The sequence below is a fragment of the Halomonas salipaludis genome (genome assembly GCF_002286975.1).
GTDB classification, from domain to species: Bacteria; Pseudomonadota; Gammaproteobacteria; order Pseudomonadales; family Halomonadaceae; genus Franzmannia; species Franzmannia salipaludis.
This window is the reverse complement of record NZ_NSKB01000002.1, coordinates 171,031-227,281: the sequence shown is the minus strand read 5'-3', so window position 1 is coordinate 227,281 and position 56,251 is coordinate 171,031. Positions and strand designations below refer to the sequence as shown.

General features: G+C 67.5%; 51 protein-coding genes (2 of these 51 running past the window's edge). 25 read left to right on the top strand and 26 right to left on the bottom strand.

Going from position 1 to position 56,251, the window contains the following annotated elements; translation table 11 throughout:
- The 4 genes from sucC to CK498_RS04990 form a co-directional block, all read left to right on the top strand.
- Positions 1-1,036, top strand: the 3' portion of a protein-coding gene (gene sucC, locus CK498_RS05005; protein ID WP_095619766.1) for an ADP-forming succinate--CoA ligase subunit beta. 131 nt of this gene lie to the left of the window's left edge; only the last 1,036 of its 1,167 coding nucleotides appear in the window; its start codon lies off the left edge, out of view; it ends in the stop codon at positions 1,034-1,036.
- On the top strand, positions 1,036-1,908 hold the full coding sequence (sucD, locus tag CK498_RS05000) for a succinate--CoA ligase subunit alpha (protein WP_095619765.1): 873 nt from the start codon (positions 1,036-1,038) through the stop codon (positions 1,906-1,908). Before sucC ends, sucD begins: the two co-directional genes overlap by 1 nt.
- Positions 1,909-2,074: 166 nt before the next feature.
- Complete coding sequence (locus tag CK498_RS04995; protein ID WP_095619764.1) at positions 2,075-3,685, top strand: BCCT family transporter; 1,611 nt, start codon at positions 2,075-2,077, stop codon at positions 3,683-3,685.
- 26 nt (positions 3,686-3,711) lie between these two features.
- Positions 3,712-4,584 (top strand): urea carboxylase-associated family protein, encoded by an 873-nt coding sequence (locus CK498_RS04990; RefSeq protein ID WP_095619763.1) that lies wholly within the window; start codon positions 3,712-3,714, stop codon positions 4,582-4,584.
- 3 nt (positions 4,585-4,587) lie between these two features.
- On the opposite strand, the gene siaD is transcribed toward CK498_RS04990, so the two are convergent.
- From siaD to CK498_RS04965, 5 genes are all read right to left on the bottom strand, one after another.
- Entirely contained in the window at positions 4,588-5,370 is a 783-nt protein-coding gene (siaD, locus tag CK498_RS04985; RefSeq protein WP_095619762.1) for a biofilm regulation diguanylate cyclase SiaD, read from the bottom strand.
- Positions 5,367-5,765 carry a biofilm regulation phosphoprotein SiaC gene (gene siaC / locus CK498_RS04980; protein WP_407645834.1) on the bottom strand — a complete coding sequence of 133 codons (399 nt, stop codon included), beginning with the start codon at positions 5,763-5,765 and terminating at the stop codon, positions 5,367-5,369. The genes siaD and siaC overlap by 4 nt, the downstream gene beginning before the upstream one ends.
- Before the next feature lie 7 nt (positions 5,766-5,772).
- The gene (gene siaB / locus CK498_RS04975) at positions 5,773-6,306 is read right to left on the bottom strand and encodes a biofilm regulation protein kinase SiaB (RefSeq protein WP_095619761.1); all 534 of its coding nucleotides are present in this window, start codon (positions 6,304-6,306) and stop codon (positions 5,773-5,775) included.
- A gap of 24 nt (positions 6,307-6,330) precedes the next feature.
- Positions 6,331-8,376, bottom strand: a complete 2,046-nt coding sequence (gene siaA / locus CK498_RS04970; RefSeq protein WP_095619760.1) for a biofilm regulation protein phosphatase SiaA — start codon at positions 8,374-8,376, stop codon at positions 6,331-6,333.
- 412 nt (positions 8,377-8,788) lie between these two features.
- Positions 8,789-10,729, bottom strand: coding sequence for an exoribonuclease II (locus CK498_RS04965; protein WP_095619759.1), 1,941 nt, complete (start codon positions 10,727-10,729; stop codon positions 8,789-8,791).
- 486 nt (positions 10,730-11,215) lie between these two features.
- Here CK498_RS04965 and CK498_RS04960 point away from each other — a divergent pair, with 486 nt between their 5' ends.
- Genes CK498_RS04960 through nagE form a run of 5 tightly spaced genes read left to right on the top strand, consistent with a single transcriptional unit; the run spans position 11,216 to position 18,438 of the window.
- Positions 11,216-11,950: a GntR family transcriptional regulator gene (locus tag CK498_RS04960; RefSeq protein WP_095619758.1), complete on the top strand. Its 735-nt coding sequence runs from the start codon at positions 11,216-11,218 to the stop codon at positions 11,948-11,950.
- 8 nt (positions 11,951-11,958) lie between these two features.
- Positions 11,959-13,083 carry an N-acetylglucosamine-6-phosphate deacetylase gene (gene nagA, locus CK498_RS04955; RefSeq protein WP_095619757.1) on the top strand — a complete coding sequence of 375 codons (1,125 nt, stop codon included), beginning with the start codon at positions 11,959-11,961 and terminating at the stop codon, positions 13,081-13,083.
- Positions 13,074-14,093: an SIS domain-containing protein gene (locus tag CK498_RS04950; RefSeq protein WP_095619756.1), complete on the top strand. Its 1,020-nt coding sequence runs from the start codon at positions 13,074-13,076 to the stop codon at positions 14,091-14,093. The genes nagA and CK498_RS04950 overlap by 10 nt, the downstream gene beginning before the upstream one ends.
- A 29-nt stretch (positions 14,094-14,122) precedes the next feature.
- On the top strand, positions 14,123-16,732 hold the full coding sequence (gene ptsP / locus CK498_RS04945) for a phosphoenolpyruvate--protein phosphotransferase (protein WP_095619755.1): 2,610 nt from the start codon (positions 14,123-14,125) through the stop codon (positions 16,730-16,732).
- An 11-nt stretch (positions 16,733-16,743) separates the two neighbouring features.
- Positions 16,744-18,438: an N-acetylglucosamine-specific PTS transporter subunit IIBC gene (nagE, locus tag CK498_RS04940; RefSeq protein WP_229358965.1), complete on the top strand. Its 1,695-nt coding sequence runs from the start codon at positions 16,744-16,746 to the stop codon at positions 18,436-18,438.
- Between the two features lie 179 nt (positions 18,439-18,617).
- Here the strand turns inward: nagE and CK498_RS04935 are convergent, their stop codons facing one another.
- The gene (locus CK498_RS04935; RefSeq protein ID WP_095619753.1) at positions 18,618-19,247 is read right to left on the bottom strand and encodes an NAD(P)H-binding protein; all 630 of its coding nucleotides are present in this window, start codon (positions 19,245-19,247) and stop codon (positions 18,618-18,620) included.
- A gap of 113 nt (positions 19,248-19,360) precedes the next feature.
- Between CK498_RS04935 and CK498_RS04930 the strand changes: the two genes are divergently transcribed.
- The 7 genes from CK498_RS04930 to CK498_RS04900 all read left to right on the top strand — a co-directional run bounded on the left by CK498_RS04930 (position 19,361) and on the right by CK498_RS04900 (position 26,901).
- Positions 19,361-20,158: a Cof-type HAD-IIB family hydrolase gene (locus tag CK498_RS04930; protein WP_095619752.1), complete on the top strand. Its 798-nt coding sequence runs from the start codon at positions 19,361-19,363 to the stop codon at positions 20,156-20,158.
- A 119-nt stretch (positions 20,159-20,277) separates the two neighbouring features.
- The gene (locus CK498_RS04925) at positions 20,278-21,000 is read left to right on the top strand and encodes a response regulator (protein ID WP_095619751.1); all 723 of its coding nucleotides are present in this window, start codon (positions 20,278-20,280) and stop codon (positions 20,998-21,000) included.
- A gap of 11 nt (positions 21,001-21,011) precedes the next feature.
- Positions 21,012-22,484 (top strand): ATP-binding protein, encoded by a 1,473-nt coding sequence (locus CK498_RS04920; RefSeq protein ID WP_095619750.1) that lies wholly within the window; start codon positions 21,012-21,014, stop codon positions 22,482-22,484.
- Positions 22,485-22,596: 112 nt separating this feature from the next.
- Positions 22,597-23,862 (top strand): ABC transporter substrate-binding protein, encoded by a 1,266-nt coding sequence (locus CK498_RS04915; RefSeq protein WP_095619749.1) that lies wholly within the window; start codon positions 22,597-22,599, stop codon positions 23,860-23,862.
- A 75-nt stretch (positions 23,863-23,937) separates the two neighbouring features.
- Complete coding sequence (locus CK498_RS04910; RefSeq protein ID WP_095619748.1) at positions 23,938-24,870, top strand: carbohydrate ABC transporter permease; 933 nt, start codon at positions 23,938-23,940, stop codon at positions 24,868-24,870.
- Positions 24,863-25,741, top strand: coding sequence for a carbohydrate ABC transporter permease (locus tag CK498_RS04905; RefSeq protein WP_095619747.1), 879 nt, complete (start codon positions 24,863-24,865; stop codon positions 25,739-25,741). Before CK498_RS04910 ends, CK498_RS04905 begins: the two co-directional genes overlap by 8 nt.
- A 38-nt stretch (positions 25,742-25,779) precedes the next feature.
- Positions 25,780-26,901, top strand: coding sequence for an ABC transporter ATP-binding protein (locus CK498_RS04900; RefSeq protein WP_095619746.1), 1,122 nt, complete (start codon positions 25,780-25,782; stop codon positions 26,899-26,901).
- 51 nt (positions 26,902-26,952) lie between these two features.
- On the opposite strand, the gene CK498_RS04895 is transcribed toward CK498_RS04900, so the two are convergent.
- The 7 genes from CK498_RS04895 to CK498_RS04865 all read right to left on the bottom strand — a co-directional run bounded on the left by CK498_RS04895 (position 26,953) and on the right by CK498_RS04865 (position 34,214).
- On the bottom strand, positions 26,953-27,393 hold the full coding sequence (locus CK498_RS04895; RefSeq protein WP_095619745.1) for a universal stress protein: 441 nt from the start codon (positions 27,391-27,393) through the stop codon (positions 26,953-26,955).
- A 78-nt stretch (positions 27,394-27,471) separates the two neighbouring features.
- A complete protein-coding gene (locus CK498_RS04890) occupies positions 27,472-28,494 on the bottom strand; it encodes a TIGR01620 family protein (protein WP_095619744.1) in 1,023 nt (340 codons plus the stop codon).
- Complete coding sequence (locus tag CK498_RS04885) at positions 28,491-29,888, bottom strand: YcjX family GTP-binding protein (RefSeq protein WP_095619743.1); 1,398 nt, start codon at positions 29,886-29,888, stop codon at positions 28,491-28,493. Before CK498_RS04885 ends, CK498_RS04890 begins: the two co-directional genes overlap by 4 nt.
- Before the next feature lie 23 nt (positions 29,889-29,911).
- Positions 29,912-31,090, bottom strand: a complete 1,179-nt coding sequence (locus tag CK498_RS04880; RefSeq protein WP_095619742.1) for an MFS transporter — start codon at positions 31,088-31,090, stop codon at positions 29,912-29,914.
- Between the two features lie 17 nt (positions 31,091-31,107).
- Entirely contained in the window at positions 31,108-32,088 is a 981-nt protein-coding gene (locus CK498_RS04875) for a GlxA family transcriptional regulator (RefSeq protein WP_095619741.1), read from the bottom strand.
- Between the two features lie 156 nt (positions 32,089-32,244).
- On the bottom strand, positions 32,245-33,843 hold the full coding sequence (locus tag CK498_RS04870; protein ID WP_095619740.1) for a solute:sodium symporter family transporter: 1,599 nt from the start codon (positions 33,841-33,843) through the stop codon (positions 32,245-32,247).
- Between the two features lie 185 nt (positions 33,844-34,028).
- Entirely contained in the window at positions 34,029-34,214 is a 186-nt protein-coding gene (locus CK498_RS04865; RefSeq protein ID WP_095619739.1) for a hypothetical protein, read from the bottom strand.
- 121 nt (positions 34,215-34,335) lie between these two features.
- On the opposite strand from CK498_RS04865, the gene CK498_RS04860 reads away from it, so the two are divergent.
- Together CK498_RS04860 and CK498_RS04855 are read left to right on the top strand one after the other, a co-directional pair.
- Positions 34,336-34,878, top strand: a complete 543-nt coding sequence (locus CK498_RS04860) for a DUF924 family protein (protein WP_095619738.1) — start codon at positions 34,336-34,338, stop codon at positions 34,876-34,878.
- 59 nt (positions 34,879-34,937) lie between these two features.
- Positions 34,938-35,180, top strand: a complete 243-nt coding sequence (locus tag CK498_RS04855; RefSeq protein ID WP_095619737.1) for a GlsB/YeaQ/YmgE family stress response membrane protein — start codon at positions 34,938-34,940, stop codon at positions 35,178-35,180.
- Between the two features lie 90 nt (positions 35,181-35,270).
- On the opposite strand, the gene CK498_RS04850 is transcribed toward CK498_RS04855, so the two are convergent.
- From CK498_RS04850 to CK498_RS04840, 3 genes are all read right to left on the bottom strand, one after another.
- Entirely contained in the window at positions 35,271-35,864 is a 594-nt protein-coding gene (locus CK498_RS04850; RefSeq protein ID WP_095619736.1) for a hypothetical protein, read from the bottom strand.
- 113 nt (positions 35,865-35,977) lie between these two features.
- Positions 35,978-37,276 carry a 4-aminobutyrate--2-oxoglutarate transaminase gene (gabT, locus tag CK498_RS04845; protein WP_095619735.1) on the bottom strand — a complete coding sequence of 433 codons (1,299 nt, stop codon included), beginning with the start codon at positions 37,274-37,276 and terminating at the stop codon, positions 35,978-35,980.
- Positions 37,277-37,310: 34 nt separating this feature from the next.
- On the bottom strand, positions 37,311-38,762 hold the full coding sequence (locus CK498_RS04840; RefSeq protein ID WP_095619734.1) for an NAD-dependent succinate-semialdehyde dehydrogenase: 1,452 nt from the start codon (positions 38,760-38,762) through the stop codon (positions 37,311-37,313).
- A 170-nt stretch (positions 38,763-38,932) separates the two neighbouring features.
- On the opposite strand from CK498_RS04840, the gene CK498_RS04835 reads away from it, so the two are divergent.
- Both CK498_RS04835 and CK498_RS04830 read left to right on the top strand, forming a co-directional pair.
- Positions 38,933-41,392, top strand: coding sequence for a DUF1266 domain-containing protein (locus CK498_RS04835; protein WP_095619733.1), 2,460 nt, complete (start codon positions 38,933-38,935; stop codon positions 41,390-41,392).
- Positions 41,393-41,647: 255 nt separating this feature from the next.
- Complete coding sequence (locus tag CK498_RS04830; protein WP_095619732.1) at positions 41,648-42,244, top strand: C40 family peptidase; 597 nt, start codon at positions 41,648-41,650, stop codon at positions 42,242-42,244.
- On the opposite strand, the gene CK498_RS04825 is transcribed toward CK498_RS04830, so the two are convergent.
- Positions 42,232-43,122 (bottom strand): LysR family transcriptional regulator, encoded by an 891-nt coding sequence (locus CK498_RS04825; protein WP_095619731.1) that lies wholly within the window; start codon positions 43,120-43,122, stop codon positions 42,232-42,234. The two genes, CK498_RS04830 and CK498_RS04825, sit on opposite strands and share 13 nt — an antisense overlap.
- 87 nt (positions 43,123-43,209) lie before the next feature.
- Here CK498_RS04825 and CK498_RS04820 point away from each other — a divergent pair, with 87 nt between their 5' ends.
- Entirely contained in the window at positions 43,210-44,403 is a 1,194-nt protein-coding gene (locus CK498_RS04820) for an MFS transporter (RefSeq protein ID WP_095619730.1), read from the top strand.
- Positions 44,404-44,443: 40 nt separating this feature from the next.
- Here the strand turns inward: CK498_RS04820 and msrA are convergent, their stop codons facing one another.
- The gene (gene msrA, locus CK498_RS04815; protein ID WP_095619729.1) at positions 44,444-45,052 is read right to left on the bottom strand and encodes a peptide-methionine (S)-S-oxide reductase MsrA; all 609 of its coding nucleotides are present in this window, start codon (positions 45,050-45,052) and stop codon (positions 44,444-44,446) included.
- A gap of 207 nt (positions 45,053-45,259) precedes the next feature.
- Between msrA and CK498_RS04810 the strand changes: the two genes are divergently transcribed.
- Positions 45,260-47,452, top strand: coding sequence for an FAD-dependent oxidoreductase (locus CK498_RS04810; protein ID WP_095619728.1), 2,193 nt, complete (start codon positions 45,260-45,262; stop codon positions 47,450-47,452).
- Positions 47,452-48,090 (top strand): CDP-alcohol phosphatidyltransferase family protein, encoded by a 639-nt coding sequence (locus CK498_RS04805; protein ID WP_095619727.1) that lies wholly within the window; start codon positions 47,452-47,454, stop codon positions 48,088-48,090. The genes CK498_RS04810 and CK498_RS04805 overlap by 1 nt, the downstream gene beginning before the upstream one ends.
- Here CK498_RS04805 and CK498_RS04800 read toward each other — a convergent pair.
- Genes CK498_RS04800 through CK498_RS04780 form a run of 5 tightly spaced genes read right to left on the bottom strand, consistent with a single transcriptional unit; the run spans position 48,069 to position 52,943 of the window.
- Positions 48,069-48,686 carry an ABC transporter ATP-binding protein gene (locus CK498_RS04800; RefSeq protein WP_095619726.1) on the bottom strand — a complete coding sequence of 206 codons (618 nt, stop codon included), beginning with the start codon at positions 48,684-48,686 and terminating at the stop codon, positions 48,069-48,071. The two genes, CK498_RS04805 and CK498_RS04800, sit on opposite strands and share 22 nt — an antisense overlap.
- Complete coding sequence (locus tag CK498_RS04795; RefSeq protein WP_229358964.1) at positions 48,679-49,506, bottom strand: ATP-binding cassette domain-containing protein; 828 nt, start codon at positions 49,504-49,506, stop codon at positions 48,679-48,681. The genes CK498_RS04800 and CK498_RS04795 overlap by 8 nt, the downstream gene beginning before the upstream one ends.
- Before the next feature lie 10 nt (positions 49,507-49,516).
- Positions 49,517-50,374: an ABC transporter permease gene (locus tag CK498_RS04790; protein ID WP_229358963.1), complete on the bottom strand. Its 858-nt coding sequence runs from the start codon at positions 50,372-50,374 to the stop codon at positions 49,517-49,519.
- Positions 50,371-51,354, bottom strand: a complete 984-nt coding sequence (locus CK498_RS04785) for an ABC transporter permease (RefSeq protein WP_095619725.1) — start codon at positions 51,352-51,354, stop codon at positions 50,371-50,373. The genes CK498_RS04790 and CK498_RS04785 overlap by 4 nt, the downstream gene beginning before the upstream one ends.
- The gene (locus CK498_RS04780; RefSeq protein WP_095619724.1) at positions 51,351-52,943 is read right to left on the bottom strand and encodes an ABC transporter substrate-binding protein; all 1,593 of its coding nucleotides are present in this window, start codon (positions 52,941-52,943) and stop codon (positions 51,351-51,353) included. Before CK498_RS04780 ends, CK498_RS04785 begins: the two co-directional genes overlap by 4 nt.
- A 103-nt stretch (positions 52,944-53,046) precedes the next feature.
- Here CK498_RS04780 and nikR point away from each other — a divergent pair, with 103 nt between their 5' ends.
- Entirely contained in the window at positions 53,047-53,463 is a 417-nt protein-coding gene (gene nikR, locus CK498_RS04775; protein WP_095619723.1) for a nickel-responsive transcriptional regulator NikR, read from the top strand.
- Between the two features lie 57 nt (positions 53,464-53,520).
- Here the strand turns inward: nikR and CK498_RS04770 are convergent, their stop codons facing one another.
- Complete coding sequence (locus CK498_RS04770; RefSeq protein WP_095619722.1) at positions 53,521-54,003, bottom strand: FKBP-type peptidyl-prolyl cis-trans isomerase; 483 nt, start codon at positions 54,001-54,003, stop codon at positions 53,521-53,523.
- A gap of 285 nt (positions 54,004-54,288) precedes the next feature.
- Between CK498_RS04770 and CK498_RS04765 the strand changes: the two genes are divergently transcribed.
- Positions 54,289-54,573, top strand: a complete 285-nt coding sequence (locus CK498_RS04765) for a hypothetical protein (protein WP_095619721.1) — start codon at positions 54,289-54,291, stop codon at positions 54,571-54,573.
- Positions 54,574-54,661: 88 nt separating this feature from the next.
- On the opposite strand, the gene CK498_RS04760 is transcribed toward CK498_RS04765, so the two are convergent.
- Positions 54,662-55,129, bottom strand: a complete 468-nt coding sequence (locus CK498_RS04760; RefSeq protein WP_095619720.1) for an outer membrane lipoprotein — start codon at positions 55,127-55,129, stop codon at positions 54,662-54,664.
- A gap of 208 nt (positions 55,130-55,337) precedes the next feature.
- Positions 55,338-56,251 carry the 3' portion of an isocitrate lyase gene (locus CK498_RS04755; protein WP_095619719.1) on the bottom strand. Its footprint extends 685 nt past the window's final position, so 914 of the gene's 1,599 nt are visible here — the last part of the coding sequence; its start codon lies off the right edge, out of view; its stop codon occupies positions 55,338-55,340.

Below are 56,251 nucleotides of genomic sequence, written 5' to 3'. Positions count from 1 at the left end.
CGTCAAGGCCCAGGTCCACGCTGGTGGTCGCGGCAAGGCCGGCGGCGTCAAGTTGATCAAGGACCCCGCAGAGGCCAAGGCCTTCGCCGAGCAGTGGCTGGGCAAGAACCTGGTCACCTTCCAGACCGATGAACACGGTCAGCCGGTGGCCAAGATCCTGGTCGAGACCTGCACCGATATCGCCGACGAGCTATATCTGGGCGCGGTGGTCGACCGTACCACCCGTCGCGTGGTGTTCATGGCTTCCACCGAAGGCGGTGTGGAGATCGAGAAGGTTGCCGAGGAGACCCCCGAGAAGATCCTCAAGACCGAGATCGATCCGCTGGTCGGTGCGCAGCCGTACCAGGCCCGCGAGCTGGCCTTTGCGCTGGGCCTCAAGGGCGACCAGATCAAGCAGTTCACCAAGATCTTCCTGGGTCTGTCGCGCCTGTTCCACGAGAAGGATCTGGCGCTGCTCGAGATCAACCCGCTGGTGATCACCGACGAAGGTAACCTGCACTGCCTCGACGCCAAACTGGGGCTGGACAGCAACGCGCTGTATCGTCACCCCGACCTGCAGGCGATGCGCGACCCGTCCCAGGAAGACGAGCGCGAAGCCGACGCCGCCAAGTGGGAACTCAACTACGTGGCGCTGGACGGCAACATCGGTTGCATGGTCAACGGCGCTGGCCTGGCGATGGGCACCATGGACATCGTCAACCTCAACGGCGGCAAGCCGGCCAACTTCCTCGACGTCGGCGGCGGCGCCACCAAGGAGCGCGTGGCCGAGGCGTTCAAGATCATCCTCTCCGACGATAACGTCAAGGCGGTACTGGTCAACATCTTCGGCGGCATCGTGCGCTGCGACATGATTGCCGAAGGCATCATCGGCGCGGTCGAGCAGGTCGGCGTCAACGTGCCGGTAGTGGTGCGTCTCGAGGGTAACAACGCCGAGCTGGGTGCCGAGAAGCTGGCCTCCAGCGGTCTCAACATCATCGCTGCTACCAGTCTGACCGATGCGGCTCAGCAGGTCGTCAACGCGGCGGAGGGCAAGTAATGAGCATCCTGATCGACAAGAACACCAAGGTCATCTGCCAGGGCTTCACCGGCGGCCAGGGGACCTTCCACTCCGAGCAGGCGATCGCCTACGGCACTCAGATGGTCGGCGGCGTGACCCCGGGCAAGGGCGGCCAGGAGCATCTCGGCCTGCCGGTGTTCAACACCGTCAAGGAAGCGGTCGAGCAGACCGGTGCCGAGGCCAGCGTGATTTACGTGCCGGCGCCGTTCTGCAAGGACTCGATCCTCGAAGCCGCCAACGCCGGCATCAAGCTGATCGTGTGCATCACCGAAGGTATCCCGACCCTCGATATGCTCGACGCCAAGGTCAAGTGTGACGAGCTGGGTGTGCGCCTGATCGGCCCCAACTGCCCTGGCGTGATCACTCCGGGCGAGTGCAAGATCGGCATCATGCCGGGCCATATCCACAAGCCTGGCCGTGTCGGTATCGTGTCGCGCTCCGGCACCCTGACCTATGAAGCGGTCAAGCAGACCACCGACCACGGCTTCGGCCAGTCGACCTGCGTGGGCATCGGCGGCGACCCGATCCCGGGCTCCAACTTCATCGACATCCTGGAAATGTTCGAGAAGGACCCGCAGACCGAGGCGATCGTGATGATCGGTGAGATCGGTGGCACCGCCGAGGAAGAGGCCGCGGCCTATATCAAGGCCAACGTCTCCAAGCCGGTAGTCTCCTACATCGCCGGTGTTACTGCCCCTCCGGGCAAGCGCATGGGCCATGCCGGTGCGATCATCTCCGGTGGCAAGGGCACTGCGGACGAGAAGTTCGGCGCCCTCGAAGACGCCGGCGTCAAGACCGTGCGTTCGCTGGCCGAGATCGGCGACGCCCTGAAGCAGGTAACCGGCTGGTAAGTCGCCGACCGTTTCAGTCGTAAGACGTCAAAGGGCACCTTCGGGTGCCCTTTTTGATATTCGTTTACCGACCCGTATCGGTGAGATGGCGAGGAGCTGCTAGGCTGAATGGCATAAAGCCATCGGGATGCGCGTCATCCCGCCACAGCAGGGAGCAGGGGGCGATATGGACGAGCTGGCCAGACGACTCGGATTGCGCACCGAACCGACCATCTTCTTTACCTCGGCAGGCTTGATGGTGGCGTTTCTGATCGCGCTGTTGATCGCCCCGGAGACGATCAGGGACGTGTTCGCCAACGGCCGCGAGTGGGTCGTCACCAATCTCGGCTGGTTCTTCATCATGGGCGTCAACGCCTGGCTGCTGTTTCTGCTGTGGGTGGCGATCAGCCGCTACGGTCAGATTCGCCTCGGGCGCGAGGATGAAAAGCCCGAATATGGCAACATCTCCTGGTTCACCATGCTGTTCGCCGGCGGTATCGGCACGGTGCTGATGTTCTGGGGCGTGGCCGAGCCGATCTTCCACTTCTCCAATCCGCCCCATGGCGATATCGAGCCGCACTCGGTGGCGGCCTCCCAAGAGGCGATCGGCTTCTCGCTCTACCACCTGGGCCTGCATACCTGGACCATCTTCACCCTGCCGGGGCTGGCCTTTGCCTATTTCATCCATCGCCACGGCCTGCCGATGCGGGTCAGCTCGGTGTTCTACCCGCTGCTCAAGGAGCGGGTCTACGGGCCGATCGGCAAGACCATCGACATCTTCGCGGTGCTCGGCACCCTGTTCGGCGTGGCGGTGTCGATCGGCCTGGGTACCTCGCAGATCAACGCCGGCCTGTCCGAACTGATGGGGGTGCCGGACAACGTCACCGTCAAGGTCCTGATCATCATCGCATTGACCGCGGTAGCCGTGGCCTCGATCGTGGCAGGTCTCGACAAGGGCGTGAAGGTGCTCTCCAACATCAATATCGGCATGGCCACCGGCCTGATGCTGTTCGTGCTGGTGACCGGCTCCACGGTATTCCTGCTGCGCGGCATCATCGAGACGCTGGGCATCTACGTCTCGAACATCGTGCCCATGGCGTTCTGGAACGATACCCTGGCCCAGTACACCCGCGAGGGTGGCAGCTGGGGCTGGCAGGGCAACTGGACGGTGTTCTACTGGGCCTGGACGGTCACCTGGTCGCCGTTCATCGGCATCTTCGTGGCGCGTATCTCGCGTGGTCGTACCATTCGCGAGTTCGTGCTCGGCGTGCTGTTCGCGCCGTCGTTGTTCACCCTGGTGTGGTTCGCCATCTTCGGCTGGTCGGCGATGGAGATCGACGGTATCGGCAGCGCCGCCCGCGAGGCGCTGGGCGACCAGGCCGGGGTAATGTCAGCGGCGGTGGCCGAGAGCGTGCCGCTGGCGATGTTCGCCTTCTTCGAGCACTTCCCGGCCACGACCCTGATCCAGGGGCTGGCGGTGGTGATCGTGGCGATCTTCTTTGCCACTTCGTCGGATTCGGCGTCGCTGGTGGTCGACATGCTGTGTACCGGCGATGCGGGCCAGGGGCCGGTGCGCCAGCGGGTGTTCTGGGGGGTGTCCGAGGGGGCCGTGGCGGCGATGCTGATCGTGCTCGCCGGTGAGGCGGGGCTCGAAGCCCTGCAGCAGGTGATCACGGTGATCGGCTTGCCGATCTTCATCATGGTGTTCGCCATGATTTTTGCGCTGTTTCGTGGACTCTCCGCCGAGCGCATCAGCAAGATCAAGGTCGGCACGCCACCACACCCCGATCAGATGTAGCCATATACCCGATCTGGAGAAAACGCATGGCCAAGGTACCCGCCGCCTATCAGGCAAGCCGGGGGTCGGTGCTCGACGTGGATCGCGACTTCTACTCGCGGCTGCGCGATCCCGCCGACCGTGAACGCATTGCACAGCACGTGGTGCCGCTGCGCGACGGCCTGGCCTGGGCGGTGCCGGCTGGGCACGTGCTGCGCCTATCGACGCTGCATGGCCCGCAGGTCGGTGATTTCAATCTCTGGAGCCTGCACAACCCCCGCGAGCGCTTCTGGGCCTCGCGCACGCGCCAGCTGCAGCGCGCCCATGTCTCGACCTTCGACCGGCTGTGGTCGACCTTGCCCTATCTGCGGCCGATGGCGACCATCATCGCCGATACGCTGGAGGGATACGGCGTGGATGTCGACGGCGGCCGCGTTCACGACCTGCTCGGCACGCGCTGCGACCCCTACGTCAACAAGCTGCTCACTGGCGAAGACTTCGACCATCACTGCCACTCCAATCTGGTGCGGGCGGTGGCGCCGTTCGGGCTCACCGAGTTCGACGTTCACGACGTGCTCAATGTCTTCCAGTGCACCGGCCTCAACGAGGACGACCAGTACTTCATGAAGGCCTGCCCGGCCCGAGAAGGCGACTACATCGAGTTCTTCGCCGAGATCGATCTGCTCTGCGCGCTATCGTGCTGCCCTGGCGGCGACCTGTCGCTCGACCTGTGGGGGCCCGATGCAAAAGATCCTCTGTCTACCTGCCAGCCGATCGGTGTCGAAGTGTTTCGCCTGATGCCCGAACGGCTCGCCGGGTGGGAGTCGCCAGGCTATGCGCCCTATCGCGGCAGCCACGGCATGCGCGGTCCCGGCATCGACTGGGCGGCAGAAAAGCGTAAGGCGCAGAAGGGTGGTTGATGCTCAGCCAGCGCTGCTCAGGCTGCAGTTGCGACCGTTGCGTTTGGCCTTGAGTAGTGCCTCATCGGCGCGCTTCAGGGTGTGCTGATGAGGCTCGCCGCGACGGTGCTGGCTCAAGCCGGCGCTGACGGTGACCGACAGCGGCTGACCGTTGTCGTGGATCGTCACGGCGGCAAGGCGGTGACGCAGGCGTTCGACGATGGTCTGCGCCTCGTCGAGATCGGTGTCGGCCAATAGCAGCAGAAACTCTTCACCGCCCCAGCGACCGCAGAGGTCATAGTGGCGCAGCGTCGCGCTCAGCTCCCGGGTGATGGCCACCAGCAGCCGGTCGCCGATGTCGTGGCCATGGCGGTCATTGATCAGCTTGAAGTGATCGATATCCAGCAGTGCCAGCGTGAAGCGACGCCGTTCGCTGATGAGCTGTTCCAGGCGCTCGCCGATCAGCCGGCGGTTGGGGAGTTCGGTGAGCGGGTCGTGGGTCGAGGCCTGCTGCAATACCTGATTGCGCTCGCGCATCAGCGCCTGGTAGCCGTCGGAGATGCGTGACAACTTGCGCTGGCGCCGTAGGGTGCGTTCGTAGCGCTGCTGTGTCACTTGTCGGGCCTCCATGGCCAACAGCTGGTAGCGGTCGGAAATATTGATCAAGCGCTCGACCTGCAGGCGTTGATCGCAGTGCTGACGATAGAGGCGTTGCAGGGCGCCATGCAGCGGATGGCCGACGTGCTCGGGCAGGTCGAGCAGGGCGGCAACCTCTGCCAGTAACGTCTCTTCGTCATGGTCTTTCATGACTCGCCCGCAATAGGAGTGATAGCGAAAGGGTAGCTGCAGTCCTCGCGAAATTCATCGGCCAGCTCGGCGATGCGTTCGTTGCGCACGTCGTACTGCCAGGTCACCGATACCTCGCGCCCCGTCTCGAAAGCCTCCTCGAGCAGGTCGAAGATATCCATCATTGCCTTCACCGAACTGGTGTTGAGGTACACCAGGGCCAGCTCGAGATGCAGTGGCCGCTGCTCGTTGGCAAGGAAGAGGCGTACCCAATGGATCACCTGGTCGAAGAGCTCGTAGGAGTTCTCCGGATAGGAGTCGCCCTGCATGGCCAGTCGTCCCGCCTGCCAGTCGCTTTGAATCGCCGGCGCGGACTGGCTGCCGGGAATGTCGAGATCGGAAATCATGGTTGTCATGGTCAGCTCAAATCGTGGCTGTAAGGCTAAAGAAACTTCGCTGATTCGACAATGGCTGCAGTGAGGCGTGCAGGGGACGGCTGGACTTGCGGGCCATGTCGATCAGGCCCAGGCCGGCTCCGCTGGGCGTCTCGGCATCGCGAGGCCGGCGCAGCTGCTGCTTGTAGGCCTGCTTCAGGGCTGGCTTGTCGAGCAGAGAGAGCGCCTCGACGGCGGCCACCAGCCGCTCACCGTCGGCCTGCTCGACCAGGTTGCCTGCGCTCACCTGATAGTGGCCCTGGTCGCTGCGCGCCACGGCCACCGTGGCTGCGGCGAGCTCATCGTCATAGCCCTGGCGGCGGGCGTAGTGGCGGATGTTCTGGGTCATCTCGATATAGACGGCAAAGACATCCATGGCCGCGGAAGGTGCAGCTTGCTGAGTGTCCAGGTAGTTGCGTAGCGCCTTGCCGATCTCCTCGATCAGGCTGCGTGATATGGGGCCATTGAAGCACAGCATGATGCGATCATGTAGATAGCTCTCTCGCATGCTCAGTAGATCCATGGCAATTCCTTGGCTGGCAATGATTCAGCCCTGAGAGGGGCTGGGTGGACGATGGGGAACGGGCTCGGTGACGTCCGATTCCGTGCAGAAGATCAACAGGGTGATGTCGTCACGCTGACTGTGTGGGCCTTGATACTCGTTGAGCGCCTGCTCGAAGGCGGCAAGCTGGGCATCGAGTGGCGCCGCCGCCTGGCTTCGTATCAGTGCCTCGAAGCGGCGGTTGCCGAAGCCGAAGCCGTGTCTGCCACCGGCCTGATCGAGAAAGCCGTCGCTACATAGATAATAGCGCCAACCGGGGTGAAGCGGCAGCTGTTGGTTGGTGTAACGGGCCTGGCGTCGATGCCCCAGGGCACGCTTGTGTCCCTTGAGGTGCTCGAGCTGGTTACCGTCGCTGGCATAGAGGTCGAGCTTGGCTCCGGCATAGGTGAGCTGCTGGCATGCTGTCTCGACCCAGGCGAGGCCGATATCCATATTGGTGGCGATGGACGAGGGCAACTGCGCTTCGGGAAGCAGCTGGCGCGACTGGCGATCGATCTCGTTGAGAAGAGCGGCGGGGTCGTCGGCACCCTGCTGGGCGATGGCGTGGTCGATGATGGCACGCGCCAGCATGGTCATCATGGCACCGGGAACGCCGTGGCCGGCACAGTCGACCACGCCGATCAGATAGCCGTGCTGGGTGGCACGGAAGACATAGAAGTCGCCACCGACGGTGTCCCGCGGTTTCCATAGCACGGCGTGATGCGCGACCAGATGCTCGCAGAGCTGCATGTCGGGCAGGATGGCGCGCTGGATGATGCTGGCGTACTGGATGGAGTCGTCGAGCTGCTGGTGCGCGGCGGCCATTGCCGCATTGGCGTTCTCCAGTTCGCGAGTGCGCTCGTGGACTTGCGCTTCGAGGTTGCGCGTGTGATCGGCGACCTGGCGTGCCATGTGCGAGAAGGCCTGGGACAGCTCGCCGATCTCATCGTGGCGTTGGGTGGGGAGCCGAGGACGATAGTCGCCGCTCGCGATGGTGCGGGCCGACAGCGTCAGGTGCTGGAGCGGGGCCAGTATCAGGCGATGGGTAGCGAAGGCAAAGGCCGCCGTGAGACTGCCCAGCACCAGGATCAGCGCGCCCAGTAGTGGCCAGAACCAGCGGCCCTCGACAATGGGGGCGGACTGCATGTCCAGGGTGGTGACCAGCAGCCACTGGAGCTCCGGGATGTAACCCACCGACAGCAGCCTCGGTGCGCCATCGATCTCGACATCGATGGCGCGGATATCGCCTGGACGTCGTATCACTGCCTGCATCGCCTGCCTGAGCGCTTCACGCTGTTGGGCATCGTCAATCGACGACTGGATGCGCTGTTGGCTATCGGCATCCAGAGGGTTGCTGATCGCGCCCAGTGCCAGGCGAGATTGATCGGGGTGGGCCTGGAGGATGCCGCGTGGGTCGACGATCATGGAGGTCAGCCCGGGCGCCTCGGTGCGGATGACGCTGGCGAGGAATTCCTCGAGATCCAGGGCGCCGCCAGCCAGGCCAAGCAGCTCACCGCTATCACGTACCTTGACGTTGACCCACAACATGGTGCGCTCCAGCACACGATCATGACTGACCTTGATGTTGTAGGTCGAGGTGCTGGCCATGGTGGAGAAGTACCAGGCATCTTGCGGCTCTTCAGCGTCGAGGCGATAGTGTGGCGTCAGCGCCTCGCTACGTTGATCGGCGAAGTAGTAGTCTTGGGTGGCGTGATCGATGGTGAAGTAGGCATTGCTGCCGAACTGCTGGCGGAAGCCTTCGGCCTCGGCCAAGAACCTGGCTCGGCGCTCGGGATCCTCGGGCTGGCGAAGCCACTCGCGGGTAACGACCGAGTTGGCAAAACGCCGCGATAGTGCCAACTCCCTCGACACCGGTGCGGTAATCCGCTGCATCTGCAGCAGGGTGTACTGTTCGGCATAGGCGGTAGCGAAGTGACGACGCACTTCCTCGACGGCCATCCAGCCGATCAGCACCGCCGGGACCAGTGCCAGCAGGAAGGCCAGCAGCAAGGTCGCGATCGACTTACCACGTAGTCCGAGGTGTGTTGCCATCGCGTCAGCTTCCTTGATGGATCAACTCACCCACCATTGTCGTCCTTTTGCGTTACCTTGGCATAAACCTTTCTTACACGCGAGTTACTCCTCCACATAGCCAGGGCTATCGCAGATAGGTAGTACCGCTCGGAACTGATCCGTCGACAGGCCTGCGAGGAGGCGCTATAAACCCATCCCTGGGCGCTATCTTGCGCCCTGCTGCGCTCTCGCATCCTGCTCCGCTTGCAGGACCGGTGCTGGCCATCCATGGCCAGCCCGTTCGGAGGCATGCTCCTCACCCATGGCGCAAACCTACTCTTCGGCCTGCCCCCGGCGTTCTTCGCTTAGAGGCAACTACGATCACCTTGCTCACATAGCACGGCCCCGCCAGGGCGAACCTGGCGGGGCCGTGTCGTGGGCTGGGTAGAACTCACTCGGCGGGGCGGGCCACCAGCGAGCGAGTCTCCTCCCGGGCCTCGGTGAGCGCCACGCGAAGCGCATCGCCGAGCTTGTAGCGCTCTTCGCCTTCCACCTGGATGCGGCCTTCCTTGTCGTCGATGACGACCTTGTCGCGGTCGCTGTGCATCATCGGCGCGGGAACGAAGGCGGTGGCACCGTTGGCGGTCAGGCGTACGCGCATGCCGCCACGGTTGATGGCCATGATCTCCGCCTCGAAGGTTTCCTGGGCCTTGGCGGCCGGTGTCAGGAAGCGCACGTAGAGCCAGTCCTTGACGTCGCGCTCGGCCATGCGGTTGAGGCGGCGGCGCTCGGTGAGCTGCTCGGTGAGCTGCTGGCTGGCCTCCGCCGAGGCGCTCTCGCCCTTGAGCACCTGCTTGATCAGGCGGTGATTGACCATATCGCCATACTTGCGGATCGGCGAGGTCCAGGTGGCGTAGGCGGCAAGCCCCAAGCCGAAGTGCGGCCCGGGCAGCGCCGACATGCTGGTGAAGCCCTGGAAACGCCGCAGGCGGATATCCAGCCAGGCGTCCTCGCGGCTCTCCAGGGCACGCTTGAGCTCACGGTAGCGCGGCAGCTCGGTGAGCGCCTCGCGCTCGACCTCGATCTGCTGGGCGCTGAGGAACTCGTGAGCGGCCTCGGCCTTGTCCGGATCGAAGGCGCGGTGCACGTTGAAGATGCCGTGGCCGACCTTGTCGGCGAGCAGGTCGGCGCAGCAGGCGTTGGCGGCGATCATCGACTCTTCGATCATGCGATTGGCGATGCGCCGCTGCTCGGTGCGGATGCCGAGTACATTGCCCGCCTCGTCGAGGTCGAACTCGTAGTCGGGACGATCCTTGAACACCAGCGCATGCTCGGCGCGCCAGGCGCTGCGCGCCTCGGTCAGGTCGCGCAGCGCCTCGAGCTGAGGGGCGATCGCCGCGTCAGGCGCCCACTCGCCTTGGCCCTCGAGCCAGTCGGAGACCCGGTCATAGACGAGCTTGGCATGCGACTTGGCGGTGGCGGCGAAGAAGCGGTAGTCGCCGAGGCTGCCGTCGGCGTTGATCTCCAGGGTGCAGGTCAGCACCGGCCGCTCACGGCCTTCCCACAGCGAGCACAGGTCGTCGGCCAGCACTTCCGGCAGCATGGTGACATTCTGTCCCGGCAGATAGACGGTGAAGGCCCGGGTGCGCGCCTCGAGGTCGGCGGCATGCTGTTCGTCGACGTAGGCGGTGGGGTCGGCGATGGCCACGCTGAGCCGCCAGCCGCCGCCGTCGCGGGGTTCGACGCGCAGCGCATCGTCCATGTCGCGGGTCTTCTCGCCGTCGATGGTGAAGAACGGCTCGGCGGTGAGGTCCTCGCGCTCGAGGCCCTCGTCGCGCAGCGGCCACTCGTCACCGGCTTCGGGGGAGGCCTGCTCGAGGGCATGGCGGGCCAGGGTCACGCGCCACGGCACTGCCGGGTCGTCGGCCTTGACCACCAGCTCATCGATCTGGGCGAAGAAACCGCGGTCGTTCTCCTTGAGCGGATGGCGTACCAGGCGCGCCACGACCCAGTCGCCGTCGCTGATGCTCTCCTCGTCGAGGCTGTTCTTGATCCGCGACTTGAGGACATTCTTGACCGACGGGTGGTCGGGCACCACGGCCAGGCGTCCCTCGCGCTTCTGCACGCGGGCGACGAAGCGCGTCAGGCCCTGCTCGATGAGGGTGTCCGGCTCGACGGAGCGCTTGTCGCCGTCCTCGTGGACAACGGCGGCGACGCGATCGCCGTGGATGACCTGCTTCATGGCCGGCGGCGGCACGAAGTAGGACTCGCCGTCGTCGGTCTCGAGAAAGCCGAATCCCTTGTCGGTGGCCTTGATCACGCCCTCTACGCGAGGCGTGGTAGAGCGAATCTGTTGCTTGAGCTGGGCAAGCAGGGCGTTATTCTGCAGCATCGGACACTTTAGCTTGGCGGGGGTAAGCAGCCACTATACGGATTCCCGTCGGCCCCGCCAATCGCGCGCTTCCTGAAGTTCGCTTTGGCCCCGGTGTCTCAAGAACCTGCATCGTCTCAGCGCTAAGTCCCGGGGTTACCCTGGGGGCAGATACTCCGGTAGGCCGGCCCCGCGCGAAGACGCGGTCCCCCCCCCTCCCTGGGCGCTCGGTTTTTTCCTGCGTTGCTACGCAATCCTACTTCGCTTGCAGGGCGGGGTAGGTCATCCATGGCCAACCCGTCCTGAGGAGTCCTCTTCACCCCTGAAAAAGTCGCCTCGCTCCGGTCTGCCTCCAGTGTCCCTGCTCCAGAGAGAAAGCGCTGGTCTTCTATCGGCAAGGAATCTTGTTCCACCAAGGTTGTAGTGGAGTGGTATTTGACTGGTATCAATATGGGGCTATAGTGGTATTAGATTGGTATGTCTACTACTCCAGACAGGGAGAGATCCATGGATCCACGCTTCCCCCAGCTGCGCCTCGACCCCCAGGGCGCGACGCCCCTCTACCAGCAACTGGCCCGCCAGCTGGAGCAGGCCATCGAGACCGGCGCCTGGCAGGCCGGCGAGGCACTGCCCTCGGAGCGCAATCTGGCCGAGAGCCTGGAGGTGTCGCGGATCACCGCCCGCAAGGCCCTGGATCGCCTGGCCGAGCTGGGGCTGATCCGCCGCAGCCGCGGTTCAGGCACCTTTATTACCCCGCGCCTCAATCAGTCCCTGTCGCGGCTCTCCAGCTTTACCGAGCTGCTCACCCAGCGCGGCTTCACCCCCAGCTCCCATTGGCTGGCGCGCGGCCTGGCCACCCCCAGCGTGGAGGAGGGCATGCGCCTGGGGCTGGGCGCCGATGCCCGGGTGGCACGCCTCAAACGCCTGCGCCTGGCCGACGAGGTGGTGATGGCGGTGGAGGAGAGCTGCCTGCCCGAGGCGGTGCTGCCCGATCCCCGAGCGGTGGAGACCTCCCTCTATGCGGTGCTGGAGGCCAGCGGCAAGCGGGTGGCCCGGGCCCTGCAGCACGTCACCGCTATCAATGCCGACGCCGAGCTGGCGGCCCTGGCCGAGGTACCGGAGGGCCAGGCGCTGCTCAAGGTGACGCGCCTGGGTTATCTCGCCGACGGCACCCCGGCGGAGCTCACCGTCACCTACTGCCGCACCGACTACTACGACTTTATGGTCGAGCTGACTCGTTAGGAGGCTCCATGCAGTACGGCAATATCCTCACCCCCGAGGGCTGGCGACTGGGGGAGCTCCACTGGGACGGCGGGCGCATCACTCGCATCAGTGGTGAAATGGTGGACCCCGACAGCAACGACCATCCGCGGCTGCTGCCTGGATTCGTCGACCTGCATGTGCATGGTGGTGGCGGTGCCGACACCATGGAGGGGCGCGCGGCCCTGGCCACCCTGGCGCGTACCCATGTGCGCTTCGGTACTACCCGGCTGCTGGCTACCACCATGACCGCCCCGGACGCCGAGATTCGCCGGGTGCTGGGCGAGATCGCCGCCTATATGGCCGATCCGGCCCCCCGGGCCGCCGGAGTGCTGGGGGTGCACCTGGAGGGGCCCTATATCAACCCCGGCAAGCTCGGCGCCCAGCCGCCCCATGCCCGCAGCGGCTCGATCGAGGAGGTGGACGAGCTCTGTGCCTTGGCGCCGATCCGCCTGGTCACCCTGGCCCCGGAGCTGGCCGGTCACCACGCCCTGATTCGTCACCTCAGCGAGCGCGGCGTGCGGGTCCAGCTGGGCCACACCTTGGGCAGCTACGAGGAGGGGGTCGAGGCCCTGGCCCATGGTGCCTGCGGCTTCACCCACCTGTTCAATGCCATGACCGGCCTGCACCACCGCAAGCCGGGCATGGTCGGCGCGGCCCTGGCCCATGCCCAGTACGCCGAGCTGATCCCCGACCTGCTGCATGTGCATCCCGGGGCCATCCGTACCGCCCTGCGCTGCATTCCCAACCTCTATGCGGTCACCGACTCCACCGCCGCCGCCGGCATGCCCGACGGCGGCTACCGGTTGGGCGAGCAGACCGTGACTAAGTGCCTGGGCGGCGTACGCCTGGCCGACGGCACCCTGGCCGGCAGCACCCTGACCATGGATCAGGCGCTGCGCAACTTCGTCGGCCTGGGGCTCTCCCTGGCCGAGGCCTCGGATCGCCTGTCGCGCTTCCCCGCCGACTTCCTCGGTCTCGACGAGATCGGTCGCCTGCAGGAGGGCGCCCTAGCCGACCTGGTGGTCCTCGACCCCCAACTCCAACTCCAAGCGGTCTTCGTCGAGGGCCGTGATGTCTCTGGCAACGTCCAAGGAGCCCCGTCATGTCCCTGATGCTCGAAGAAGCCCGTAACGCCCCGGAGCGCATCCGCGGCCAGCTGCAACGCAACCAGGCCCTGCTCGCCGACCTGGGCGAGCGCCTGCGTCTCGCCGAGCCCACCGCCGTGGTCACCGTGGCCCGGGGCAGTTCCGATCACGCCGCCGGCTACTTCGCCTACCAGTGCATGAAGCGCCGCGGCATCCCGGTGGCCTCCTTGCCGCCCTCGCTGACCACCCTGGCCAAGGCCCCTTGGCGCCTCACCGGCCAACTGGCCCTGGCGGTCTCCCAGTCGGGCCAGAGCCCCGACCTGGTGGCCACCCAGCACGCGCTGGCCGCCGCCGGCGCCCGCACCCTGGCGCTGGTCAATACTCCCCAGTCGCCCCTGGGGGCGGCCAGCGACACTGAGATTCCCCTCTATGCCGGGGAGGAGAAGAGCGTGGCCGCCACCAAGAGCTACCTGGCCACGCTCTCCGCCATGGCCCAACTGATCGGCCACTGGCAGGAGGATCGCGGCCTGCTCTATGCCCTGGACGGCCTGCCCGAGCGCCTGACCCGGGCCCTGGCGATGAACTGGTCGACCGCCATCGAGGCCCTGACGGGTGCCGACAAGCTGATGGTGATCGGCCGTGGCGCCGGCCTCGCCGTGGCCCAGGAGGCGGCGCTGAAGTTCAAGGAGACCTGCGCCATCCAGGCCGAGCCCTTTAGCGGCGCCGAGGTGCGTCACGGCCCCATGGCGCTGATCGGCCCCGGCTACCCGGTGCTGGTGTTCGCCCCGCCGGGACCGGAGCAGGCCGGGCTGCTGGAGCTGGCCGAGTGGCTCGAGGGCGTCGGCGCCCGGGTGTTGCTGGCCGCCGACGAGGGCGTGACCCAGCGCCAGCTGACCTTGGTGGATGCCGGCCACGAGGCCCTGCAGCCGCTGTCGGTGATCCAGAGCTTCTACGTCATGGTGGCCGGCCTGGCGGCGGCCCGGGGCAGCGACCCGGACCGCCCCCGGCATCTCAACAAGGTCACCTGCACCCTGTAACAGCTAACAATAATATCGGGAGTCTTCCCATGTCCGATTCCAGCCAAACCCTGACCCTGCTGGCCCCCGTGGCCGGGGTGGTGGTGCCCCTCAGCGCGGTGCCCGACCCGGTCTTCGCCGGCCAGGCCCTGGGCGAGGGCATCGCCCTCGACCCCCTCGGCGAGTGCCTGCATGCGCCCTGCGATGGCGAGGTGGTGCAGTGCGCCCGTACCCACCACGCCCTGACCCTGAAAACCGCCGCCGGGGTGGAGCTGCTGCTCCACCTGGGCCTGGATACCGTGGAACTGCAGGGGCAGGGTATCGAACCCCTGGTGGCCGTGGGCGACCGGGTACGTGCCGGCGATCCGCTGTGCCGCTTCGATGCCGACGCCCTGGCCCGGGGCGCCAGTGCCCTGATTACCCCCTTGGTGATCACCGAGGCCGCCGGCTGGCGACTGCGCGAGCCGAGCCTCGCGGCCGGCGTCCGGGTCGCCCTGGGCGAGCCGCTGCTGGTGCTGGAGGCGGCGGTGGCGGAATGCCATAAGACGGTGGCCGGTGGACCCGAGGCCGAGCGGCGCCTGACCCTGGCCCTGGCGGCGGGCCTGCATGCCCGCCCCGCGGCGCGGTTGCGGGCCATCGCCCGGGAGCATGGCGTTAGTCTGACACTGGATCACGAGGGCGCCGATAGCCCCAGCGCCAGCGCCAGCGCCGATAGCCTAAGCGCCTTGATGAACCTGGGGCTCACCGAGGGTGCGGCGCTGCGGTTGACCGCCCGGGGCGAACACGCCGAGGCGGCCCTGGACGACGCCGAGGCGCTGCTGACCACCCCCGAGGCCGAACCGCATCCCGCTCCTAAGCCTCAAGCGACACCGAACGAGGCGCTGGGCGAGGCACTGGGGGAGGTATTAGAGGAGGGCGAGCTGGCCGGCCTGGTGGCCAGCCCCGGCCTGGCCCTGGGGCCGCTGGTGCACTATCGGCCGCCGCTGCCCACCGTGTCCCATGACGGCGAGGGCGAGGTCGTGGAGGCGCCGCGGCTGACCCAGGCGTTGGCCCGGGTCGGCGAGGCCCTGGCCCGGGACGAAGCCGAGGCGACCCGCAGCGGGCAGACCGCCGAGGCGGAGATCTTCGCCGCCCATGGCGCCTGGCTGGCGGACCCGGACCTGGTGGCGGCGGCCGGCGAGCGCCTTCGCGCCGGGCGCGGTGCCGGCCAGGCCTGGCGGGAGGCCCTGGACGCCGAGGCCGAGCGCCTCGAGGCCACCGGCAACGCCCTGCTGGCCGCCCGGGTCGCCGACCTGCGCGATCTGCAGCGGCGGGTGATGGCGGAGCTGAGCGACGCGGCGGAGGCTGCGCTGCCCGAATTCCCCGAGGGCGCCCTGTTGGTGGCCGAGGAGCTGACCCCCTCGGAGCTGGTGGCGGTAGCCGCCCGGCGTCCCGCCGGGCTCTGCCTGGCCGGCGGCGGCACCACCTCCCATGTGGCCATCCTGGCCCGGGCCCGGGGCATTCCCTGCCTGGTGGCCATGGGGCCGGCCCTGCTGGCGGCCCTCGATGACGTCCCGAGCGAGGCGGCCATCCTGGATGCCGAGCGCGGCCGCCTGGTGCCGGCGCCGAGCGAGGCCCGGGTCGCCGAGGTGGCGGCGCGGATCGCGGCCCGCCGCCGCGAGGCCGAGGCGGCGCGGGCGGCGGCCTTCGAGCCCGCCATCACCCGGGACGGCCGCGAGGTCGAGGTGTGCGCCAATATCGGCGGCGCCGAGGAGGCGCGCCTGGCCGCGGAGGCCGGCGCCGATGGCGTGGGCCTGTTGCGCAGCGAATTCCTCTTCCTGGAGCGCGATAGCGCCCCCGACGAGGCCACCCAGCGCGGCGAATACCAGGCTGCCCTGGCGGCCCTGGGCGGCAAGCCGGTGATCATCCGCACCCTGGATATCGGCGCCGACAAGCAGTTGCCCTACCTGCGCCTGCCGGCGGTGCCCAACCCGGCGCTGGGTGTGCGTGGTGCTCGCCTCTGGGCCAGTCATCCCGAGCTGCTGGAGACCCAACTGCGGGCCCTGCTCGGCGTCACGCGACTCGACGCCCTGCATATCATGCTGCCGATGGTCAGCGAGGCCGGTGAACTGCGCCAGGTGCGCCAGCGCCTGGAGGCCATCGCCTCCGAGATGGGGCTCGAGGTGCGGCCGCGGCTGGGCGCCATGATCGAGGTGCCCAGCGCCGCCCTGTGTGCCGCCAGCCTCGCCGCCGAGGCGGACTTCCTCTCCATCGGCACCAACGACCTGACCCAGTACACCCTGGCCATGGATCGCGAGGACCCGGCGCTGACCGCCCGGGCCGATGTGTTGCACCCGGCGGTGCTGTGGCTGATCCAGGCCACGGTGGAGGGCGCCAAGGGGCGTTGCCCGGTAGGGGTGTGCGGCGCCGCCGCTGGCGACGACCTGGCCGCGCCGCTGCTGGTGGCGCTGGGCGTCGACGAACTCTCCGTGGAACCGGCCCGGGTGCCGGCGGTGAAGGCGGCCCTGCGGCGCCTGGATGCCGCCGCCCTGGCCGCCGAGCTGCCCGAGCTGCTGGCCCTGGACGATGCGGCCGCGGTGCGCGAGCGCCTCACCGCCTGGCTGGCCCGGGCCGACGCGACCCCCGACACAACAACGACAACGACCCTCGAGAGGTGCTGAGAATGACTTCCATGACCCTGGGATCCCGTCTGATGGGCGGACTACAGCGGCTCGGCCGCTCCCTGATGCTGCCCATCGCGGTGCTGCCTATCGCCGGCCTGCTGCTGCGCCTGGGCCAGCCCGACCTGCTGGATATCGCCTTTATCGCCAGTGCCGGCGAGGCGATCTTCGCCAACCTGGCGCTGATCTTCGCCATCGGCCTGGCGGTGGGCTTCGCCAATGACAACAACGGCGCCGCCGGCCTGGCCGGGGTGATCGGCTACCTGGTGCTGGACGCCGTGCTTACCGCCCTCAACCCCGAGATCGACATGGGGGTGCTGGCGGGCATCATCATCGGCAGCGTGGCGGGCCTGCTCTATAACCGCTACCACGCGATCCAGCTGCCGGAATACCTGGCCTTCTTCGGTGGGCGGCGCTTCGTGCCCATCGCCACCGGCCTGGCCGCGGTGGCCCTGGGGGTCGCCTTCGGAGTGATCTGGCCGCCTATCCAGCACGGTATCGATGCCCTCGGCCAGTGGCTGATCGATGCCGGCGAGCTGGGCCTGTTCGTCTACGGCATGCTCAATCGCCTGCTGATCGTCACCGGCCTGCACCATGTGCTCAACAGCCTGGTGTGGTTCGTCTTCGGCAGCTTCGAGGCGGCCTCCGGGGTGGTGGCCAGCGGCGACCTCAACCGCTTCTTCGCCGGCGACCCCGCCGCGGGGCGTTTCATGGCGGGCTTCTTCCCGGTGATGATGTTCGGCCTGCCGGCGGCAGCCCTGGCCATGTATCACGCCGCGCCCAAGGGGCGGCGTGCCCAGGTGGGTGGCCTGCTGCTGTCGCTGGCGCTGACCGCCTTCCTCACCGGGGTCACCGAGCCCATCGAGTTCACCTTCATGTTCCTGGCGCCGCTGCTCTACGGCCTGCATGCGGTGCTCACCGGCGTCTCCATGGCGCTGCTGCACTGGCTCGACGTCAAACTCGGCTTCACCTTCTCCGCCGGCGCCTTCGACTTCGCACTCTCCTATGGTCTCTCCACCAATGGCTGGCTGATGCTGCCGGTGGGCCTGGCCTACTTCGCCCTCTACTACACGGTGTTCCGCTGGGCCATCGTGCGCTTCGACCTGCCCACCCCGGGCCGCGAGCCGGAGAGCGTGGCGCTCGTTGCCACCCAGGCGAGCGGCGAGCGTGGCCCGGCCTTCGTCGCCGCCCTGGGCGGGGCGGGCAACCTCACCAGCGTCGGCGCCTGCACCACCCGGCTGCGCCTGGTACTGGAGCAGCCCGAGGCGATTGACGAGGCGGCCCTCAAGGCCCTGGGCTCCCGGGGCATCCTGCGCCTGCAGGGCGGCGGCCTCCAGGTGATCCTCGGTCCTATCGCGGATGGGGTGGCGGACGAGATCCGCGCCGCCATGGCCGCCCAGGGCACGGCGCCCGTGGCCGCCTCCGCACCGACGCCGACGCCCGAGGTGGGGGAGGCGACCCAGGCCATTGACACCCAGGTGCGTCAGGCCTGGCATCGGGCCCTGGGCGGCGAGGGCAATCTGCGCAGCGCCACGGCGGTGGCCGCCACCCGGCTGCGCCTGGAGCTGGCCGATACCCAGGCCCTGGATGAGGCGGCCCTGGCCGACCTCGGCGCCCAGGCGGTCCAGCGCCTGGAGCAGGGCGTGATCCATGTGCTGCTGGGAGAACGGGCCACCGCTGTGGCTAGGGGGCTGGGCGAAGCCTGAGCCGCCTTGCCTCCAGCGCTGCTAAGGCTATCGCTGAGGGGCGAGGAGGGCAGGGCAGTACTTTTTCCAGGGTGAGGAGCAGGCTGCGACGCGATCACCGAGGATGACCTACTTCATCGGACACTTTAGCTTGGCGGGGGTAAGCAGCCACTATACGGATTCCCGTCGGCCCCGCCAATCTACAGCAGGGCCATGGCAATGCTCGAGTCGCCGTCGAGCAGGTCGAACTCGCGGTTCTTGAGCATGCGCGCCTGGCTCAGGTGCAGTAACGCGTATGCGACGTTGCCGCGCGAGACCTCGAGCCCGTCGGCGTGCGCGGCGGTGGCACTGACCAGTCGGCTGGCGGGGGCATCGGTGAGCTTGCCGGGCTTGAGGATCACGTGGGGGATACGTGCGCTGCGTAGATAGGCGTCGGCGGCAAACTTGGCCGCCATATAGGGGCGCAGCTTGGCGGGAGCGGCCATGGGGTCGCTGGCGCGCAGTGCGCTGACCATGAGGAAGCGCTCCAGGCCACGCTCGACCGCCAGGTCGACGGCTCGAATCGCGCCGTAGAGGTCGATCAACAGCGTTTTGTCGGGGCCGGTATGCGGGCCCGAACCGGCGCTGAAGACGACCTGGTCGCAGCCGTTGAAGGCCTGGTGGAAGTCGCCTTCCAGGTCGCCGATCACGGTGTCGATGCCGCGTTCGTGAAACCACGGTTGCTGGTCGGAGTGACGGATCATGGCGCGCAGCGACATGCCGCCGCGGCTGGCGAGTTCGCAGTACTGGCGGCCAATCTGGCCGTTGGCACCGATCACGAGCGTCTTCATGGCGTCTCCTGTGACACGGTATGATGCGTCCAGCATACGCGTTCGACGCTTGTGGTCGCAGGCCGTTCGGCTATACGTTAGTCGGGGTGACACGATTCCATCGAGGACGCTGCATGCCGCCACATCTGATCGTTTCCGATCTCGACGGTACCCTGCTGGGCGCCGACCATGACCTTCACCCCGACACCGTCGACACTCTGCGCGCGCTGGCCGAGCGGGGCCACCACCTGGCTTTCGCCTCGGGGCGCCACTATCGCGACATGCTGGCGTTCCGCGAGCGGCTGGGGGTGCCGGTACATCTGATCAGCACCAACGGCGCCTATCTGCACGCCCCGGACGATCAGCTGTTGCATGCTCGACATCTGGCGGCGGAGCACGCCCGCGAGCTGATCGCCCTGGAGCGCCCGGCCGAGGTGCGCCTCAACCTCTATCAAGACGACGAGTGGCTGATCGACGCCCCGGCGCCGGAGTTGCTGGCGCTGCACGCGCATACCGGCTTCGGCTACCGGGTGGTGGAGCCGGCCCTGCTCGATGGGCAGGGGGTGGGCAAGGTGCTGTATATCGGCGATCCAGCGCATCTGGCCGAGCTCGAGGCCGGCATCGTCGCGCGAACTGGCGAACAGCTGCACGTCACCTACTCGATGGCCAACTCCCTGGAGGTGATGGCCGGCGGGGTCAACAAGGGCCAGGCGCTTCTGGCACTGCTCGAGCGCCTGGACGTGGCCCCCGAGGCCTGCCTGGCCTTCGGTGACAACCTCAACGACACCGAAATGCTGTCGGTGGCCGGCGAGGCCCACGTCATGGCCAATGCCCATCCTGCACTCGCCGGGCGTGTCCACGCTGCCAGGGTGATCGGCCACCATGCCGATACCGCCGTGGCCAGGCTCTTGCGAGACCGCTTCGCGCTCTAGCGCATGTCGACCATGGTCTAGGAGCCCTTGTCGTACCCGCCGGGCTTGCCCATCATCTGGTGTCATCTGGTAATGACCCACCGGCGCTGCCGAGGCAACGCCCCTGCCATCGGACGACGATGACCACACCGCCCGCTACCCTGATCGTGGTCGACGACGATCCTGAGATCCGCGAACTGCTCGTCGACTACCTGGGACGCCACGGCTACCGGGCCCTGGCCGCCGAGGATGCCGAGGCGCTGCATGGCCTGCTGGCAACCCAAACCCCCGACCTGTTGATCGTCGATATCATGCTGCCCGGCGACGACGGCTTCACCATCTGCCGTGACATTCGCCGCGGCAGCGACGTGCCGATCATCATGCTCACCGCCAGCGCCGACGAGACCGACCGTATCCTCGGCCTGGAACTTGGCGCCGACGACTACCTGAGCAAGCCGTTCAACCCGCGAGAACTGCTGGCGCGTATCAAGGCGGTGCTGAGGCGGGCCCGGGTTGGTTCGCCCGCCGACCTGGCCCAGGCCCGGATGGTGGCTTTCGGCGCCTGGCGGCTGGATCGCATGACCCGTGAGTTGATCGATGAGCATGAAGCCCGCACACCGCTATCGGGGGCCGACTTCCAACTGCTTCAGGTGTTTCTCGAACGCCCTGAGCAGGTGCTCTCGCGGGAAGCGCTGTATGAGCTGACCCGGGGCCGCCCGGCGCCGCCGCTGGATCGCTCCATGGATGTGCACGTGTGCCGGCTGCGCCAACGCCTGGATGAGGATACCCACTCCCCCCAACTGATCCGCACCGTGCGCGGGGCCGGCTACGTCTTCACCGCCCGGGTCGCCGCGCTGACGTGAACGCTGGACGCGTGAAGCACTGGCGCCGACGCTTGTCGCGCTGGCTGCCGCGAACCCTACGCGGACGCTTCGTGCTGATCATGCTCGTCGGCGTGCTCAGCGCCCAGCTGGCCAGCTATGCCGTGTGGACCTCCCAGGTGCGCTCGAGCCAGCTCGAGCAGCTCGATGAACTGTCGCGCAATGTTGCCTTTAGCGTGGCCTCGTCGATGCGCTTCTTTCGCTCGCTGCCCGTCGAGTACCGCCACATCGTGCTCGACCAATTGCGCAACATGGGCGGTACGCGCTTCTTCGTCAGCGTCAATGAGCGGCGCATCCCGGTCGAGGATATTGGCTCGGGGCCGGAGAAGGTGCTGGTGGTCGACAACTTCCGCGAGATCCTCACCGCCGAGTTGAACATCGACGACGTGCTGGTGGAGTTTTCGCGCGCCGAGACGCTGCGTGTCTACAACAACCAGGTGCTGCTGCACGATCTGCCGCCGCGTTGGGGCCAGCACAGCCTGCTGATGGAGCCGCTGTCGCCGCCGATCCTGGTGGTGCAGATGGAACTCGGCCCCGACACCTGGCTCTATGTCGCCACCTTGCTGCCGGTGCCCGACCTGTTCAACGAATACCGCTGGCTCTCCGGCGAGCGGCTGCTGGCGAGCCTGATGGTGCTGCTCACGGTGATCGGCCTGGCGCTGCTCGGCATCCGCAGCGTGACTCGGCCGCTGGCACGGCTGTCGCGGGCGGCGCGCCAGCTCGGCGACGATCTCGACGCGCCGCCGCTGCGTGAAAGCGGGCCGCGCGAGGTGGCCGCCACGGCAATGGCGTTCAACCGCATGCAGGAGCGCATCCGCGACCAGGTCGACGAGCGCGAACGGTTGTTCTCGGCGATCTCTCACGACCTCAAGACGCCGATTACCCGACTGCGGCTGCGTGCCGAGATGCTCGATGACCCGCTGCAGCGCGAGCGCTTCTGCGCCTCGCTGGACGAGCTCGACCTGCTGGTCAAGGGAGCCCTGGCCTCGGTCAAGGGCTTCGACCTGCACGAGGCGGTGGAGGAGGTCGAGCCACGGGCGGTGCTCGAGGAGCTGGCCGCCGAGCTGGCGTTGCAGGGCGGTGAGGTAACCCTCACGGGGCGCGCCGCCCCACTAGCGGTGAAGCCGCTGGCCTTCAAGCGCTGTCTGGCGAACCTGCTCGAGAATGCGGTGTTCTACGGCCGGCGCGCCGAGGTAACGCTGGCTGACTCTCCCGAGCAACTCTCGATCGTCATCCGTGACCACGGCCCGGGCATCCCCGAGGCTCAGCGCGAGCGGGTGTTTGCGCCCTTCGTGCGCCTCGAGCCCTCGCGCAGCCGCAATACTGGCGGCAGCGGCCTGGGGCTGGGCATCGCCCGGCATATCGCCCGCGCCTTGGGCGGCGATATCTCGCTCGGCAATCATCCAGCAGGGGGCCTGGAGGTCGCCGTCGTCCTGCCGCGGCCGCAGAATATTACGAGCTTGTAATGGTGGCGCAATACTTTGCAGGACTAGGTAACCCTACGCGTGCCCGCTCTCGACTAACGTTACTGGCACTCCGGCGACGACCGGGATCAATAACAACAGCAGGAGCACGCCAATGATGTCATTCAATATCTCTTTCCCCAAGACGGCCCTGGCCACGACGCTGGCGGCCTCGTTGACGCTTTCCGCGGCCCAGGCCGCCGAGGTGGAGGTGCTGCACTGGTGGACCTCCGGCGGCGAGGCCCGCGCGGCCAACGTGCTCAAGGAGCTGATGGAAGCCGAGGGCTACGGCTGGGAAGACTTTGCCGTGGCCGGTGGCGGTGGCGAGACCGCCATGACCGTGCTCAAGTCCCGCGCCATGTCCGGCAACCCGCCGTCGGCGGCTCAGATCAAGGGGCCCGAGATCCAGGAGTGGGGCGAGCTTGGGCTGCTCGGCGAGCTCGACGAGGTGGCCGAGGCCGAGGGCTGGGACGATCTGCTGCCGCCCACGGTGGCCGAGATCATGCGTCACGACGGCAGCTATGTGGCGGTGCCGGTCAATGTGCACCGGGTCAACTGGCTGTGGGCCAATCCCGAGGTGCTCGAGGCGGCCGGCGTGGAGATGCCGACCACCCTGGACGAGCTGTTCAGTGCCGGCGAGGCGATTCGCGAGGCGGGCTTCATCCCGCTGGCCCACGGCGGCCAGGCGTGGCAGGACGCCACCATCTTCGAGAGCGTACTGCTGGCCACCGGCGGCAGCGAGTTCTATCAGCAGGCGCTGGTCGATCTCGACCCCGAGGCGCTGGGCAGCGAACGGATGGTCGAGGCGCTGGAAACCTTCAAGCGCCTGCGCGAACTGATGGACGACGACATGTCCGGCCGCGACTGGAATATCGCCACCTCGATGGTCATCAACGGCGATGCCGGCATGCAGCTGATGGGTGACTGGGCCAAGGGCGAGTTCACCGCCGCCGAGTTGACCGCCGGCGAGGACTATCTGTGCGCCGCCGCGCCCGGCACCCAGGACGCCTTCACTTTCAATATCGACAGCCTGGCCATGTTCCGCGTCGAAGGCGAGGAGCGCGATGCCCAGCACGCCCTGGCGCGCCTGGCGCTGGAGCCGACCTTCCAGGAGGCCTTCAACCTGGCCAAAGGGTCGATTCCCGCCCGCCCCGACCTCGACATGAGCGAGTTCGACCAGTGTGCCCAGCAGTCCCTCGACGACTTCCAGCGCACCGCCGACGAGGGCGGCCTGGTGCCCAGCATGGCCCACGGCATGGCCGTGCGCGCCGATGTCCAGGGCGCCATCTTCGACGTGGTGACCAACTACTTCAACGCGCGTGACATGGCCGCCGAGGAGGCCGCCCGGCGCATGGTGAACGCCGCCCAGGCCGCACTGTAAGCCGTCGCTGCCGAACGGCAACGGGCCTGACGTAGCGGGCCCGTTGCACGTCGCTCACCTCCGAGGTATTTCGCTATGTCCCTGTCGCGTTGGGCGGCCAAGCCGGCCGCCGCTAGCGGCTCACGGCGCAGTCCGTCCGGCCTGCTCCAGGCCTGGCTGCCCAAGCTGGTGCTGGCGCCGTCGATCGCCATCTCGCTGTTCTTCGTCTACGGCTTCATGCTGTGGACCTTCATCCTCTCGCTGACCGGCTCGCGCATGCTGCCCAGCTACGACTTCGTCGGCTTCGCTCAGTACGCGCGTCTGATGGCCAACGACCGCTGGTGGGTGGCTTCCTCCAACCTGGTGATATTCGGTGGCCTGTTCGTGGCGATCTGCCTGGCGCTGGGACTGCTGCTGGCGATCCTGCTCGATCAGCGCATCCGCCAGGAGGGGGCGCTGCGCACCGTCTACCTGTATCCCATGGCACTGTCGTTCATCGTCACCGGTGTGGTCTGGAAGTGGTTGCTCAACCCAGGCCTCGGCATCCAGGCCATGGTGCGCGGCTGGGGCTTCGAGAATTTCCGCTTCGACTGGCTGGTCGACCCCGACATGGCTGTCTATACCCTGGTGATCGCCGCCGTGTGGCAGGCCTCCGGCTTCGTCATGGCGCTGTTCCTGGCCGGGCTGCGCGGCATCGACGACAGCATCCTCAAGGCCGCCCAGCTCGATGGCGCCAGCCTGCCGAGCATCTACTGGCGGGTGGTGATTCCCTGCCTGCGCCCGGTGGTGTTCAGTGCGGTGATGATCCTCTCGCACATCGCCATCAAGAGCTTCGATCTGGTGGTGGCGCTCACCGGTGGCGGGCCCGGCTACGCCTCCGACCTGCCGGCCACCTTTATGTACGCCCACGCCTTCACCCGCGCGCAGATCGGCCTGGGCTCGGCCAGTGCCATGCTGATGCTGGGCGGCGTGCTGGCGATCCTGATTCCCTATCTCTACTCCGAGTTGAGGAACCGCCGCCATGGATAACGTCATTCGCCGTCGCACCCTGGGCGCGCGACTGGGGCGTGCTGCGCTCTATGCCACGCTGCTGCTGGCTGCGCTGTTCTACCTGCTGCCACTGGCGGTGATGCTGATGACCTCGGTCAAGCCGCTGGCCGAGATCACCCCCGGCACGCTGCTCTCGTTGCCTCGTGACCCGACCCTGGCGCCCTGGGCCAAGGCCTGGGGCGAAGCCTGCACCGGCATGCGCTGCGAGGGCGTGGGGGTCTACTTCTTCAACTCCATCGCCATCGTGGTACCGGCGGTGCTGATCTCCACGCTGATCGGCGCGCTCAATGGCTATGTCTTGACCAAGTGGCGCTTCAAGGGCTCGGAGCTGGTCTTCGCGCTGATGCTGTTCGGCTGTTTCATCCCGTTCCAGGTGGTGCTGCTGCCCATGGCGCAGACCCTCGGCTGGCTGGGGCTGTCGACCTCGCGGGCGGGGTTGATCCTGGTTCATGTGGTGTTCGGCATCGCCTTCACCACGCTGTTCTTCCGCAACTTCTACGTCGCGGTGCCAACCGAGTTGGTATCCGCGGCAAAGCTCGACGGTGCCGGCTTCTTGCGTATCTTCTGGCGCATCCTGCTGCCGGTTTCGGCGCCGATCATCGTGGTCTCGGTGATCTGGCAGTTCACCCAGATCTGGAACGACTTCCTGTTCGGCGTGGCGTTCTCGGCCCACAACAGTCAGCCGGTTACCGTGGCGCTCAATAATCTGGTCAACACCTCGACCGGGGCGCGCGAGTACAACGTCGACATGGCGGCGGCGATGATCGCCGCGCTGCCCACGCTGATCGTCTACGTCCTGGCCGGCAAGTACTTCGTGCGTGGGCTCACGGCTGGCTCGGTCAAAGGCTGAGACCCTCTGAGCCACCGAACAACAAAGAGGTTACCGACATGGCAGCGCTTGAAATCAACAAGGTGTGCAAGGACTTCGGCAGCGAGCAGGTGCTCAAGGACGTGAGCCTGGCGATCGACTCGGGAGAGTTCCTGATCCTGGTAGGGCCTTCCGGCTGCGGCAAGTCGACGCTGATGAACGCCATCGCCGGACTCGAGCCGGTCACCTCTGGCGAGATCTGCATTGCCGGCGAGGATGTCACCTGGCAGACCCCGGCGGAGCGTGATATCGCCATGGTGTTCCAGTCCTACGCGCTCTATCCCAGCATGACGGTGCGCCAGAACATCAGCTTCGGCCTGGAGATGCGTAAGGTGCCCAAGGCCGAGCGCGATGCTGCCGTGGAGCGGGTCGCCGACCTGCTGCAGATGTCGCACCTGCTCGAGCGCAAGCCGTCGCAGCTCTCCGGCGGCCAGCGCCAGCGGGTGGCGATGGGGCGGGCGCTGGCCCGCGAGCCCAAGGTCTATCTGTTCGACGAGCCGCTCTCCAACCTGGATGCCAAGCTGCGCGTCGACATGCGCACCGAGATCAAGAAGCTGCATCAGCGATTGGGCACCACCATCGTCTACGTCACCCACGACCAGATCGAGGCCATGACGCTGGCCGACTGCATCGCGGTGATGCGCGACGGCCGTATCCTCCAGCTCGGCTCGCCCGATGAGGTCTATAACGATCCGGTGGACCTGTTCGTTGCCGGCTTCATGGGCTCGCCGTCAATGAACTTTCTCACCGCCACGCTGGAGGAAGACGCCGGCCAATACCGGCTGCGCGTGGAGACGCCGCAAGAGGAACCTCTGTGGCTCCCCTGGCCGCGTGAACGAGAAACCCCGGCCATGGGTGAGTGGCTCGGCCAGTCGGTCATTCTGGGGCTGCGCCCGGAGCACTTCGCCGAGGACGATGCACGGCTTGGCGAACACGCGGAGGGCGTGGCGTTCACGCCGCAAATCAGCGTGGTGGAACCCACTGGTGCGGATATTCTGCTGAAGCTCAAGCTGGGTGAGGGTGAGGCCACTGCACGGGTCGGCCCCAAGTGCCGGGTAATGGCGGGCGAGCGACTCGTGCTGCGCGTCGACATGGGCCGTGCGGTGTTATTCGACCCCGAGACCGAGCGCCGCCTGGCCTGACCCGTCAGGGCCCCGGCCGCGGCCAATAGGCGGCCGGGTATGGGGCAAGGGTCAGCGCACGCTGATTACCGTGCACTTGGCGCTGTGGGTGACCTTGTGCGAGACGCTGCCCATCATCAGCCCGGCGAAGTCGCCCAGGCCGCGGCTGCCCATCACGATGGCGTCGACGCCGAGCTTTTCGGCATGGCGCAGGATGTTGCGCGCCGGGTCGCCCTTGCTGAGGTGCGTCTCGACGTGGCTCGCGCCCATGCCGCGTGCCGCCTCGCTGGCACGTTCGATGACCGACTTGCCGGCCTCCTCGAGCACCTCGCGGGAGGATTCGAGGGCAATGGCGCCGATCCCCCACACCAGCGTGGTCTCATGGGTCAACGCTTCGGGGATGTGCAGGATATGCAGGGTCGCATCTTCCTTGCTGACCAGCTGACAGGCGACTTCGAGGGCCTTCTTGGCGTGCTCCGAGCCGTCCACGGCGATGAGTACTGAATTGAACATGGTTGTCTCCGTCAGGGATGTTTCCCCCTCAGCCTAGCCGATCATGGCGGCGCTGCATTGATCCCGGTCAAGCAAGTCTCAGCGCTCTTCCTCGAGGCGGCGCAGCCGCTGCCACACCTCGCCGCGCAGGTCCTTCATGCGCGGCGCCTCGTCGGTGGCGAAGGGCAGCGGCCGGGTCAAGCGGGCGGTACGCAGCCCCAGGCGCGCGCTGAGCAGGCCTACGCCGAGTCCCTGGCCGGCGCGGGTCGAGAGGCGTCCGGCGAGGTTCATCGACAGGATCTCCATGCTCGCCTCGCTGGCAATCTCGCTGGCGCCGGCGAAGGCCATGTTGTAGAGCACCGCGCGAAACAGCCGCAGGCGGCTGGCGTAGCCGAGCTCGAGCCCGTAGAGGCGCGCCAGGCGGTCGATCAGCGCCAGGTTGCGCCACGCCACCAGCGCCATGTCGACCAGCGTCAGCGGGCTGACCGCCACCAGCACCGCGGTGTCACCGGACATCCGCGAGATCAGCCGGCGCGCCTCGCGATCACGGGGCGCGAGCAGGTGATGAGCCAGCAGGGCACGGGTCTCGCCGCCGTCGTGGTGCGGCTGGTGGGCGGTGACGAAGCCCTGCCAGTGGGGGTGGTCGGCATCCAGGCCGAGCTGCTCGCGCAGCCGCTCCGCCAGCGCCAGTGCCTCACGCGGGTTGGCCTGGTCGAGGCCGGCCAGCGCCTCGCGCAGGCGGCCATGACGGCGCAGTCGCCGAAGTCGCCACAGCTCGCGCAGCAGGGCGCGGCCACCCAGGCCCAGCGCCAGCAGCAGCAGCACGCTCCAGGCCCCGGCCAGCCAGTCGCCGCCGAGGCTCGCCGCATACAGTGTCTGGCCGGCTTCCACGGCGCCGAGGCCGAGGGCGCCGCCGAGCAGCGTCAACAGCCCCCAGCGGCGCTTGCGCGGGCGCGCCAGGCTCGCCACCAGTGCCGCCTCGCCGGGGGCCTGCGGCTCGGCCTCGGGCTGCCAGTCGCGGCTCTCGGTGGCCGGGTCGAAGGTCTGGGCGGGGCGCGGGTCGCTGGGGGCTAGCGGTATCTCTTCTGCAGTAAAGCGCTGGCCGGGGCGAGGGTCGTTCATTGCAGCTTGTCTCCGATCAGCCAGTCGAGGGCCGCGTCGAGGCGGATGTGGGGCAGGGCGCCGGCGTTGCGGGGCAGCGGCCGAAAGGCGTGGAAGTCGAACCCCTGGCGGTCCCAGAAGCCGGCATCGGGCAGTCGCGGTGGCACCTCGCCGGGAAACAGCAGCACCTCGTCGCCGTCGAGGGTGGTACCGGCCAGCGCCGGGGTGCGCTTGCCGCGTTGCTCGACCTCGCGCGGGCGAGTGGCGCGGATCGATGCCAGCGACAGCGCGCGTACCGGCACGTCGGCGAAACGCAGGTCCTTGAGCGGCTCGGCCAGCAACGCCTCGAGCAGGCTGACCAGATGGCCGTGCTGCTCGGGGGTTACGTGGTCGGCCTTGGTGGCGGCGATCGCCAGGCGGTCGATGCGCGGTGCGAACAGCCGCGAGGCAAGGCTGCGCTTGCCGTAGGCGAAGCTCTGCATCAGCGTGGAGAGCGCCCGGGAAAGGTCCTCGAAGCGCTCGGGGCCGGCGTTGAGGGCACCGAGCACGTCGACCAGCACGATCTGCCGGTCGAAGCGCCGGAAATACTGCTGGTAGAAGGGCTTGACGATGTGTCGACGATAGTGGGCGTAGCGTGCCGCCAGGGTACGATAGACGCTGCCCTCGGGCAGCGCCTCGAGGGACTTGCGCTGGGCTTCGACGAGCCCCGGCAGCGGGAAGAACTGCAGCACCGGCGCGCCGTCGAGATCGCCCGGGAGCAGGAAACGCCCCGGCTGCAGGTCGGCGAAGCCGGCCTCGCGGGCGGCGCGCAGCCCTGCGGCATAGCGTTCGGCAATTGCCGCCAGCTGGGCCTCGTCGGCGTCAGCGGCGGGGTCGAGGTCGGTCACCGCTGCGCGCCACTCGGCGAACATGGCGTGGCGCGCCTGGCCCACGCTGAGTCGCGCATCCTGGGCCGCGCTCCAGCTCAGGTAGTCGTGGTCGAGCAGCGGCAGGTCGAGCAGCCACTCGCCGGGGTAGTCGAACAGGTCGAGGGTCAACTCGCGGCTCTCGCCGCCGAACAGGCCGCGCTTGGCCGGGCGGTAGCGAATCACCAGGCGCAGTTCGCTGATGCCGCGGGTCGGTGCCGGCCAGCGCGGCGGAGTCTCGTCGAGCGCCGCCAGTGCCTGGTCGTAGGGGAAGCGCGGCACGCCGAGGTCGCGCTGGCTGACCCGGCTGGCGCCGAGCAGGCGGCCGTCGCGGGCCGCCGGCAGCAGGTCGAGGCGCGCCTCGAGGCCGGCGTGGCGCAGTTGGTGGACCAGCGAGGTGAGAAACGCGGTCTTGCCGGACCGCGACAGGCCGGTGACCGCCAGCCGCAGCTGGCGGTCGCGCCCGCGTTCGATGAGGTTAACCAGTTCGCGTGCCAGGGGTTGCGGCATGCATGACCACTCGTGGTGTGAATTCAGCCACTAATGTGCGGGCCAGTGGGCGCCTTGGCAAGTCGCTGCCAGGCCAGTAATGCCACCGGCAGCAGCGCCAGCGGGATCAGCAGGGCATTGAGCGTGGCCCAGCCGAGCTGGCTGACCAGCGGCCCGGCGAGCAGCGCGGTGAGTGCCACGGTGGAGAACACCAGGAACTCGTTGGCGGCCTGGGTACGGGCCTTCTCTACCGGCCGATAGGTCTCGGTGAGCAGCCCGGTGGCGGGCAGGAAGGTGAAGTTCCAGCCCAGCCCGAGCAGCACCAGGGCAAAGTGAAAGCCCATCACCCCGGCCTCGATCTGCGCAGCCAAGGCGCTGGCCACCAGCAGCACGCAGCCGGCGACGATCATGCGCCTGGCGCCGAAGCGGGCGGTCAGGTGGCCGGTGAAGAACGACGGCAGGAACATCGCCACCACGTGCCACTGAATGGTCGCGGCAACGTGGTCGAAGTGGTGCCCGACGCTAGCCATCGCCAGCGGCGTGGCGGTCATCGCCAGGTTCATCACCCCGTAGCCGATCAGCGCGGCACTGACGGCGACGATAAAGGTCGGCTGGCGCAGGATCTCGCCCAGCGGCCGCGGCGTGCCCTCGCCATGGGTGCGGGTCGCCGGTGGCAGCCGTGTGACGGCGAGGATCAGCAGAGCCACCAGGTAGAGCGCGCCGAGCCCGACGAAGCTGCCCAGGAAGGGCACCTCGCCGAGCTCGCGGCTGACCCGGGCCAGCCATGGACCGAAGAAGGCGGCCAGCACGCCGCCGCCCATCACCAGGCCGATGGCGCGGTCACGCAGTGGCGCCGGGGCGGCCTCCACCGCGGCGAAACGGTACAGCTGACCGAAGCCGATGCCGATGCCGATCAGCCAGGTGGCCAGCAGGAACAGCGCGAAGTGCTGGCTGCGCAGCGCCTGCACCGCCACTACCACGCCCACCAGCCCCAGCAGGTTGCCGAGCACGAAGCCGCGCTTGCGGCCCAGCCGGGCCATGATCAGCGAAGCGGGGATGGTGGCGCACATCAGCCCCAGCCACTGGGTGGCCACCGGCGCAGTGGACCAGTTGGCGCTGGGCGCCAGGCTGGCGCCGATCAACGGCGATACCGCGATCAGCAGGATATTGCCGCTGACCAGCAGGGCCTGGCACAGCGATAGCAGGGTGACGGTAATGGGCATGCGGGGTTCTCCGGTGGCTAACTGGTGCTGTCGGTGGAGGCGAAGCGCTGGCGGTAGACGCTGGGTGAGACGCCGTAGTGGCGCTGAAACTGGCGGCGTAGCTGTTCGGCGCCGCCCAGTCGCCAGCGCGCGGCAAGGCGCGGCAGCGATACCGGCTGGCTGGTGTCGAGCAGTGCCAGGCGCGCCTGCTCGAGGCGCAGCCGGGTCAGGTAGGCGCCGGGCGTGGTGTTCAGGTGGCGGCGAAACAGCCGGGTCAGGTGGCGCGGCGAGACGGCCATCTGCGCGGCCATGGCCTCGACGTGATGGTCGCCGCCGGGGTCGCCGTGCAGGTGGTCGAGCAGGCGCCGCAGCGGGCCGGCGTCCTGCTGCTGGCGCAGCACCTCACTGAACTGCGACTGGCCGCCGGGGCGGTGCAGGAAGACCACCAGCTCGCGGGCCACCCGGCCGGCCAGGGCGGCGCCGTGATCGGCTTCCAGCATGGCCAGCGCCAGGTCGATGCCGGCGGTGACGCCGGCGCTGGTATAGCGGCCGCGGCTCTCGACGTAGAGCGCATCGGGCTCGACCCTGAGTGCCGGATACGCCTCGGCCAGCGCCGCGGCGTGACGCCAATGGGTGGTGACCCGGCAGCCGTCGAGCAGTCCTGTCGAGGCGAGCAGGAAGGCCCCGGTGCAGATCGAGCCGAGCCGCCGAACCGCCGGTGCCAGGCCGCGCAGGGTGGTCAGCAGGGCGGCGTCCTGGCGCAGCGGCATGACGCCGTGTCCACCGGCTACCAGCAGGGTATCGAGGGGCGCCAGGGCCGCAAGCTCGGCCTGACCGTGGGTGGCCTGCACCGCCAGGCCGCCGTTGGTCATCACGCTACCCGCTGCGGGCGCCACCAGATGCAGCTGATACAGCGGTGTCGCGCTGAGGGCATTGGCGCTGGCGAACACCTGCCAGGGACCGCTGACGTCGAGCAGCTGGCAGTCGGGGTAGGCGAACAGGGCGATGCGGCGGGTCACGGGGCAATCTCCGGCGACTTGACCCCTGCAGTGTCGGCGCTGGCGGTGATGTCGGCAAGGACCGCTTGACCACCGATTCGGACATGATGGGCTCGAAACCACGCAGCCCCGCACGGGGCGGGGCTGCATAGGTGTCTACCTCGTGTCGCGGGTCGCTCAGACGCCGGCGAAGGCGGCGTACATGATCACCACCAGCACGATCAGCACGATGCCGGTGGGCACGGCGCCCTTCCACGGCGTCAGGTCGACGTCGCCGCTGTGCTCGTGGACCCAATCGGTCTCCCGCGGGCGCAGCTTGCCGATCACCAGCATCACCACCACCAGCAGCACGAACACGCTGGCCACGAAGTGGAACTCGTGCATCACCACCGGCAGCTGGTTGAACGGCGGCACGAAGTAGCCGGCGGCGATCAGCAGGCAGCCACCTACCAGGGCGATCTTGGCCGCCATCGGAGGCACCCGCTTGGTCAGCAGGCCGACGATGACCACCGCCAGGATAGGGATGAAGTAAATGGCGTTCATGCGCTGCAGGTAGCCGAACAGGCTCTCCTGGCCGGCCAGCAGCGGGGCGATGGTCATGGTGGCAAAGGCCATGATCCAGCCGAACACCTTGCCCGACTTGACCACCTGCTCTTCGCTGGCGTCCTTGTTGAGCACGCCCTTGTAGATGCCCAGGCTAAAGATGGTGGTGGTGCTGTTGAGCGCCGAGTTGAACGACGACAGGATGGCGCCGACCATCACCGCGGCGAAGAAGCCGGTGAGGTAGGGCGGCAGCACGTTGAATACCAGGTGGCCGTAGGCCTCGTCGGCGCGCACCCCCTGCTCGGCGTAGAGGTGGTAGGCGATGATGCCCGGCAGCACCAGGTAGAGCGGCCCTAGCAGTTTGAAGAAGCCGGTCAGCAGCACGCCCTTCTGGCCCTCGGCGAGGTTCTTGGCGGCGAAGGTACGCTGGATGATCTGCTGGTTGGTGGTCCAGTAGAACAGGTTGATCAGGAACACCCCGGTAAACAGGGTGAAGAACGGCACCTGTTGGTCGGAGCCGCCGATCGAGTTGAGCTTCTCGGGGTCGCTCTCCTTGAGGATGCTCCAGCCTTCGAAGATGCCGTCACCGCCGCTGACCGCCTGCAGGCCGAAGTAGACGATCACGAAGCCGCCGATCAGCAGGCCGACGCCGTTGAGGGTGTCGGACACGGCGACGGTACGCAGCCCGCCGAACAGGGCATAGATGGCGCCGATGATGCCGACGATCCATACCGTCAGCCACAGCAGGGTGGTCGGCGACTGGATGCCGGTCAGGCCCTGCAGGTCGAGCATGCCCTGCAGGCCCATGGCGCCTGAATAGAGAATGATTGGCAGCAGGATCACTGCATAGGCGATCAGGAAGATCACGTTGGTGATCAGCTGGGTGCCGGCGTCGAAGCGGATCGATAGTAGCTGCGGTAGGGTAGCGATACCGCTGCGCAGAAAGCGCGGCAGGAAGAACAGCGCCAGCGCCACCAGCGCAATCACCGCCACCACTTCCCAGGCCATCACGCTCAGGCCGTCGCTGAAGGCGGCGCCGTTGAGTCCCACCATCTGCTCGGTGGAGAGGTTGGTCATCAGCAGCGACCCGGCGATCAGCGGGAAGGTCAGGGTGCGGCCGGCGAGGAAGTAGCCGCTGGTGCTCTTGTGGTCATCGCGACGCGTGATGCGCCAGGTGATGAAGGCGACCAGTCCCGTGAAGAACAGGAAGGAGGCCAGGGTCAGGGCATGCATGATGGGTCACCTTGCGGTTGGCGTGAATGTTGCGACGCTTTCTCGTCGAGATCACCGAAGTAAATGCGAGACATTTCCGGTGACGTGATTTTAGTTAGGTGACACGATTCTCACATTCGCCTTTGGTCGTATGTTGGCGATTTTATTCGGTAAGTTTACGAAATATTTGCGTCTACGCTGTTGGCTTAGGGATTGCCGAAGAGCTGTGCCAGCATGGGTATCGCAGCAATCAGGAAGCCGAGCACGGCGATGCCGTAGCCCAGCGGGCGGCGTCGGCGCCGTCGCGCCAGGCTGAGGCCGACGAGACATACCACCAGTCCGACCAGGTTGAAGACGAACAGCGACATTTCCAGCAGCTCCTGGGTGGCCATCGTGACTCCTTGACGTAAGCTTGGGCTATGAGCGCGGGGGAACCCCCGGTGAGTGGCGGGCTCTGATGATAGCAACTGCCTCCTGCAGCTGCAGCGGGGCCACGGCGATAAAGGAGATGGCATGGCCGATGCAGATGACGTACTGGTGTTCTGGTTCGACGAACTGACCCCCGCACAGTGGTTCCGCAAGGATACCGCGCTCGACGCGGCCATCGCCGGGCGCTTTGGCGCACTGCTCGAGGCGACGGGCCGCGGGGAGCTGTGGGAGTGGCGGCTGTCGGCGCGCGGTCGGCTGGCCGAGATCATCGTGCTCGACCAGTTCTCGCGCAATGTGCATCGCGATACGCCAGCGGCCTTCGCCAATGACGGCATGGCCCTGGTGCTGGCCCAGGAAGCCGTGGCCCAGGGCAGCGACCGCCACCTTGATGTCGCCTGGCGCGCCTTCCTGTACATGCCCTATATGCACAGCGAGTCGCTCAAGGTGCACGACCAGGCGCTGCGGTTGTTCGACCAGCCGGGCCTCGAGGAGAACCTGCGCTTCGAGCACCAGCATCGCGATATCATTGCGCGATTTGGCCGCTACCCCCATCGCAATGCCATACTGGGGCGCGACTCCACGGCGGCGGAGCTGGCCTTTCTCGAACAGCCTGGCTCGTCGTTCTGAGGCACTCACGCCGCGGGCGAGCGCATGCGGCATGATTCAATGGATGAAGGAGACACACGATGGGATTGATTCTGTGGTTGATCATTGGTGGTCTGGCGGGCTGGATTGCCGGCAACATCATGCGTGGCGGTGGCTTCGGTATCCTCGGTAACATCGGTGTGGGGATCGTCGGGGCGGTAATCGGTGGTTTCTTGTTCAGCCTGCTGGGGCTGCAGTCCGGTGGCTTCATCGGCTCGTTGGTGACCGCCACGGTGGGTGCGGTGTTGCTGCTATGGGTGATCTCCAAGGTGCGCAGCGGCTGAGATAGCCGCGCTAGTAGCTAATCACCGCCCGGCCCGTGCCGGGCGGTGTGCGTTCAGGCTTGGGAGATTGGTGCTATGTCCGGCAAGGGGTCAGCGGCGTAGCAGCTTGCGATAGCGATCCAGCTGCTGGTCGAGCCATTCGCCGTCAGCGGCGTGGTTCAGCTCGCGCCCGGGCACTCTCAAGGCGAGCACGAAGACGCCCTGGGGCGCCTGGCCAAGCCGGCGGGCGGCCAGCGCTGCGAGTGCGCCCTCGAGGCGCTGGGGGCGGCGCCAGGTCAGCCGTAGCGCCTGCTGTTCGAGCAGATAATCGAACCGGGCGGCATCCTTGAGCACCGACATGGCACCGTGTACCAGCCCCTGGGAGAGGCTCTCCAGGGTACGATAGGCCGGCGCGCCGGCGGCGCGGCAGGCGTGGGCGCCCTCGACCCGGCAGCGCTCACGAGCCTCGGCGTCAGCCGGCCAGTTACCTCCGCTGAGTCGCCCTGCGGTGGCCGAAAACAGCTGGGTGAGGGTCATGCAGGGCGTACCATCGGCTAGCGGTTGCGACGACTCGCTGACATGGCCGCCGGCCATGGCCCCGCGCAGCCAGCGGTAGTCGCAGGCGCGCTGAACGGTGGCGCGGGCGTCCGCCAGCGAGTGATGGGCGCCGTGCAGCGAGCGCAGCAGCGAGAGGGTGCGAAGCATCGGATGTCCTTGGGTGCAGGCAGTGTCGTGCAAAGCCAGGGCAAGGATATCACCAAAAAAACCGCCCGGCTGCGATCAGCCGGGCGGCGGGTAGTGGCGACGCCAGAATGGGCTTAGGCGGTGGCGCCGGCCTTTTGGCCGACCAGTTCCTTGAGGCAGGATTCGATGATCGACAATCCCTCTTCCAGGATCTCGTCTTCGATGGTCACCGGCATCAGGAAGCGGATGGTGTTGCCGTACATGCCGCAGGAGAGCAGGATCAAGCCGTTCTCGCGGGCTTTTTTGCACAGCGCCGCGGCCAGGTCGGCGTCCGGAGTGTGGTTGGCCTTGTCGGATACCAGGTCGAAGGCCGCCATGGCGCCCATGTTGCGCGCGTTGTCGATGCAGTCGAAATCCTGCTGCCAGGTGGCGAAGCGCTTGGCCAGCTTGTCGCCCAGGGCGTTGCTCTTGGCGAGGATGTTCTCCTCTTCGAAGACCTCGAGTACCGCCAGGGTCGCGGCGCAGGAGACCGGACTACCGGTGTAGGTGCCGCCCAGCGAGTTGCCGCCGGAGGCGTCCATTACCTTGTCGGTACCCACTACCGCAGAGATTGGCATGCCATCGGCCATGCTCTTGGCCATGGTCATGATGTCCGGTTCGACGCCGCTATGCTCGATGGCGAACATCTTGCCGGTGCGACCGAAGCCGGACTGTACTTCGTCGATGATCATCAGGATGCCGTGCTCGTCGCATATCTCGCGGATCGCCTTGAGGAAGCTGGTCGGCGCCGGGTAGAAACCGCCTTCGCCGAGTACCGGCTCGAGCACGATGGCTGCGGTGTCCTTGGGATTGGCGTCGGTCTTGAGCGCCATCTTCAAGCCACGCAGGGCTTCGTCTTCACTGACACCGTGGTAGGGCACCGGGAAGGGCGCGCGAAAGACATTGCCCGGCATGCTGCCGAAGTCTGTCTGGTAGGGCGCGACCTTGCCGTTCATGGCCATGGTCATGAAGGTACGGCCGTGGTAGCCGCCGTCGAAGCAGATCACGTTGTTCTTGCCGGTAGCGGCGCGGGCAACCTTGACGGCGTTCTCCAGCGCCTCGGCACCGGAGTTGGCCAGCATCACCTTGGCGTGACCGCGCACCGGGGTGATCTGGCTGAGCTTCTCGGCCACCTTCACATAGCCCTCGTAGGGCATCACGGTCTGGCAGGTGTGCATTACCTTGTCCAGTTGCGCCTTGACTGCCTCGACCACCTTGGGGTGGCGGTGGCCGATATTGAGTACGCCAATGCCGCCGGCGAAGTCGATGATGCGGTTGCCGTCGGCATCCCAGATCAGCGCATTCTCGGCGCGATCGGCGAACTGGGTCGCTGGGCTGGCGGCGCCATTGGCGACATAGCGTTGCTTGAGGTCGTTGAGCTGTGCGTTATTCATCAAACCTGTCTCCTTGGAAAGGCGTCGTGGGCGATCAAAGGCCGCCGATGCATACGTATTTTAGTTCAGTGAAGTCATCCAGGCCGTGGTGCGACCCTTCACGGCCCAGGCCTGACTCCTTGACGCCACCGAATGGCGCAAGTTCGGTGGAAAGCAGACCTTCATTGACCGCTACCATGCCATATTCCAGGCTCTCCATGACATGCCAAATGCGCCGATAGTCGCGGGCATAAAAGTAGGCGGCAAGCCCGAACTCGGTGGCGTTGGCCATGGCGATGGCCTGCTCGTCGGTGTCGAAGCGAAACACCGGAGCCAGCGGGCCGAAGGTCTCCTCGCGGGCCACGCGCATCTCGGCGGTGACGTCGGCGACCACGGTGGGCTGGAAGAAGGTGCCGCCGAGGGCATGCGGTTCGCCGCCACATACCAGCCGCGCGCCTTTCTCCAGGGCATCGTGGATATGCGACTGGACCTTGTCCACCGCCGCGGCATTGATCAGCGGGCCCTGCATCACGCCCTCGTCGAGGCCGTCGCCGACCTGGAGCTCGGCGACCCGGGCAGCGAGCTTTTCGAGGAAGGCGTCATAGACGCCGTCCTGGACCAGGAAGCGGTTGGTACATACGCAGGTCTGGCCGGCGTTGCGAAACTTGGAGGCGATGGCGCCCTCCACCGCGGCGTCGAGGTCGGCGTCATCGAAGACGATGAACGGCGCATTGCCGCCCAGCTCCATGGAGACCTTCTTGACCGTGCTGGCGCACTGTGCCAGCAGTCTCTTGCCCACCGGGGTGGAACCGGTGAAGGAGACCTTGCGCACTCGCGGGTCGCTGGTCAGTACCTCGCCGATGGCAGCTGGTTTCTCAGCAGTGACCACGTTGAGCAGGCCGGCAGGAAAGCCGACTTGCTCGGCGAGGCGTGCCAGGGCCAGGGCGGTCAGCGGGGTGGCCTCGGCGGGCTTGATCACCACCGGGCAGCCGGCGGCCAGTGCTGGGGCGCACTTGCGGGTGATCATCGCCAGCGGGAAGTTCCACGGGGTGATGGCGGCGACCACGCCGACCGGCTCGCGCAGCACCAGCAGGCGCTTGTCGGCGCCGTGGCTGGGCAGGGTCTCGCCGGCCATGCGCTTGGCCTGTTCGGCGTAGAACTCGATGAAGCTGGCGCCGTAGGCGACTTCGCCGCGGGACTCGGCGAGCGGTTTGCCCTGCTCCAGGGTCATCAACCGCGCCAGGTCCTCCTGGTGGGCCATGATCGCCTCGAACCAAGCGCGCAGCAGCGCACTGCGCTGCTTGGCCGGGGTCTTGCGCCACACCGGCCAGGCCGCCTCGGCCGCGGCCACCGCGTCGCGTGCGGCCTCGGCATCGAGGTCGGGCACCTCGGCAAGCACCTCACCGCTGGCCGGGTTGGTCACGGCGAAGCGTCGCTCGGCGTCGCGCCAGGCGCCGGCGATGAACGCCTTGTCGATCATCAGATCGGGAAGAGAGGATATGGGCATGGGGCCTCCTGAGGGAACGATGTCGACGATTGTTATCATAATTGACGAGGTGTGCAATATATAAAACGCTCAATATTCAATTGACCCCGAACCATCGGCGCCCTGTACGCTTTCGGCTACACTAGGCGCCGATTTATGCATTGCCGTCTTTCGTCATATCGAGGTGAGTCTTGGTCGATCCCCTGAATGCCTGGTGGGCGCAACAACTGGTGCTGTGTGGCTGGGCCTTCGAGCCTGACCCGACGGCGGTGTCGGCGGAGCTGGCCGGCGAGCGACTGGTGCACCTCGGGGTCGAGGAGCGCAGCGAGCTGGGTTGGCGGTTGCTCGAGGCGTTCGCCCCGGGCCAGCCCAATCCGCTGTGCCAGCTCGACGCCCTGGAGCTGCTGGCGCTGGCGTCAGCGGCGGGCTGGCTGCCCGGCGAGCAGGTGCACGCCTGGGTCAAGCGGCTGGGGGAGGAGATCTGTGCTCACCATCGCGACCTCGACGACTGGCTCAAGGCGCTGCTGGCGGTGCGCAGCGGCGAGGGCTGGGTGCGCGGCGACGATGGCTTCTATGAGGCCTGCGAGGCCCTGGCGCGCCTCGAGCAGGACGGCGATGGCGTGACCTGGGAAATGCTTGTCGCCCGCCTGGCGCGTCGCGAGCCGCTGGCTGCACTGTGGCCGAGCGCCCCGGGGGAGTCGGTATGGCGGTTGCGTGCGGCCTTCGCCCCGACCCTGGCGCTGCCGCCGAGCCCGGGGCTCGACTGGCCCGATGTCGCCGCCTGGCTCGGCGAGGTATGGCAGGTGCATGACCGCGATGAGCTGATCCGCCTGATGCTGTGGCTGGCCGGGCAGGGCGACCGCTATGGCTGGGACCTCGATGCCAGCCGCTTGCTCGAGCAGGACGCCGACCAGCGCCAGGCGTGGCTGGCCGGTCTGCAGGATGCCAAGCCCTACGGGCATGTGCTATTGACCTTCGTGGCGCGTGGCGAGCCGTTGGAGTGGGCGGCCTGGGACTGGTTGCGACTGGTCGAGCTGGCCTATGCCGGCTGGTGCCTGGAGTGGCTCAGCCAGCAGGAGGCCGAGGACTTTGCCGGCCATGCCCTGGATCTGCTGTCGCGGCGCTATAGTGACTGGCTGGCGCTGGTCAACGCCTACCAGCGCGGTCGCAGCCTGTTCGACGGGCGTGACTTGAGCGGTGAAGTGGCGCATGACTGGGCGCTGCTGCTGCAGTCGCCGGCGAGTCCCTGGCGCGAGCCGCTGGCCGGCCTGCTCGAAGAGCCGCTGCGCGAGCGTAGCCGGGCGGCGATGCGCGCCTGGCGCAGCGGGCCGCGTCATTGGGTGTTGGCACTGGCCTCGATCCGCGAGCCGGACCTGCTCTTCCGCCAGGGCATCGCACTGCCGCCGAGTGCTGCACGACGCGACGATGCCCGCGGCTACCTGCGCGAGACCCTGGGGCTGTTTCCCGATGACGGCGCCGACGGGCTGCGCCGCTACTGGTTGCCGGCCCAGGCCCATCACCTCAATCAGTTGGCCGCCGATGCTAGCCACTCGGCGCTGCCCAGGACCCATACCCCGTTCGGCGAACCGCAGCCAGCGGCAGTGGCTCAGCGCAACGCGCTGGCCGCCTGCAGCCGTCACGCGGCGACCATTCATATGGCCGAGAAATACGCCTTCTACCTGCAGATGACGCTGGATAGCGACGAATTCGACGCCGCGGCGCTTGCCGACCAGGCCGAGTCGCTGCGCGGCGTGCTGTGCCGCTTCTACCCCGATGCGCGACGCTTGCTGAGCGCCTGGGCCGCCTGGGAAAGCGTACTGCCCGACGGCGACGGACCGCTGCTGAGCCATGAGATCTGCTGGCACCGCGACGATCCCGGCAGCCCCTTCCACTGGCTGGACTGGACGCCGGGCGCCTGGCATGAGCCCGGCGATCGCCCCAGCCTGCCGCGCTTCACCGCACTGGCCCTGGTCGGTCCGCTCAATACCAGCGCCTGGAGCGATCCGCTGCCCGAGAGCCCCCGCGAGTGCGAGGCGATCCGCGAGTGGCTCGACGGCCACTACGGTCTGCATGGCCCCGAAAGCGTGGCCGAGTTTCTTGATTTTCTGCTCGGTTCCGGCGACCGCCAGGAGTATCAGATCAACTACGCTCCCTATACCCTCAATGCTGCGCGGCTGGCCTCCGAGATCGCCACCCTGGAATCCGACGACTGCGGCGAGGAGGAGCGCAACCATCTGCTGCGGCTGGCCCGGGTGCGCGACAACGAGGATGGCTGCAACGACATCGACATGACCGCCTGGGACGTTGCCCAGGCGGTGGATCTGGCGATCGCCGCACGCCAGTTGAACTGGCTCGACGAGGCGGCCTTCGCCGCCGCGCTGGAGCGTGCCATGCGGCTGGCCGGCGAGCACTACGGCGGCTGGTCGGCCTATGCGCGAGGCCTCTACACCGGCTTCTCGTTCTTCATGGGCGAGACTGAGGAGCGGGCGGACTTCCTGGCCAGCTTCCGCGAGGCGCTGGTGGCCTGGTTGACCGGGGCGCCGCCGCTGGCCGGCGCCTGGGCGAGTCTCGACTTCCCCGGTGCGCGCCCGCGGCACTGGGCGCCGATGCATATTGATACTCTGCCGGGGGATGCGCGCACCCTGCATTAACGAAACGTTACCTTCTCGGCTGTCGCCAGACGCCATAACATGGATTATATTCATCAGGTTATTGTCAACAGGCGCTTCCTGTCAGGCGCTTGATCTTTCTTGGCATCGGACCGCTGACAGGCCGCTATGGACGTGGTACGTCGGGCAAGCGCCCTTGGCACCACTTCCACAGCGATGTCATATCGCCTCCTGCGCGCTGCTAATGCGTGATGGAGGCGAAGCGCGGTTCGCGTATTCGTGAACGAGGTCGCTGGAATGTTGCGTATTGCTGGCGTATGTCTGCTTGTTGGTATCGTGGCTGGCTGTGCTGGAACGCCCCAAGAAGAGCCCCCCGCCGATTACTTCGGTACATCCCTGCCGTCTCTCGACTATGATCCGCTGATGTCGCCGGTCGACAACTCCAACCGCGAACTGCGCAGTTTCCAGCGCCCGTCACCGGCGCTGGTGCGCCAGGCGCTGCTGGCCCAGCACGAGCGCTGGGTGGGCACCCCCTATCGCCTCGGCGGCGAGGGCCAGGCCGGCATCGACTGCTCGGCGCTGATGCAGCACGTCTTCAACGACAGCTTCAGCATGGACCTGCCGCGTACCACCGAGTCCCAGGCGCTGCAGGGCAGCCGTATCGAGCGCAGCGAGCTGCGCCCCGGTGACCTGGTGTTCTTCCGCCCGCCGGGGCCCTACAACCACGTAGGGGTATACGTCGGCGACGGCTACTTCCTGCACGCCTCCACGTCCCAGGGGGTGATCCTCTCCGAGATCGACAACGTCTACTGGCAGCGCCACTATTGGCAGTCGCGGCGGCCCATGGAGCCGACCCAGCTGGCCCAGCGCGCGGCCTGGCGTCAGCGTGGCTGATCGGGGTGCTCGAGCACGAAGTCGACGAAGGCCTGCTCGGCCCGCGACAGGCCGCTGCCACGGGCCCAGGCCAGGGACAGCGCTAACCATGCCCGGGGGGCGAACGACACCGCGGCGAGCCCCGGCTCATCGATCACCCGGCGCAGGAAGGTGGTAATGCCGAAGCCCTGGCGAACGATGGCCTTGGTCAGCGGGATCAGGTTCGACTGAAAGGCCACGTCGGCATGGTGTCCGCCCGCCTCGGCCAGGGCATCGACGAATTCTCGGTGGAAATAGCCGTCCTGAAACAGCACCAGCGGCTCGCTGAAGAAGTCTGCCGGTGAGACGCTGGCGCGCCCCGCGAAAGGGTGATCCTCCGGCACGCACACCACCATCTCCTCGCGCAGGAAGCGACGCCGTTCCAGCCTCTGGCTGGCGGCATCGTCGATCACTACGCCCAGATCCAGCTCGCCTGCGTTGATCATGTGCTGCAGGCGACGGGTGCCGGCCTCGACCACCGTCAGGCGGATGCCTGGGTGACGCGCCTTGAAGCCCATCAGCAGCGGCGGGAAATAGTAGGAGCCGAGCATCGACGGGATGCCGATGCGCACCTCGCCCTTGACCAGGCCGTGCAGCTCGCGCATCGCCAAATGAGTGGCCTCGGCGCGCTCGAGCAGTGCCTTGGCGTGGGCATAGAGTGCTTCGCCCTCGGCGGTGAGGCTGATGCGCCGCTCATGGCGATGGAACAGGCTGAGCTCGAGGCGCTTCTCGAGATTGGCGACAGTCTGGCTGATCGCCGACTGAGCGACGTGCAGTTCGCGGGCGGCGGCGCTGAAGCCGCGCTGGTCGGCGACGCTGACGAAACACTGCAGGGCGCGTAGATCGAAAGGCAGGCTCATAAGCAAATCCGATGACGGTTATCAAAAGTTGCTGTTTGGCTTATTGGTGCGAGGCATTGATCATGCTCCTGCCACTCGGAGACGTCCATGATCGAAGCCCATAGTCGCGCCTGGTGGCGCGCAACCCTGGCCCTCTGCCTGGGATCCTTCACGGTATTCATCAATCTCTATGCGCCGCAGCCGCTGTTGCCCGAGCTGCGCCAGGTATTCGGCATCTCGACCCTGGCCGCGGGGCTGGTGATGTCGGTGTCGACGCTGACCCTGGCGCTGGCGCTGCTGGTATTCGGCACGCTCTCCGATGCCATCGGTCGGCGTGGCATCATGCTGGTGACCTTGCTGCTGACCACGCTGTGCAGCCTGGGGCTGGCGCTGGCGCCGGACTACCACACCCTGCTGTGGCTGCGTGCCGTTCAGGGCTTCGTGCTGGGCGGCCTGCCGGCGGTAGCGATCGCCTGGATGGGCGATGAGTTCGACAGGCGCGCGCTGATGCTGGCGGTTGGGTTATATATCAGCGCCAATACCCTGGGCGGCATCGGCGGCCGGGTAGTGGGTGGCTTCGCCGCCGATCTGGGCGGCTGGCAGGCCAGCTTCGCCACCGTGGGGGCGGTCAGCGTGGTATGCGTGGCGCTGTTCTGGAAGCTGCTGCCCAGGTCGCGCCACTTCGAGCCGCAGCCGTTCCGCCTGACGGTGGCGCTGGGCTCCATCGCCGGCCACCTGCGCAATCCGCTGCTGCTGGGAGCCTATTTGCTCGGCGGGCTCAACTTCATGGTCTTCATCAACCAGTACAGCTACATCACCTTCCGCCTCAGCGAGGCGCCCTTCGGCCTCACGACCCAGTGGCTGGGAATGATCTTCGTTACCTACCTGGGGGGTACCCTGGGCGCCTCGCTGTCCGGGCGGGCCGCCCAGCGGCTGTCGCAGCCGCGCTGCATGATGCTGGGTATTGCGATATTTGCCGCCGGCACCCTGCTGACCCTGGCCGGCTCGCTGGCGGCGATCATCATCGGACTGACGGTCAACGCCTTTGGCTTCTTCTTCGCCCACTCGACGGCCTCGAGCTGGGTAGGGCGCCAGGCCAGGACGGCCCGCGGCAGCGCCTCGGCGCTCTACCTGGTGTTCTACTACGTCGGCGCCAGCCTAGGCGGCTTCTACCTGGAGCCGTTCTGGCAGCTGGCCCACTGGTGGGGCGTGGCGCTGGCCTCGTGGCTGGTGCTGGTGGTGACCCTGGCACTGGCCGTATGGCTAGCGCGCCAGGAGCGCCGCCTGGCGGAGAAGGCTTAGATTGAAACGTCGCCGAGCGCAGCCAGTTGTTAGGTGAAGCCTACAGGCCGCCGGCCTCATCCCCCCAGATCTCTTCGAGGCGTTCGACCCGGCCGCAGGCCGACTTGTAGAAGCGGTAGCGCAGCGGGTTCTCCTGATAGTAGTTCTGGTGGTACTCCTCGGCCGGATAGAAGGCCTCGAAGTCGTTGATCTCAGTGGCGATGGCACGCTCGAAACGCTCGGCTACGGCGTCGCGGCTGGCCTCGGCCAGGGCGCGCTCCTCGTCGTTGGCGGTGAAGATCGCGCTACGATAGGCCTCGCCGGCGTCGCAGAACTGACGGTCTTCAACGAAGGGGTCGATGTTGCGCCAGAACACGTGCAGCAGCGTCTCGTAGTCGACCTGCGACGGGTCGTACTCGACCTTGACCACTTCGGCATGCCCGGTGCCGCCGGCCACTACCTGCTCGTAGCTGGGATTCTCGACGTCACCGCCGCTGAAGCCGGAGGTGGTGGCGAGCACGCCATCGACGGCGTCGAAGAACTCCTCCACGCACCAGAAGCAGCCACCGGCGAAGACCGCCTCGGCGGGTGGCTGGTTGGCCTCCTCGGCGTGGGCAGCGAGTGGCAGCAGGGCGAGCAGGGCATAGCGAAGCGGACGAATCGATGGCATGGTAATTGACCGATTGCGGGACGATGTCTGCTTTGATGGCCTGATGGCATAGGGGTTCCCCGGGTATCTGCGGCTGCCGGTGTAAGGAAGCGAGGCCCCAACGCGACTTAGCGCCAACCTGAATGCGCAGTAACCTCTAAGAATAGGACGCCGGGGGCGTGCGTAACCTGAGGTCCAGGCAGATACCCCGATCATGGAGAGACGAGCTTGGCACAACGACGACTATGGATCCTGGCCGGCATCGCGCTGGTAGTGGCGGCATTCTTTATCAGCGGCGCGCACCAGTGGCTGACCCTCGACAACCTAAGGGCCAATCAGCTCGAGTTCCAGCGCTGGTTCGGCGAACGGCCGCTGCTGGTCGGCGGCGGGTTCTTCCTGATCTACACGCTGATGGCCGGGCTGTCGCTACCCGGGGCAACGCTGCTGACGCTGCTCGGCGGGGCGCTGTTCGGCTTCGGCTGGGGGCTGTTGATCATCTCCTTCGCCAGCACCCTGGGCGCGACCCTGGCCTTCCTGATCGCGAGGACCCTGGCCCGCGGCCCGCTGGAGCGGCGCTTTGCCTCCCAGCTTGACAGCATCAACCGCGGCATCCAGCGCGAAGGCGCACTGTATCTGTTCACCCTGCGTTTGATTCCGCTGTTCCCGTTCTTCGTCATCAACCTGGTGATGGGGCTGACGCGAATGAAGGTGGCGACCTTCTACTGGGTCAGCCAGCTGGGCATGCTGCCCGGTACCGCGGTGTTCGTGAACGCCGGCCGCGAACTCGGCAGCCTCGAGTCGCTGGGCGGCATCCTGTCGCCGACGCTGATCGCATCGTTCGTGCTGATCGGGCTGTTTCCGCTGCTGGCACGCTTCACGGTGGAGGCGATCAAGCGTCGCCGGCTGGCCAAGGCCTACCACCGGCCGCGCAGCTTCGACTACGACATCGTGGTGATCGGCGCCGGCTCGGCGGGGCTGGTAGCGAGCTACATCGCCGCGGCGGTCAAGGCGCGGGTAGCGCTGGTGGAGCGCGATGCCATGGGCGGTGACTGCCTGAATACCGGCTGCGTGCCCTCCAAGGCACTGATTCGCGCCGCCCGCGCCGCCCATGAGGCGCGTCAGGCCAAGCGCTTCGGGGTTCATCTCGACGAGCCCGAGATCGATTTTCACGGCGTCATGGGGCATGTTCACGAGGCCATTGCCAAGGTCGCGCCCCACGACAGTCCAGCGCGCTATCGCGGTCTGGGTGTGGATGTGGTGCACGGCGCGGCGCACCTGCAGACGCCCTGGGAGGTACGCGTTGGCGAGCGGGTGCTGACTAGCCGCCATGTGATCATCGCCAGCGGTGCGCGACCGCGGGTGTTGCCGCTGCCGGGCATCGCCGCCGACGAGATGCTGACCTCCGACAACCTGTGGCAGCTCGAACGGCTGCCCGAGCGGCTGGTGGTGATCGGCGGTGGGCCGATCGGCTGCGAACTGGGCCAGAGCTTCGCGCGGCTGGGTAGTCGGGTAAACCTGGTGGAGGAGGCCGCACAGCTGCTGCCGCGGGAGGACCGCGACGTCGCCGCGGCGCTCGAGGCCGGGCTGCGCGAGGAGGGCGTGGCGTTGCACCTGGGCTGCCGCGCGGTAGCGGTAGAGCCCGGCCCCAGTCACGCCGACCGCGGCAAGGTGCTGGTCATCGAGCGCGGCGACGGCAGCCAGGCACGCATCGTCTTCGACCGCCTGCTGATGGCGGTGGGGCGCGAGGCCAACGTGACGGGGCTGGGACTGGAGGCGCTGGGGATTGCCACCCGCGCCAACGGCACCCTCGACGTCGACGAGACCCTGCGCAGCGTACACCCCAATATCTGGGCCTGTGGCGACGTGGTGGGGCCCTACCAGCTGACCCACGCCAGCGCCCACCAAGCCTGGCACGCCACGGTCAATGCGCTGTTCGGCGAGGTCAAGCGCTTTGCGGTCAGCTACCGGGCGCTGCCGGCGGTGACCTTCAGCGACCCTGAGGTGGCACGGGTCGGGCTCAGCGAGCGCGAGGCCGAGGCGCGCGGGGTGGAATACGAGTTGACCCGCTACGAACTCGGCGAGCTGGACCGCGCCATCGCCGACGGCCACGACCGCGGCTTCGTCAAGGTGCTGACGGTGCCTGGCAAGGATCGTATCCTCGGCGCCTGTGTGGTCGGCCACGGCGCTGGCGAGTTGCTCGCCACCTTCACCCTGGCGATGACCCGCAATATTGGCCTCAACAAGCTGCTGGCGACCATTCATCCCTATCCGAGCTATTCGGAGGCGGCCAAGGCCAGCGCCGGTCAGTGGAAGAATGCCCACAAGCCCGAGCGTGTGCTCGAGTGGCTGGCGCGCTACTTCCGCTGGCGGCGGCGCAGCGGCCGCCTGCACCTGATCGACACCCATGAGGAGCCGCGCTGATGCTCGACCGCTGGACCATGCCGTTGACCCAGGCCCCGCTCAGACGCCTCGCCGCCGCGGCGTCAACGTGCAGGGTGAGCCCCGACCAGGTCAGTGTGGCGGCCTTCGCGGTGGGTATGTTGGCGCTGCCGTTGCTGGCGCTGGAGTGGTACCTGCCGGCGCTGGCGGCGATCCTGCTCAATCGCCTCGGCGATGGCCTGGACGGCGCCCTGGCGCGGCATACCGGCCGTACCAGCGATGCCGGCGGCTTTCTCGATATCGGCTTCGACTTCGTCTTCTACGCCGCGGTGGTGCTGGGCTTTGCGCTGGCCGACCCGGCGGCCAACGCCCTGGCCGCGGCGCTGCTGCTGTTCGCCTTCATCGGCACCGGCACCTCGTTCCTGGCCTTCGCAATCATGGCCACCAAGCACCGCCTGGAGCGGCCCCACTTCGAGTCCAAGGCCTTCTACTACCTGCACGGGCTCACCGAGGGCACCGAGACGCTGCTCGCCTTCGTGCTCTTCTGTCTGTTTCCCCATCATTTTGCGCTGCTGGCCACGCTGTTTGCGGTGGCCTGTTTGATCACCACCGCGACTCGTCTGTGGGGCGGCTATCATACCCTGCGCGCCCAAGCGTCTCAGCTCGAGGCTAACAGCTGACCCCGCTCCAGCCGCACTCGGCGCTGGCAGAGCCGCTGCAGCAGCGCCGCGTCGTGGCCGATCACCAGCACTCCCAGGTTTCGCGCTTCGGCCTCCTCGCGCAGCGCCTGCCATAGCGCTGCCTGGGTGATGGCGTCGAGCATCGAGGAGATCTCGTCGGCGATCAGGTAGCGTACCCCGGGCGCCAGGCCGCGCAGCACCACCACCCGCTGCAGCTCGCCGCCGGACAGCTCGTGAGGGTAGCGCTCGAGCCAGGCGTCGCCGATGCCGAAGCGCCGTCGCTGTGCGGCACTCGGCGACCAGGCCTCATTCAGTACGCGGTCGATGCGCCAGCGCGGATTGACCGCCAGCTCCGGCACCTGGGGTAGCCACTGCACCGGGTGCAGGCCGCGCCGCGGCAGCGCTGCGCCGTCGAGCCGCAGGCTGCCGCGGCGAGGGGCGAGATGCCCGGCGAGCACCTGGCCGAGGGTCGACTTGCCGGCCCCCGAGGCGCCGCTGAGGCCGAGCCACTCTCCGGCTGCCAGCTGCAGCGAGATCCCGCGCAGCACGCTCTCGCCGCGCCGATAGCCGAGGGTGATGTCGCAGGCTTCAAGCAAGCTGGGCGGCCTCCCGGGCAGCGGGGCGGGCGAAGTCGTTGTCGGGCAGGGCCCGCCACAGCGCTCGGGCGTAGTCGCTGGCCAGCGCCTCGCCGCGGCCGTGGAAGGCCCTGGCCGGCGCGGTTTCCAGAGTGGTGCCGGCGTGGAACACCGTGACCCGGTCGGCCACGCGCAGCGCATGGCGCAGATCGTGGGTGATCAGCAGCACGCCCTTGCCGGTGTCGGCCAGCCGGCGCAGCTGGTCGAGCACGCCGTCGCGATGCTGCGGGTCGAGGCCGACGCTGGGTTCATCGGCGATCAGCCACTCGGCATCGCCGGCGGTGGCCATCGCCAGCAGTACCCGCCGCGCCATGCCGCCGGAGAGCTGGTGGGGGTAACGTCGTGCGCTGTCGCCGACCAGGCCGAGTTGCGCCATGGCGCGCTCGGCGGCCGCCCACGGCGCGGCCGCACCGCCACGCTGTGCCGCCCAGGCGACCTGACGATGGCTGCGCACCAGCGGGTCCAGCGCCGCCAGTGATTGCGGAATCAGCGCCAGGCGCTTGCCGCGCAGCGCCGCCTGGCGTGCCGCGTCCAGCGGCTCGCCGTCGAGCCATAGCTCACCACGGCGCCGGGTGTTGCCGGGCAGTAGACCGATCAGGGCCTGGGCCATCAGGCTCTTGCCGGCCCCCGAGGCGCCCACCACCGCGTGGAGCTCACCGCGGGCCAGGGTCAGCGATACGTTGTGCAGGCAGGTAACCGTCTCGCGGCGCCACAGGCCGCGGTAGCGCAGGAAGTCGAGGGCGAGCTGGCGGATCTCGAGCATGGTCAGGCTCCGCTTCATGAGGTTGGGGTCATTGCTGGGCCTCGCGGGGGGTGAGCAGCCGCCGCAGGGCGTTGCCGAGGCGGTCGAAGGCCAGCACCAGCAGCAGCAGGCCGAGCCCCGGGAAGACGCCCAGCCACCAGTAGCCGGCGCTGAGATAGCGCAGCGATTCGGCGAGCAGCACGCCGATGGCGGGCTGGCCCGGCGAGAGGCCGAAGCCGAGAAAGGTCAGCGCCGCCTCGTGGAGGATTGCATGGGGAAACAGCAGCAGGCCGCCGACCAGGCAGTGGGGCAGCAGCGCCGGCAGCAGGTGATGGCGGATGATGTAGCCGCGGGACTTGCCGAAGCGACGCGACAGGCGCACATAGTCGGCCTGCCTTAGCTGCAGCAGCTCGGCGCGCAGCACCCGGGTCAGGCTCGGCCAGTGGGTCAGCGCCACGGCGATGATCACCGCCTGGGTGCCGCCGCCCAGGGCGAAGGCGATCAGGATCAGCAGGATTAGATGCGGCAGCCCCAGCACGCTGTCGACCAGCAGCCCCACGCCGACATCGGCACGCGGCCCGAGGCACGCCAGGGCCGCCAGGCCCAGCGCGATCAGGCTGCCGAGCAGGGCCGCCGCGGCACCCACCCACAGGCTCAGGGTAAGGCCCTGCAGGGTGCGCGCCAGGAGATCGCGGCCGAGCACGTCGGTACCGAACCAGTGCTCGCCGCCGGGGGCCAGCAGGCGGGCCTGGAAGTCGCTGGCGGCGGCCCGTTCGGCGAGCGAGGGCTGGGCGATCAGCAGTGCGACGAGGGCGGCCAGCAGGGCCAGTGCTCCCAGCGCCAGGCCCAGCCGCGGATTGCCGCGCAGGACCCGTTGCGACGTCTTGGCCTGTGCTGCGCCGCTCACTGGTACACCTCGCGCAGGCGTGGGTCGACCAGCCGATAGAGGCCGTCGGCCAGGGCATTGCCGAGGCTGACGAACAGCGCGGTGAACAGCGCAATGGCCAGCAGCAGCGGCACGTCGCTGCGCAGGCCGGCCTCCACCGTGGCGCGGCCCAGGCCGGGGTAGGCGAACACCTGCTCGACCAGGATGGCACCGCCGAACAGCTCGCCCAGTGAGGCGAACGCCAGTGTCAGCGCCGGCAGGCAGGCGTGCCGCGCGCCGTGGCGCCACGCCACTTCGCGGCGGCTGGCGCCCTGGGCGAAGGCGTGCAGGGCGATCTCGGAACGCATCAGCTCGAGCATCCGCGCCCGGGTGTGCAGGGTGATCTGGGCCACGCCGAGCAGCGACAGGGTCAGCGCCGGCAGCAGCAGGTGGTGGAGGCGGGTAGCCAGGCCCAGTTCGTCGCGGGTCACCCCGGCAGGGCCGGCGCAGCATACCGGGGTCCAGCCCAGCGTCACCGAGAACAGCAGCAGCGCCAGGATTGCCAGCCAGAAGGTCGGCGTGGAGGCCAGGGTGTAGGCGTAGCGGCGGATCCAGCGGTCGGCCCAGCCATCTTCGCGGGTACCGGCCACTACGCCGAGGATGAAGCCGAATAGGGTGGCGCCCAGCCAGGCGCTGGCCAGCAGCGGCAGCGAGGCCAGGAAACGGCTGCCGATCACCTCGCCGACCGGGGCGTTGTAGACCCGGCTCCAGCCCAGCTCGCCGCGCATCAGGTTGCCCAGCCACAGCCGAAACTGCTGCACTGCCGGCTGGTCGACGCCCCAGCGCTCGGCAATCAGCGCCCGCTGCTCGGGGCTGACCTGGGCCAGCTGCGGACCGAGGTAGGCGTCTACCGGGTCCACCGGCGAGGCCTGCATCAGGCCGAAGGCGGCCAGTGCGACGATCCCGAGCACCGCGATCAGGCGCAGCAGTCGCCGGCCTAGCGCGGCGATCAGGCAGGTCATCCCTCGCACTGCCACTGCCAGTCGAGCAGGTTGGCGGTGATCGGCCAGCCGTGGCCGTGGGGGGCGATGCCCAGCTCACCGAGGTCGAGGCAGTCGTCGACGAAGTAGAGGTGCTCGAGGTTGACCAGCCAGGCCCAGGCGGCGTCGCCGCGTACGCCGTAGCCCTCTTCGCCGTCCCACTGGGCCGCTCGCCAATGGGGCAGCGAGGCGTCGAAGTTCGCGGCGCTCTGGGCCGCCTCGAGGTGGGCGTCGACGGCCGGGTTGGCATACAAGCCGCTGTTGTAGTAATCCTGCCCGGCGTGCTGGCTGTGATAGAGGTAGTAGATCTCCTGCGGGCTGTGGCTGCCCCAGCCGAACAGGATGGCGTCTTGATGCAGCGCCTCGCGGCGGATCTCGTCCCAGTGGCGGCCCGTCGGCTCGACGGCGATGCCCAGCGGGCGCAGCAGTTCGGCGACGCTCTCGGCGAGTAGCTGGCGGGTGGTGTCGCCGGCGGGGTAGGTGAGGCGGAAGCGCGCCGCCTGGCCGTCGCGCCAGCGCAGGCCATCGTCCTGCAGCTGCCAGCCCGCGGCGTCGAGTCGCTCGGCGGCGGCCTGCAGGTCGCCGTCGTCGAAGCGCTCGGCGGGATCGGTCCATGGCAGGCCGTCGGCGGGGCCGTAGGCCGGCTGGCCGAAGCCGTGCAGGGCGACCTCCACCAGCAGCTCGCGGTCGAGGGCCAGGTTGATCGCCTGGCGGATTGCCGGGTCGGCGGTGACGTCGTTGCCGATCGGCGCGCCGCTTGCGCTGGTGTCGCCGCTGGCGCGCTGCATGGGGAACAGGATGCCGCGGTTGTCGACGCTTTGCATGGCGACCCGGCGCATGCCTGCGGGCGGTTGGGCGGCCAGCGCCGGCGCAATCGCGGCCAGCTGCAGGTCGCCGGCATTGGCGGCGGCCAGCGTGGTATCCTCGCCGGTGAAGCGGAACACCAGCCGTTCGAAGGGCGGCGTGTCGCCATAGTAGTGGGGGTTGCGTTCGACGATCAGCTGCTCGCCCTCCTGCCACTCCACCAGGCGGTAGGGACCGGAGCCCAGCGGCGCGCGAGCGTAGCCGTCGTGGTAGCCGTTGTCGCGGTCGGCGTGGGGTACGATGCCCAGGGTATAGAGGGTATCGACGAAGGTGATGCGCGGCTCCGTCAGGGTCAGCCGTACGCGGTGGTCGTCGAGGGCCTCGGCGCTGGCCAGTACGCTGAGGTCGGCGCGCCCCCCGGCCCGGGCTGCAGCGTTGAAGGTGAAGGCCACGTCCGTGGCGGTCAGCGGCGTGCCGTCGCTGAAGGTAGCGTCGTCGCGCAGCTGCAGGGTCCAGCGCAGGCGGTCGTCGGACAGCGACCAGTCGTGGGCCAACTCGGGCTGGGTGGCAAGTTCGGCATCGCGACTCAGCAGCGTCGACTGGAACAGCGGATGGCCGTAGTGACCCCAGCCCAGCAGCGGGTCGAAGCCGTCATCGGGTTCGCCGCCAATGGCCAGCACCAGCTGCGAGGGAGCACCGGCGACCAGCGGGCTGAAGGCGATGGCCAGCGTCGCGGCGGCGAGCCAGCGAAAACGCGATAGCGACATGATCGGATCCTTGGCTTTTTGCTTACCCTAAAGTCGACGAAGTATGAAGTCTAGACAATAACATCATACTCGCGTGGCGACCCACGCGAGCGAGGAGAGTGCAATGCAGCGGGTAACGGTGACCTTGGACGATGCCCTGATGGCGGACCTGGACCGATTGATTGCCCAGCGTGGCTATCAGAATCGCTCCGAGGCGATCCGCGACCTGGCGCGGGCGGGAATCAAGGAGACGGCCCTCGACGGCGACGCCGAGCAGCCCTGCGTGGGAGCGCTGGTGTACGTCTACGATCATGCCGCGCGGGAGCTGGCCAAGCGCCTGACCCACCACTCCCACGCCCACCACCACCTGACCGTCTCGACCCTGCACGTGCATCTCGACCACCACAGCTGCTTAGAGGTGGCGGTGCTCAAGGGCCGCGGGCGCGAGGTACAGGGGTTCGCCAGCGAGGTGATCGCCGAGCGCAGCGTGCGCCATGGACAGCTGGTATTGGTGCCCCAGGGGGGCGATGGTGGGACCTGAAACGACGGCGGGGCAGCCGATGGCTGCCCCGCGTGTCGGGTCGAGCGTGGCGAGCGTTTAGTGCTCCACGCCGCCCTCGCCGTGCACATGACCGTGCTCGAGCTCTTCCTGGCTGGCTTCGCGCACCGTAGAGATCTCGACGTCGAAGTTCAGCGTCTGACCGGCCAGCGGATGGTTGCCATCCACGGTCACGGTGTCGCCTTCGACCTGAGTCACGGTGACCATCAGCGGGCCGCCTTGGGTCTGAGCCTGGAACTGCATGCCAGGCTCGACGCTCTCGACGCCTTGGAAGGCATCGCGGGGTACTTCCTGCACCAGCGACGGCTGGGTCTCGCCATAGCCTTCGGCTGGCTCTACGGTGACCTGCAGTTTTTCACCGCTTTCGCGGCCTTCGAGTTCCTTTTCCAGGCCCGGAATGATGTTGCCGGCGCCGTGGAGGTAGGTTAGCGGGTCGCGGCCTTCCGAGCTGTCCAGCACCTCACCTGCATCGTTGGTCAGGGTGTAGTGAAACGCGACAACGGAGTTCTGCGCAATCTGCATTGATGAACCTTTCGGTGAGTGCATGTCAGGCTAATGGTAACGTGCCGGTTGGGGGGCTGTCAGGGGCGCAGGGAATTTTTTCAGGTTTCGATTGCCCATCATGACTGGCGCTCAAGGCGCATGGCATAGACTTGCATGGGCGCCGGCCAGCTGGCGGCGAGGTTGATCGAGAAGGCATCATGCGCCCAATCGCGGGTACTTTTCATCGCCGGCATGTTTTACCCTGAGGATCATTTGTCCGCTGCGTTTCGACCTTCAACCGCTACACCATGATGGAGATTGCCGATGACCGTGACCATTATCTGGCTGATTGGGTTTGCCGCCATCCTGTTCCTCAGCCTGCGTGGCTGGGAAGCCAGCCTGAGCCCGTTTATGTCGCGCACGCTGCCCGAGGCGCTGCAGAGCAACGCCGACGAGCGCTGGGTATGGTGCCCGGCGCTGGCGATCCTGGGGGCGACCTTCCTGGTGCGCCCGGTGGATATGCTGCTGACGCTGCTGGTCATCGCCCTGGTGGCCTGGATCGCCAAGCGGCTGCTGTGCTGGGCCATGAAGAAGGCCAAGTCGCACTGAGCCAGCCAGTCATTGCCATAACCTATAAAGGCTCGCCATCTGGCGAGCCTTTATCGTTACCTTCATCACTCAATCGATACGGCGGAGCTCAGTAGGGCGCAACACTCATGCTGGCGCCGCTGCCGATCAGGCGAACCCGCTGGCCGACCTGGAAGTCGCGGTCGGCGCGCTGCACCACGACCACGCTTTCGCCATTGTCGCGGCGGACCTCCATCTCCCAGGCGCGGGTGCGATTGACCGCGTCCTCGGTGCGCGAGCCGGCCATGGCGCCACCGATGGCGCCGGCGGCGGTAGCCAGCTGGCGGCCTGAACCGCCGCCAACCTGGTTGCCGAGCAGGCCACCGATGACCCCACCGCCCAGAGTGCCGATCACGTTACCCTGCGGGCTGTCGGCCTGGATCTGCACCTGGCGCAGCGCGGTGATGGTGCCGTAGGCGACGCTCTGGCCAGTCTGGGCCTGGCTGCCGCGGTATACGTCGCCGCCATAGGGCGCGGTATTGGCACAGCCGGCCAGTGTCAGCATGCCCAGGGCAACGACGGGAATAAGGCGTTTCATGGGAGCTCCTCCGATGATCAAACAGATTATGAAACGGTGTTTTCAGCGAGTTTAATCCCACTTGTCCGCTTCGACCAGCGCTTTACGCTCGAGTGCCCCCAGTGTAGGCCCGTCAATCGACAAACAATAAGGAAAGGCGCAAAAAAGGGGAGGCGGCTGCCTCCCCAAGTCACTGTCATGCCATGCGAGCTGCGCGTGTTGGCGTGAATCAGCCAAACTGGTTCATGGTGTTGTCCTTGCCGCCGGCCTTGAGTGCGCCGGCACCGGAGAAGTACTCCTTGTGATCGTCGCCGATATTGGAGCCGGCCATGTCCTGGTGCTTGACGCAGGCCAGGCCGCTGCGGATCTCCTTGCGTTGGACGCCAGCGACATAGGCCAGCATGCCCTCTTCGCCGAAGTAGCCCTTGGCCAGCTCGTCGGTGGAGAGTGCCGCGGTGTGGTAGGTGGGCAGCGTGATCAGGTGGTGGAAGATGCCTGCCTCGCGGGCCGCGTCGCGCTGGAAGTTGCGCGTCCACTCGTCGGCCAGCGTGGCCAGTTCAGTGGCGTCGTACTCGGCGCTCATCAGCTGGTCGCGGTCGTAGGCCGAGACATCCTTGCCTTCGGCCTGCCAGGCGTCGAACACCTGCTGGCGGAAGTTGAGGGTCCAGTTGAACGACGGCGAATTGTTGTAGACCAGCTTGGCGTCCGGTACCACCTCGCGGATGCGGTTGACCATGCTGGCGATCTGCCCGACGTGGGGCTTCTCGGTCTCGATCCACAGCAGGTCGGCACCGTTCTGCAGGCTGGTGATGCAGTCGAGTACCACGCGGTCCTCGCCGGTACCCGAGCGAAAGCGGTAGAGCCCGTTGGCCAGGCGCAGCGGCTTGCGCAGCTCGCCGTCCAGCTTGATCACGCTGTCGCCCTCGCGGATGTCATCGATGGAATCGATCGGCGTGGTGTAGAGGAAGCTGTTGTACTGCGCGGCCAGGTCCCCCGGCTCGGTGCTGACCGGCAGCTTCTGGGTCAGGCCGGCGCCCAGGGAATCGGTGCGTGCCACGATCACGCCATCGTCGACGCCGAGCTCGAGGAAGGCGTAGCGCACGGCATTGATCTTGGCCAGGAAGTCCTCGTGAGGCACGGTGA

Coding starts and splice junctions, on each gene's coding strand:
- sucD (WP_095619765.1), top strand. CDS start 1,036: ATGAGCATCCTGATCGACAAGAACACCAAGGTCATCTGCCAGGGCTTC.
- CK498_RS04995 (WP_095619764.1), top strand. CDS start 2,075: ATGGACGAGCTGGCCAGACGACTCGGATTGCGCACCGAACCGACCATC.
- CK498_RS04990 (WP_095619763.1), top strand. CDS start 3,712: ATGGCCAAGGTACCCGCCGCCTATCAGGCAAGCCGGGGGTCGGTGCTC.
- siaD (WP_095619762.1), bottom strand. CDS start 5,370: ATGAAAGACCATGACGAAGAGACGTTACTGGCAGAGGTTGCCGCCCTG.
- siaC (WP_407645834.1), bottom strand. CDS start 5,765: ATGACAACCATGATTTCCGATCTCGACATTCCCGGCAGCCAGTCCGCG.
- siaB (WP_095619761.1), bottom strand. CDS start 6,306: ATGGATCTACTGAGCATGCGAGAGAGCTATCTACATGATCGCATCATG.
- siaA (WP_095619760.1), bottom strand. CDS start 8,376: ATGGCAACACACCTCGGACTACGTGGTAAGTCGATCGCGACCTTGCTG.
- CK498_RS04965 (WP_095619759.1), bottom strand. CDS start 10,729: ATGCTGCAGAATAACGCCCTGCTTGCCCAGCTCAAGCAACAGATTCGC.
- CK498_RS04960 (WP_095619758.1), top strand. CDS start 11,216: ATGGATCCACGCTTCCCCCAGCTGCGCCTCGACCCCCAGGGCGCGACG.
- nagA (WP_095619757.1), top strand. CDS start 11,959: ATGCAGTACGGCAATATCCTCACCCCCGAGGGCTGGCGACTGGGGGAG.
- CK498_RS04950 (WP_095619756.1), top strand. CDS start 13,074: ATGTCCCTGATGCTCGAAGAAGCCCGTAACGCCCCGGAGCGCATCCGC.
- ptsP (WP_095619755.1), top strand. CDS start 14,123: ATGTCCGATTCCAGCCAAACCCTGACCCTGCTGGCCCCCGTGGCCGGG.
- nagE (WP_229358965.1), top strand. CDS start 16,744: ATGACCCTGGGATCCCGTCTGATGGGCGGACTACAGCGGCTCGGCCGC.
- CK498_RS04935 (WP_095619753.1), bottom strand. CDS start 19,247: ATGAAGACGCTCGTGATCGGTGCCAACGGCCAGATTGGCCGCCAGTAC.
- CK498_RS04930 (WP_095619752.1), top strand. CDS start 19,361: ATGCCGCCACATCTGATCGTTTCCGATCTCGACGGTACCCTGCTGGGC.
- CK498_RS04925 (WP_095619751.1), top strand. CDS start 20,278: ATGACCACACCGCCCGCTACCCTGATCGTGGTCGACGACGATCCTGAG.
- CK498_RS04915 (WP_095619749.1), top strand. CDS start 22,597: ATGATGTCATTCAATATCTCTTTCCCCAAGACGGCCCTGGCCACGACG.
- CK498_RS04910 (WP_095619748.1), top strand. CDS start 23,938: ATGTCCCTGTCGCGTTGGGCGGCCAAGCCGGCCGCCGCTAGCGGCTCA.
- CK498_RS04905 (WP_095619747.1), top strand. CDS start 24,863: ATGGATAACGTCATTCGCCGTCGCACCCTGGGCGCGCGACTGGGGCGT.
- CK498_RS04900 (WP_095619746.1), top strand. CDS start 25,780: ATGGCAGCGCTTGAAATCAACAAGGTGTGCAAGGACTTCGGCAGCGAG.
- CK498_RS04895 (WP_095619745.1), bottom strand. CDS start 27,393: ATGTTCAATTCAGTACTCATCGCCGTGGACGGCTCGGAGCACGCCAAG.
- CK498_RS04890 (WP_095619744.1), bottom strand. CDS start 28,494: ATGAACGACCCTCGCCCCGGCCAGCGCTTTACTGCAGAAGAGATACCG.
- CK498_RS04885 (WP_095619743.1), bottom strand. CDS start 29,888: ATGCCGCAACCCCTGGCACGCGAACTGGTTAACCTCATCGAACGCGGG.
- CK498_RS04880 (WP_095619742.1), bottom strand. CDS start 31,090: ATGCCCATTACCGTCACCCTGCTATCGCTGTGCCAGGCCCTGCTGGTC.
- CK498_RS04870 (WP_095619740.1), bottom strand. CDS start 33,843: ATGCATGCCCTGACCCTGGCCTCCTTCCTGTTCTTCACGGGACTGGTC.
- CK498_RS04865 (WP_095619739.1), bottom strand. CDS start 34,214: ATGGCCACCCAGGAGCTGCTGGAAATGTCGCTGTTCGTCTTCAACCTG.
- CK498_RS04860 (WP_095619738.1), top strand. CDS start 34,336: ATGGCCGATGCAGATGACGTACTGGTGTTCTGGTTCGACGAACTGACC.
- CK498_RS04855 (WP_095619737.1), top strand. CDS start 34,938: ATGGGATTGATTCTGTGGTTGATCATTGGTGGTCTGGCGGGCTGGATT.
- CK498_RS04850 (WP_095619736.1), bottom strand. CDS start 35,864: ATGCTTCGCACCCTCTCGCTGCTGCGCTCGCTGCACGGCGCCCATCAC.
- gabT (WP_095619735.1), bottom strand. CDS start 37,276: ATGAATAACGCACAGCTCAACGACCTCAAGCAACGCTATGTCGCCAAT.
- CK498_RS04840 (WP_095619734.1), bottom strand. CDS start 38,762: ATGCCCATATCCTCTCTTCCCGATCTGATGATCGACAAGGCGTTCATC.
- CK498_RS04830 (WP_095619732.1), top strand. CDS start 41,648: ATGTTGCGTATTGCTGGCGTATGTCTGCTTGTTGGTATCGTGGCTGGC.
- CK498_RS04825 (WP_095619731.1), bottom strand. CDS start 43,122: ATGAGCCTGCCTTTCGATCTACGCGCCCTGCAGTGTTTCGTCAGCGTC.
- CK498_RS04820 (WP_095619730.1), top strand. CDS start 43,210: ATGATCGAAGCCCATAGTCGCGCCTGGTGGCGCGCAACCCTGGCCCTC.
- msrA (WP_095619729.1), bottom strand. CDS start 45,052: ATGCCATCGATTCGTCCGCTTCGCTATGCCCTGCTCGCCCTGCTGCCA.
- CK498_RS04805 (WP_095619727.1), top strand. CDS start 47,452: ATGCTCGACCGCTGGACCATGCCGTTGACCCAGGCCCCGCTCAGACGC.
- CK498_RS04795 (WP_229358964.1), bottom strand. CDS start 49,506: ATGAAGCGGAGCCTGACCATGCTCGAGATCCGCCAGCTCGCCCTCGAC.
- CK498_RS04785 (WP_095619725.1), bottom strand. CDS start 51,354: ATGACCTGCCTGATCGCCGCGCTAGGCCGGCGACTGCTGCGCCTGATC.
- CK498_RS04780 (WP_095619724.1), bottom strand. CDS start 52,943: ATGTCGCTATCGCGTTTTCGCTGGCTCGCCGCCGCGACGCTGGCCATC.
- nikR (WP_095619723.1), top strand. CDS start 53,047: ATGCAGCGGGTAACGGTGACCTTGGACGATGCCCTGATGGCGGACCTG.
- CK498_RS04770 (WP_095619722.1), bottom strand. CDS start 54,003: ATGCAGATTGCGCAGAACTCCGTTGTCGCGTTTCACTACACCCTGACC.
- CK498_RS04765 (WP_095619721.1), top strand. CDS start 54,289: ATGACCGTGACCATTATCTGGCTGATTGGGTTTGCCGCCATCCTGTTC.
- CK498_RS04760 (WP_095619720.1), bottom strand. CDS start 55,129: ATGAAACGCCTTATTCCCGTCGTTGCCCTGGGCATGCTGACACTGGCC.